Annotated in this window: 55 protein-coding genes and 1 pseudogene (1 of these 56 running past the window's edge); 39 read left to right on the forward strand and 17 right to left on the reverse strand. The window is 37.8% G+C overall.

What is annotated here, in order from left to right:
* The 6 genes from FTU36_RS04790 to FTU36_RS04815 all read left to right on the forward strand — a co-directional run.
* The coding region (locus FTU36_RS04790) for a transposase (protein ID WP_180003507.1) at positions 1–179 on the forward strand (179 nt) is incomplete at its 5' end.
* Positions 180–213: 34 nt separating this feature from the next.
* Complete coding sequence (locus tag FTU36_RS04795; protein ID WP_180009663.1) at positions 214–696, forward strand: SH3 domain-containing protein; 483 nt, start codon at positions 214–216, stop codon at positions 694–696.
* Positions 697–725: 29 nt separating this feature from the next.
* Positions 726–1,247 (forward strand): hypothetical protein, encoded by a 522-nt coding sequence (locus tag FTU36_RS04800; RefSeq protein ID WP_180116899.1) that lies wholly within the window; start codon positions 726–728, stop codon positions 1,245–1,247.
* 231 nt (positions 1,248–1,478) lie between these two features.
* Complete coding sequence (locus tag FTU36_RS04805) at positions 1,479–1,895, forward strand: DNA breaking-rejoining protein (protein ID WP_168379498.1); 417 nt, start codon at positions 1,479–1,481, stop codon at positions 1,893–1,895.
* Positions 1,896–2,351: 456 nt separating this feature from the next.
* Entirely contained in the window at positions 2,352–4,322 is a 1,971-nt protein-coding gene (locus FTU36_RS04810; protein ID WP_180116900.1) for a choline BCCT transporter BetT, read from the forward strand.
* 246 nt (positions 4,323–4,568) lie between these two features.
* Entirely contained in the window at positions 4,569–5,729 is a 1,161-nt protein-coding gene (locus FTU36_RS04815; RefSeq protein ID WP_180116901.1) for an MFS transporter, read from the forward strand.
* 24 nt (positions 5,730–5,753) lie between these two features.
* On the opposite strand, the pseudogene FTU36_RS04820 reads toward FTU36_RS04815, so the two are convergent.
* Positions 5,754–7,184, reverse strand: a pseudogene (locus FTU36_RS04820) (diguanylate cyclase).
* Positions 7,185–7,435: 251 nt separating this feature from the next.
* Here FTU36_RS04820 and FTU36_RS04825 point away from each other — a divergent pair.
* Entirely contained in the window at positions 7,436–7,918 is a 483-nt protein-coding gene (locus FTU36_RS04825; RefSeq protein WP_078190792.1) for a hypothetical protein, read from the forward strand.
* A 74-nt stretch (positions 7,919–7,992) separates the two neighbouring features.
* Here FTU36_RS04825 and accC read toward each other — a convergent pair whose 3' ends face one another.
* From accC to FTU36_RS04845, 4 genes are all read right to left on the reverse strand, one after another.
* Positions 7,993–9,354, reverse strand: coding sequence for an acetyl-CoA carboxylase biotin carboxylase subunit (gene accC, locus FTU36_RS04830; RefSeq protein WP_078190791.1), 1,362 nt, complete (start codon positions 9,352–9,354; stop codon positions 7,993–7,995).
* 17 nt (positions 9,355–9,371) lie between these two features.
* Positions 9,372–9,788, reverse strand: a complete 417-nt coding sequence (gene accB, locus FTU36_RS04835; protein WP_078190790.1) for an acetyl-CoA carboxylase biotin carboxyl carrier protein — start codon at positions 9,786–9,788, stop codon at positions 9,372–9,374.
* A 15-nt stretch (positions 9,789–9,803) separates the two neighbouring features.
* On the reverse strand, positions 9,804–10,259 hold the full coding sequence (gene aroQ, locus FTU36_RS04840; RefSeq protein WP_078190789.1) for a type II 3-dehydroquinate dehydratase: 456 nt from the start codon (positions 10,257–10,259) through the stop codon (positions 9,804–9,806).
* Between the two features lie 746 nt (positions 10,260–11,005).
* Positions 11,006–11,152, reverse strand: a complete 147-nt coding sequence (locus FTU36_RS04845; RefSeq protein WP_180116902.1) for a hypothetical protein — start codon at positions 11,150–11,152, stop codon at positions 11,006–11,008.
* A gap of 226 nt (positions 11,153–11,378) precedes the next feature.
* Between FTU36_RS04845 and FTU36_RS04850 the strand changes: the two genes are divergently transcribed.
* The 9 genes from FTU36_RS04850 (at position 11,379) to FTU36_RS04890 (ending at position 16,620) form a co-directional block, all read left to right on the forward strand.
* Positions 11,379–11,747: a hypothetical protein gene (locus FTU36_RS04850; RefSeq protein ID WP_078190788.1), complete on the forward strand. Its 369-nt coding sequence runs from the start codon at positions 11,379–11,381 to the stop codon at positions 11,745–11,747.
* A 3-nt stretch (positions 11,748–11,750) separates the two neighbouring features.
* The gene (locus FTU36_RS04855) at positions 11,751–12,143 is read left to right on the forward strand and encodes a hypothetical protein (RefSeq protein WP_180005522.1); all 393 of its coding nucleotides are present in this window, start codon (positions 11,751–11,753) and stop codon (positions 12,141–12,143) included.
* Positions 12,144–12,411: 268 nt separating this feature from the next.
* Complete coding sequence (locus FTU36_RS04860) at positions 12,412–12,672, forward strand: hypothetical protein (RefSeq protein ID WP_180064169.1); 261 nt, start codon at positions 12,412–12,414, stop codon at positions 12,670–12,672.
* 3 nt (positions 12,673–12,675) lie between these two features.
* Positions 12,676–13,431: a zeta toxin gene (locus tag FTU36_RS04865; RefSeq protein ID WP_257224788.1), complete on the forward strand. Its 756-nt coding sequence runs from the start codon at positions 12,676–12,678 to the stop codon at positions 13,429–13,431.
* A gap of 43 nt (positions 13,432–13,474) precedes the next feature.
* On the forward strand, positions 13,475–13,720 hold the full coding sequence (locus tag FTU36_RS04870) for a hypothetical protein (protein ID WP_168379491.1): 246 nt from the start codon (positions 13,475–13,477) through the stop codon (positions 13,718–13,720).
* Between the two features lie 242 nt (positions 13,721–13,962).
* Positions 13,963–14,376, forward strand: a complete 414-nt coding sequence (locus FTU36_RS04875; RefSeq protein ID WP_168379490.1) for a YeeE/YedE family protein — start codon at positions 13,963–13,965, stop codon at positions 14,374–14,376.
* A gap of 2 nt (positions 14,377–14,378) precedes the next feature.
* Positions 14,379–14,798 carry a DUF6691 family protein gene (locus FTU36_RS04880; protein ID WP_168379500.1) on the forward strand — a complete coding sequence of 140 codons (420 nt, stop codon included), beginning with the start codon at positions 14,379–14,381 and terminating at the stop codon, positions 14,796–14,798.
* Positions 14,798–15,682, forward strand: a complete 885-nt coding sequence (locus tag FTU36_RS04885; protein WP_168379489.1) for an MBL fold metallo-hydrolase — start codon at positions 14,798–14,800, stop codon at positions 15,680–15,682. Before FTU36_RS04880 ends, FTU36_RS04885 begins: the two co-directional genes overlap by 1 nt.
* 176 nt (positions 15,683–15,858) lie before the next feature.
* On the forward strand, positions 15,859–16,620 hold the full coding sequence (locus FTU36_RS04890; protein ID WP_180116903.1) for an alpha/beta fold hydrolase: 762 nt from the start codon (positions 15,859–15,861) through the stop codon (positions 16,618–16,620).
* 45 nt (positions 16,621–16,665) lie between these two features.
* On the opposite strand, the gene FTU36_RS04895 is transcribed toward FTU36_RS04890, so the two are convergent.
* The 6 genes from FTU36_RS04895 to tssH are packed head-to-tail and all read right to left on the reverse strand — an operon-like array spanning position 16,666 to position 24,308.
* Positions 16,666–17,622, reverse strand: a complete 957-nt coding sequence (locus FTU36_RS04895; protein ID WP_180005377.1) for a M15 family metallopeptidase — start codon at positions 17,620–17,622, stop codon at positions 16,666–16,668.
* Positions 17,619–18,290: a hypothetical protein gene (locus FTU36_RS04900; protein WP_180116904.1), complete on the reverse strand. Its 672-nt coding sequence runs from the start codon at positions 18,288–18,290 to the stop codon at positions 17,619–17,621. Before FTU36_RS04900 ends, FTU36_RS04895 begins: the two co-directional genes overlap by 4 nt.
* A gap of 12 nt (positions 18,291–18,302) precedes the next feature.
* Complete coding sequence (gene icmH / locus FTU36_RS04905) at positions 18,303–19,106, reverse strand: type IVB secretion system protein IcmH/DotU (protein WP_180116905.1); 804 nt, start codon at positions 19,104–19,106, stop codon at positions 18,303–18,305.
* 9 nt (positions 19,107–19,115) lie between these two features.
* On the reverse strand, positions 19,116–20,480 hold the full coding sequence (gene tssK / locus FTU36_RS04910) for a type VI secretion system baseplate subunit TssK (protein ID WP_168379484.1): 1,365 nt from the start codon (positions 20,478–20,480) through the stop codon (positions 19,116–19,118).
* Between the two features lie 5 nt (positions 20,481–20,485).
* Entirely contained in the window at positions 20,486–21,616 is a 1,131-nt protein-coding gene (gene tssA, locus FTU36_RS04915) for a type VI secretion system protein TssA (RefSeq protein WP_180027198.1), read from the reverse strand.
* A gap of 19 nt (positions 21,617–21,635) precedes the next feature.
* A complete protein-coding gene (gene tssH, locus FTU36_RS04920; RefSeq protein ID WP_180116906.1) occupies positions 21,636–24,308 on the reverse strand; it encodes a type VI secretion system ATPase TssH in 2,673 nt (890 codons plus the stop codon).
* Between the two features lie 465 nt (positions 24,309–24,773).
* Between tssH and FTU36_RS04925 the strand changes: the two genes are divergently transcribed.
* The 14 genes from FTU36_RS04925 to FTU36_RS04990 all read left to right on the forward strand — a co-directional run bounded on the left by FTU36_RS04925 (position 24,774) and on the right by FTU36_RS04990 (position 43,084).
* Complete coding sequence (locus tag FTU36_RS04925; RefSeq protein WP_180116907.1) at positions 24,774–25,385, forward strand: hypothetical protein; 612 nt, start codon at positions 24,774–24,776, stop codon at positions 25,383–25,385.
* A 15-nt stretch (positions 25,386–25,400) separates the two neighbouring features.
* Positions 25,401–25,904, forward strand: coding sequence for a type VI secretion system contractile sheath small subunit (tssB, locus tag FTU36_RS04930; protein ID WP_078193364.1), 504 nt, complete (start codon positions 25,401–25,403; stop codon positions 25,902–25,904).
* Entirely contained in the window at positions 25,897–27,381 is a 1,485-nt protein-coding gene (tssC, locus tag FTU36_RS04935) for a type VI secretion system contractile sheath large subunit (RefSeq protein WP_078190772.1), read from the forward strand. The genes tssB and tssC overlap by 8 nt, the downstream gene beginning before the upstream one ends.
* A gap of 48 nt (positions 27,382–27,429) precedes the next feature.
* Positions 27,430–27,933: a type VI secretion system tube protein Hcp gene (locus FTU36_RS04940; protein WP_078190771.1), complete on the forward strand. Its 504-nt coding sequence runs from the start codon at positions 27,430–27,432 to the stop codon at positions 27,931–27,933.
* Between the two features lie 70 nt (positions 27,934–28,003).
* Complete coding sequence (tssE, locus tag FTU36_RS04945; protein WP_078190770.1) at positions 28,004–28,480, forward strand: type VI secretion system baseplate subunit TssE; 477 nt, start codon at positions 28,004–28,006, stop codon at positions 28,478–28,480.
* A gap of 15 nt (positions 28,481–28,495) precedes the next feature.
* The gene (gene tssF / locus FTU36_RS04950) at positions 28,496–30,304 is read left to right on the forward strand and encodes a type VI secretion system baseplate subunit TssF (protein ID WP_180064162.1); all 1,809 of its coding nucleotides are present in this window, start codon (positions 28,496–28,498) and stop codon (positions 30,302–30,304) included.
* Entirely contained in the window at positions 30,268–31,260 is a 993-nt protein-coding gene (gene tssG / locus FTU36_RS04955) for a type VI secretion system baseplate subunit TssG (protein ID WP_180005370.1), read from the forward strand. The genes tssF and tssG overlap by 37 nt, the downstream gene beginning before the upstream one ends.
* A gap of 2 nt (positions 31,261–31,262) precedes the next feature.
* Positions 31,263–32,708, forward strand: coding sequence for a hypothetical protein (locus FTU36_RS04960; RefSeq protein WP_180064161.1), 1,446 nt, complete (start codon positions 31,263–31,265; stop codon positions 32,706–32,708).
* Between the two features lie 28 nt (positions 32,709–32,736).
* A complete protein-coding gene (gene tssM, locus FTU36_RS04965) occupies positions 32,737–36,570 on the forward strand; it encodes a type VI secretion system membrane subunit TssM (protein WP_180059869.1) in 3,834 nt (1,277 codons plus the stop codon).
* A 57-nt stretch (positions 36,571–36,627) separates the two neighbouring features.
* A complete protein-coding gene (tagF, locus tag FTU36_RS04970; RefSeq protein WP_168379476.1) occupies positions 36,628–37,587 on the forward strand; it encodes a type VI secretion system-associated protein TagF in 960 nt (319 codons plus the stop codon).
* Between the two features lie 20 nt (positions 37,588–37,607).
* On the forward strand, positions 37,608–38,354 hold the full coding sequence (locus FTU36_RS04975; RefSeq protein WP_257224792.1) for an OmpA family protein: 747 nt from the start codon (positions 37,608–37,610) through the stop codon (positions 38,352–38,354).
* 399 nt (positions 38,355–38,753) lie between these two features.
* Complete coding sequence (locus FTU36_RS04980; protein WP_180116909.1) at positions 38,754–40,382, forward strand: long-chain-fatty-acid--CoA ligase; 1,629 nt, start codon at positions 38,754–38,756, stop codon at positions 40,380–40,382.
* 241 nt (positions 40,383–40,623) lie between these two features.
* Positions 40,624–41,511, forward strand: a complete 888-nt coding sequence (locus FTU36_RS04985) for a DMT family transporter (protein WP_180116910.1) — start codon at positions 40,624–40,626, stop codon at positions 41,509–41,511.
* A gap of 277 nt (positions 41,512–41,788) precedes the next feature.
* On the forward strand, positions 41,789–43,084 hold the full coding sequence (locus FTU36_RS04990; RefSeq protein WP_180116911.1) for an MgtC/SapB family protein: 1,296 nt from the start codon (positions 41,789–41,791) through the stop codon (positions 43,082–43,084).
* 23 nt (positions 43,085–43,107) lie between these two features.
* Here FTU36_RS04990 and yddG read toward each other — a convergent pair whose 3' ends face one another.
* Entirely contained in the window at positions 43,108–44,031 is a 924-nt protein-coding gene (gene yddG / locus FTU36_RS04995) for an aromatic amino acid DMT transporter YddG (RefSeq protein WP_180116912.1), read from the reverse strand.
* A 265-nt stretch (positions 44,032–44,296) separates the two neighbouring features.
* Between yddG and FTU36_RS05000 the strand changes: the two genes are divergently transcribed.
* From FTU36_RS05000 to FTU36_RS05025, 6 genes are all read left to right on the forward strand, one after another.
* Entirely contained in the window at positions 44,297–44,692 is a 396-nt protein-coding gene (locus FTU36_RS05000) for a hypothetical protein (RefSeq protein WP_180008126.1), read from the forward strand.
* 958 nt (positions 44,693–45,650) lie between these two features.
* Positions 45,651–46,217: a hypothetical protein gene (locus FTU36_RS05005; RefSeq protein ID WP_180116913.1), complete on the forward strand. Its 567-nt coding sequence runs from the start codon at positions 45,651–45,653 to the stop codon at positions 46,215–46,217.
* A 96-nt stretch (positions 46,218–46,313) separates the two neighbouring features.
* Positions 46,314–47,276, forward strand: coding sequence for an allantoinase PuuE (puuE, locus tag FTU36_RS05010; RefSeq protein WP_180088237.1), 963 nt, complete (start codon positions 46,314–46,316; stop codon positions 47,274–47,276).
* Positions 47,277–47,419: 143 nt separating this feature from the next.
* Entirely contained in the window at positions 47,420–47,923 is a 504-nt protein-coding gene (uraD, locus tag FTU36_RS05015; protein WP_180116914.1) for a 2-oxo-4-hydroxy-4-carboxy-5-ureidoimidazoline decarboxylase, read from the forward strand.
* Positions 47,920–48,240, forward strand: a complete 321-nt coding sequence (gene uraH / locus FTU36_RS05020; protein ID WP_111886083.1) for a hydroxyisourate hydrolase — start codon at positions 47,920–47,922, stop codon at positions 48,238–48,240. The genes uraD and uraH overlap by 4 nt, the downstream gene beginning before the upstream one ends.
* 30 nt (positions 48,241–48,270) lie before the next feature.
* Positions 48,271–49,650 (forward strand): nucleobase:cation symporter-2 family protein, encoded by a 1,380-nt coding sequence (locus FTU36_RS05025; protein WP_180116915.1) that lies wholly within the window; start codon positions 48,271–48,273, stop codon positions 49,648–49,650.
* Between the two features lie 202 nt (positions 49,651–49,852).
* Here FTU36_RS05025 and FTU36_RS05030 read toward each other — a convergent pair whose 3' ends face one another.
* Both FTU36_RS05030 and alc read right to left on the reverse strand, forming a co-directional pair.
* Positions 49,853–50,353 (reverse strand): ureidoglycolate lyase, encoded by a 501-nt coding sequence (locus FTU36_RS05030; protein WP_180109332.1) that lies wholly within the window; start codon positions 50,351–50,353, stop codon positions 49,853–49,855.
* Between the two features lie 90 nt (positions 50,354–50,443).
* The gene (gene alc, locus FTU36_RS05035; RefSeq protein WP_180116916.1) at positions 50,444–51,451 is read right to left on the reverse strand and encodes an allantoicase; all 1,008 of its coding nucleotides are present in this window, start codon (positions 51,449–51,451) and stop codon (positions 50,444–50,446) included.
* Between the two features lie 208 nt (positions 51,452–51,659).
* Between alc and hpxO the strand changes: the two genes are divergently transcribed.
* Positions 51,660–52,817: an FAD-dependent urate hydroxylase HpxO gene (gene hpxO / locus FTU36_RS05040; protein WP_180116917.1), complete on the forward strand. Its 1,158-nt coding sequence runs from the start codon at positions 51,660–51,662 to the stop codon at positions 52,815–52,817.
* A 103-nt stretch (positions 52,818–52,920) separates the two neighbouring features.
* Here the strand turns inward: hpxO and FTU36_RS05045 are convergent, their stop codons facing one another.
* Entirely contained in the window at positions 52,921–53,850 is a 930-nt protein-coding gene (locus FTU36_RS05045; protein WP_180059846.1) for a LysR family transcriptional regulator, read from the reverse strand.
* Between the two features lie 248 nt (positions 53,851–54,098).
* Here FTU36_RS05045 and FTU36_RS05050 point away from each other — a divergent pair, with 248 nt between their 5' ends.
* The gene (locus tag FTU36_RS05050; RefSeq protein WP_180116918.1) at positions 54,099–55,154 is read left to right on the forward strand and encodes an aromatic ring-hydroxylating dioxygenase subunit alpha; all 1,056 of its coding nucleotides are present in this window, start codon (positions 54,099–54,101) and stop codon (positions 55,152–55,154) included.
* Between the two features lie 86 nt (positions 55,155–55,240).
* Here FTU36_RS05050 and FTU36_RS05055 read toward each other — a convergent pair whose 3' ends face one another.
* Entirely contained in the window at positions 55,241–55,681 is a 441-nt protein-coding gene (locus FTU36_RS05055; protein WP_168379617.1) for a DUF2147 domain-containing protein, read from the reverse strand.
* A 524-nt stretch (positions 55,682–56,205) separates the two neighbouring features.
* Here FTU36_RS05055 and FTU36_RS05060 point away from each other — a divergent pair.
* Positions 56,206–57,042, forward strand: a complete 837-nt coding sequence (locus FTU36_RS05060) for an SDR family oxidoreductase (RefSeq protein WP_180035226.1) — start codon at positions 56,206–56,208, stop codon at positions 57,040–57,042.
* 179 nt (positions 57,043–57,221) lie between these two features.
* Here FTU36_RS05060 and benE read toward each other — a convergent pair whose 3' ends face one another.
* Positions 57,222–57,671, reverse strand: partial view of a benzoate/H(+) symporter BenE gene (benE, locus tag FTU36_RS05065; RefSeq protein WP_180116919.1) — the 3' end only. It continues 774 nt past the right edge of the window; only the last 450 of its 1,224 coding nucleotides appear in the window; its start codon lies beyond the right edge, outside the window — the gene reads right to left on this strand; the stop codon is at positions 57,222–57,224.

The raw sequence follows: 57,671 nt of genomic DNA on the forward strand, positions 1-57,671 counted from the left end.
CCGAACTAAAAATCTATAATCAGGAAATCAATAAAAGAAGAATTGGAATTGAGCATGTATTTGGCAGTTTGAAAACCTTCAAAATTCTTGCTGAGCGATATCGCAATCGAGGCAAAAGACTAGCATTAAGATTCAATCTAATTGCTGGAATTTATAACTTGGAGCTGAGTGAAAAATGACTTATGAAAGAAATCTAATCTTGAGTAATGCTTAATGAAAAAAATAATTCTACAGCTATCTCTAATCCTATTGTCATCATTTAGTTTTGCTTTTGATGGTTTGGAATTAAATGAAGAAGAATTCTATCCTTTAGCAAAGAAATATGTAAATACCAGTACTCTTAATGTTAGAAACAATCCTAAAAATGGGGAAATTGTAGAAAAGTTAGCAAGAGGTGATGCCGTTCTAATATATGATAGAAAAGATCAGTGGGAAAGATTATCAAAAGAATTTGAAAGTCCTAAATGGGTTTTATCCAAATATTTATGCGCATTTGAAAACTGCTTTCTTAAAGGTGATCTATACTCAAAAAGTACAGTGAAGAACAGTTATTCCTCGCATATAAAGAGTCAACCTAACACAAAAGTTAAAAAAACATATTCTAAAGGTTGTTCTTGTGATTCAGGCTCGTATTGTTATGGTCCAAGAGGTGGTCGTTATTGCTATACTTCCGGAGGAAATAAGAGTTACCGCTAATAAAAGCACCTTAAGGTGCTTTACCCCAATTGGGTGTTACGAATATTTTCTTAACGTGGCGCTCTCATTTAATAGCAATCTTCGCCCTCACACAAGTCGCTAAAGAATTCCGTAAATGGGTACTCGATGTACTGGAAAAAGAAGTTCTAAAACAGCAAATCGACACACGAGTAAAAATCAACGCAGAGCAGCAAGCAGAACTCAAAGAAATTATCGACCGACGTGCCCAAGGTGAACGCAAAGTACATGCAGAAATGTGGTCACGTCACAAAAAACACTTCCGCATCGCACGTTATAGCGATCTGTTGCCCATTCATTTCCACGACGCAGTAAATTACCTAGAAACTTTAGAAGTTAAGTCAAAAGGAAATATCTATATAGATGAAAAACAATTCCTAGAAATGCTCTGCGTACATGCACGAGTCTTTCAAGCGTGGTGGAACACACATAGCCCAGCATTACTCAATTCATTACTGATGAGCATGCTCAACGACAATATGTTCTCTATGAGCAGTGCCATATCAAACGTAAGTAAAAATGTGGATTCATAATGCCAAACTATGATTACGACCACATGTTTGAATTACAGACACTTTCACATGCAAGATACGGACTGCTCAAGTAAAAAATAAGCCACCTTCGTACGGTTTTTTTATATCAATGGATAACAAAAGGAAATGGCAAAAGTGCTTCGTACATCTTACGATATAAATGAAAAATCATTGATGAAGTTTAGAATTTCACATGATTAAAAATGATCAATTTAAAAATGGCACATAGTGATGAAAAAATTAACTTTGTTAGGTTCAATAACTTTGGCTTTGTCTGCGGCGGTTTCGCCAAGTGTATCTGCTGCACCAGTAAAACCCATTCAGTTTGCAAAAGGTGCTATTGGTACTACAGTTGCAGGATCATTTAAAGGCTACGATGACATTCAGTATAGTTTGAATGCTAAGGCTGGACAAACTTTAAGCTATAAGCTGACAAGCAATCATGATTTAGCCCAAATTAATATATATGCTCCTGGTGATAAACCAGGAAAAGCAGACGCTTTGGTGATTGGATCTACAACAGGAGCATCTGGAAAATTCAAGCTGCCAGAATCAGGCAATTATTTGATTCAGATCTACCAAATGCGGAATACGGCACGGAATAATAGAACAGTTAATTATAAATTGCATGTTGAAGCAGTTCGCTAAACTTACTTTATCTGGATAGCTTAGAAAGTAACCGAAGCAAAACCAACCAGATGAAATTATATAAGTGATAAAAAATATTCAAAAAACCACCAAAAAGTGGTTTTTTGAGTTTTGTATTAATTGGAAAATTATAAGAAATTAAGAAAAATGATATTGATAAATATAATGAATTTAGAATGAAGACATTAAATTGATCGTTTTCTTAATTTAATAAATTGCTTAATATTTAATTTAGTATCTAAAAATATGATAACATGTGCACATTCTAAACAGTGGCTTAGATTGAGTCAGCCTTTAATTTTCAATTTATGCACATGAATATTTTTAATATTTATCGTATAGAGCGAAATTACAATCGCCAGCACTCATCTTTACAAGCCTGTTTCTTCCGCAGTTAGCGGATATCTCTTTGATCAATTTTGATCTGTCTTACAAATAAAACGGAATAGGGAAGGTATGTCTTCATTGAAACCGTCATGGCATTCCAATGTGAATCCAAATGTGTTTATTAGCACAGTTGTTATTATCGGCATTTTCATTGCCATTGTATTTTTAGCTCCCAATGCTTTTGATCTAATTACTAAACAACTAAATCAATGGGTTACAAACTCATTCAGTTGGTTCTATGTGTTATCTGTAGCCATTTTTCTAATAGTGCTTATTTATATTGCCTGTTCAAATATGGGTAAAATTAAATTAGGTTTAGACCATAGCCAACCAAAATATAGTAATAGCTCCTGGTTTGCTATGTTATTTACTGCTGGTATGGGTATTGGCTTAATGTTTTTCGGTGTCGCGGAGCCAGTGATGCACTATGTATCACCTCCAACTGGTGATCCTGAAACGATCCAATCAGCGCAGCAAGCCATGCGCGTAACCTTCTTCCACTGGGGACTTCATGCATGGGCAATCTACACCATCGTTGGCTTAGCGTTAGCTTACTTTGCTTATAGACACAATCTACCTCTAAAAATTCGCTCTGCGTTATATCCTCTCATAGGAAAAAAAATCTATGGTCCAATCGGTGATGGTGTAGATACCTTTGCGACGATCGGTACTGTATTTGGTGTCGCAACGACATTAGGTTTTGGTGTAACCCAAATTAACTCCGGCCTGAATTATCTATTCAGGATTGAATATTCAACGACGACGCAACTAATTCTAATTGTCATTGTTACAGCTATGGCCTCTTTGTCCGTATTTATGGGCTTAGACAAGGGTATTAAACGATTATCAGAGATCAATTTAGGCTTAGCATTAACCCTCTTATTATTTGTATTTTTTGCTAGTTCAACAATATTTATATTGCAAGCGACTATACAAAATGCTGGTCAGTATTTTTCAAACTTATTTAACATGACCTTTAATTTATATGCCTATCAATCTGATGGTTGGATTGGTGGTTGGACAATTATGTACTGGGCATGGTGGATTTCATGGTCGCCATTCGTAGGTATGTTTATTGCGCGTGTGTCTGAAGGACGTACTATTCGTGAGTTTATTGTAGGTGTTTTACTTATACCAACAGGCTTCACGCTGATCTGGATGGGAGTGATGGGCAACGCTGCACTCTATAGCATCTTAAACGAAGCGAATACCTCACTGATTTCTGCAGTACAACGAGACTCATCCGTTGCGCTATTTGAGTATTTAGGAACTTTGCCATTCTCAGGCATTATGAGTTTTGTTGCGACCATATTGGTTATGCTATTTTTTGTGACTTCAGCGGACTCTGGTGCACTTGTTACAGATTATTTAACAGCTAAATCTGAGAACTCCCCAACATGGCAACGATTGTTTTGGACAACTCTAATGGCTGTTCTTGCGATTGTTTTGTTGTTTGCAGGAGGTTTAGGTGCTTTGCAATCTGCAACAATGTTGAGTGCATTACCATTCACTTTTGTAATGCTTTTAATTTGCTGGGGCTTAGTCAAAGCTCTACATTTAGATGCAACCAAGATGCAAGCATTACAGGATGCGCGTATTACACCTAGAGCAATTCATAATCCAAGAAGTTGGCAGCAACGTTTAGGATTGATTATGCATTATCCGCATACACGTGAAGAAGTTGAACAATATATTGATACAACGGTAAGCCAGGCATTTTCAAATCTACAGAAAGAGTTTAAGCGTCGTCATTTAGATGTGACGGTAAACACGATAGATGATGGCTTGCAGCTTCGTGTAAACCACCAAGATGAGATTAACTTTATCTACCAAGTAGTTGTCCAAGAAAAAAATACACCAAGCTTTATGATTGATTCAGGAGAAATTACGCAAGATTATCAAGCTGAAGTATTTTTGAGGGAAGGTGGTCAAAATTATGACATCATCGAATGGACGCAAGAAGATATCTTGCAAGATGTCATTGATCAATATGAGCGTCATCTGCATTTTTTAAATTTAGTTCGAACTAAGAGCCAATAGATAAAAAACCGCCCAAATGGGCGGTTTTTATTAACATATGAGAGTTTTATAAGTAAAAATAACATATTGTTTAATAAATAGAATAATGAGGAAATTTGATATTTTGATAAAATTGTACAAATTTTTAAATAATTTAATTAAAATAAATTTGTATACTCGTCATATCCTAACCAAGCCTTTTAGATGCAAAAGCATACAACTCTGAAAAGTTTATAACTTACTGTAAATACTAAGGAATACAGTTTGATGCTTAACATTCCAATCCAATCCAAACTCGGTGGATTCTACTTTTTCTATTATTCAATAGTGGGTACATTCATGCCGTATTGGAGTTTGTATTTAGAGGATCAAGGGTTTAGCTATCAAGAAATTGGTGTTTTATCTTCGATTGCAATTGTGACACGTTTTTTTGCGCCATTTATTTGGGGTTGGATTGCAGATAAATCCGGCAAGCGCATGCTTTTAGTCCGAATTGCAACATGGATGGAAGCCTGTATTTGGTTTCTGATTTTTATAATTCCCAACAGTTTTCAGTCTGTTGCATTACTCATGTTGGTATTTAGTTTCTTTCAAAATGCCATATTGGCTCAATTTGAAGGGGTAACTTTATTTTGGTTAGCTGAGCGTCGTGCAGAACTTTATGGAAAAGTCAGAAAATGGGGATCAGTTGGCTTCATTGTTGGAGTATTTGGAATAGGGGCTTTGCTAGAAATTATACCTGTTTCAATGCTTCCTATCATGTTGTTATGCATTGCATTTCTCGCATTTATTTGGTCATTTACGATTAAAGAGCCCGCTACTGCACCATCATCTCAGAAAAAACTTGAACCACTTTGGCCTATCTTAAAACGGCCTGTTGTAGAGAGTTTTTTTATCATTGAATTTTTTCTGCTCTTTTCACATGCGCCGTTTTATAGTTTTTATAGTAACTACCTTAAGCAAGCTGATTTTTCGACGAGCCAAATCGGTTTTTTATGGTCTGTCGGAGTCATTGCAGAAATCATTATGTTTGCCTATGCCAATGTCTTTTTTAATCGATATTCTTGGCGTAACTTAGTGCTCATTTGTCTAGGGCTAACAGGGATGCGATGGTTGATAGTTGGCTTATATCCGACGGTGTTTATCACTCAATTTGCTGCGCAAACGATTCATGCCTTTAGTTTTGGGTTATTCCACTTAATCGCGATGCGAATCATTTTTCAAAATTTTACCGCAAGTCAACAAGGGCGAGGTCAAGCGCTATACAGTACCATGTGGGGCTTAGGTGTTGCGAGTGGTAGTATTTTAGCAGGCCGATATTGGGACATGCTTTCGGGACCCGTTATTTTTATGATCGCAGGACTGGTGGTTATACCTGCCATGTTTTTGGTCGTGGGTTTGCCTAAAACGATCCAAAAGCTAGCTTGAAACAATTCAGTATTTTGATAAATCTCAATGAACTAAAATCACCTGATTACGACCGAGCTCTTTGGCTTGATATAAGGCCTGATCGGCTTGATTAATCATACTTTGTAAACTTGGAGCATTGGGCAAAGACTGATGGATCAGACCAATACTCACCGTAATATAAATCGTATTTTGTTCATCAATGATGATAGGCGTAGTTTCAACGACTTTTCGGATACGTTCAGCAATACCTTGAGCTTCAGGTGCTGCAATGTTCGTGAGTAATACACTAAACTCTTCACCACCAATACGTGCAAATAAATCAGTTTCACGTAAATTCTTACGCACAATACTCGAAAATTCTTGTAAAACTTGGTCACCGACATAATGCCCATATTGATCATTCAATTTTTTAAAATGATCAATATCCATCATGATAATGGAAAAGTTAAGCTGAATTTGGTTTTGTAGGTAAAGTTCACCTTGCTCGAAAAAATATCGACGATTCATCGCATGCGTTAAACTATCATGATTTGCAAGGTATAAAACCTCTTTATATAGTTCGTGCCGATTTCGGCTAATAATACAAAGAATCAACGGTGAGAGAATCAGCATGGCTAGGCCAATGCGGACTGAAATTGCTGTCGATAAATAGGCAAGCGAAGAATCGTGTAAGTAGAACGCATTTAAATTGTAATAGGTCGCTAAAATTACCACGGCATTAATCAGTGATAAGGTAAATAATCGATAGGTTAATGCTGCCCAAATTAGAGCCGCTAAAGGGTAGAGAATTGCCCCTGGGCCTGTAGAAACTGCTGTTAAAAATACACAGAAGACAACTGCAATTGCCGGAAATATTTTATTGATCTGAAAGCTTTGATGACGTCGATCTTTGAAATAAAGTTTCAGATCGGCCAGTTTAGGAAAAGACAGAATAAGCGGTAATATAATCAGCGCATTTAATATTTCGGTAATCCACCACATACCAAAATCAATCGACAATCGATTGGTCGACATAAACGTATTGGGTATATAAGGTACGGTGAAAATAGCAAAAAGAGCACCCGCAAGACATCCACCGCAGGCGACGATGACAATCATGGTCAGAAAGGTTAAACCTTTATTATAGTTTTGATAGTTCACCTGAAAATATCGCATAAAAAATAGCGATACCATGCTGTTGGTTAAATTCGAAAAAGTGAGAAATAGGGTGAGTTGGAAATAATTGCCCGTCACTAAATCGGCGAGCATATAACCGGTAAATGCACCTAACCATCCTCCCAGATTACTGAGTTTGGGGAACCTTCAGAATAATGCTAACAATACTGCATTCGCAGGCCAAAAAATCGCTAAATAGCTTAATGGGCGGCTGAAAATACCGACTAAGCAGCAGCAAAAAATAACTGCAGCGACTATGACAAAAGCCATGCTGTGGCGTGTATTAAGCGGAGCAAGACTATTCGAATGCAGTTTCATTAGCTTATGTAAGCCTAAGTTAAATATGGGAGAATTCGTTTTTTTCGTATATTAAACGATAAAAATGATTTTATATTATTTTATTGTAAATAGTGTGATTTGTTTGGCATTTAGCTGATTTGTAGTTTCGTTAACGAAGATTGATTTTCTGGATAAAGATGAAAAATGATTGTTATGAAAATGTGATAAACCGCGGATTTGTAAAAAAATGTGTTACTTTAAGAGCATGATTTATATGACTGATTAAATGTATGAAAATAGCATATCTTACAGTTTTACTCATGTTGAGTTCATCGTTGGTGATGGCGGCAGATAATAAGAATACAACTCAAAATTCAGAGGCTAAAAATCAAGTTGAAGCGGTGAATAGCTTTAGGGTGACAACACGTTCTGAATTGGTTGGCTTATGGGGCATGGAAATTCCGACCAATAAAAAGTGCGTCGAATATTATAATTTTAAGAGTAATAATGATGTTGTGATTAAAAGCGGTGAAGAGTGGTCATCAGGGGTGTATGACTATCAACCTGCGCAAGATCCGAATGTGCAAATTCCAGCACTGATTTTGCAAGTGAAATATGACAATAATCAGATGGATTGTTCGGGCAATATTCAAGATCAAACCGGCGAAATTTCACAGTACTTTGTAAAGTGGAAAAGTCCATCGGTTATTAATTTCTGTGCCAATGATCAGGCTCAGCAGTGTTTTGCGACATTGCGTCGAGTATTGCCTTAAGCATGACATATTGATATTTCTTCTTATGAAAATAAAAAACCACTCATTTGAGTGGTTTTTTTGACGCTGAAGATTTATTTATCTTCATGTCCTTCGACTTTCTTTAATAGATGCTTTTCAAGATAGTGAATATCCATTGCTTGTTCGCAGAAATTTTTATCTTGAAGAATCAAATCTTTATGTAGGGGAATATTGGTTTTCACGCCAGTTAAGATAATCTCTTCGAGAGCTTGTTTCATACGCGCAATAGAGGTGTCACGGTCTTTACCATGCGCAATGAGTTTTGCAATCATTGAATCATAGTATGGTGGGATGCTATATCCTTGATAGATATGAGAATCTAGTCGGATACCTGCGCCACCCGGTGCATAAAAATGATCGATTTTTCCCGGTGAAGGCATAAATGTAGATGGATCTTCTGCATTAATACGACATTCAATCGCATGACCTTTAAGTTGAATATCTTCTTGTTGAAGATCCAAACCTAAGCCAGCAGCAATGCGTAATTGTTGCTCGATAATATCCACACCAGTTACTTGCTCAGTAACAGGATGTTCTACTTGTACACGAGTATTCATTTCAATAAAAAAGAATTCACCTTCTTCAAATAAGAACTCGAATGTACCAGCACCACGGTATTGCATTAATTTACAAGCATTTACACACGCTTCAAGAATATGCGCACGTGCTTCTTCAGGTAAACCCGGTGCAGGCGCTTCTTCAAGCACTTTTTGATGGCGACGTTGCAATGAACAGTCACGATCATAAAGGTGAATTGCATGGCCATTACCATCTGCAAGAACTTGCACTTCGACATGGCGTGGCTTTTGAAGGAAACGTTCCATATAAACGGTGTCGTCACCAAACCACATTTCCGCATCACGTTGAGCAGCTTGTACAGATTCGAGTAGCGTGTCTACACGTTCAACGATACGCATACCACGACCACCACCACCTGAGGCAGCTTTTACAATCAATGGAAAGCCAATTTCTTTGGCTTCTGCCAATGCATTGTGAATCGTTACAGCATGGTCACAACCCGGAACAGTTGGTACACCAGCTTTTTTCATCGCAATAATGGCAGAAACTTTGTTCCCCATTAAGCGAATGTGTTCAGGACGCGGACCGATAAAGATAAAACCTGAGTTTTCTACAATTTCAGCAAACTCAGCGTTTTCAGATAAGAAACCATAACCTGGATGGATGGCATCTGCACCGGTGATTTCAGCCGCTGTAATAATGGCAGGTATATTGAGATAACTTTCGCTGCTGGCACCTGGTCCAATGCACACAGCTTCGTCACAGAAGCGTAAGTGCATTAGGTCTTTGTCGGCATCGGAATAAATCCCTACGGTTTTAATTCCTAAAGTTTTGCAAGCGCGGGTGATGCGGAGCGCAATCTCACCACGGTTTGCAATTAAAACTTTTTGCAACATTGTGATTCCCCGTGGTCTTAAGCGCGATAGCGGAATAATGGTTGACCGAATTGGATCACTTCGCCATTTTTAACCAAAATTTCTTCAATCACACCGCTTTGAGTTGCTTCAATTGGGTTCATGATTTTCATTGCTTCGATGATACCGAGTGTTTCACCAGCAGATACAGTTTGACCAACTTTAACAAATGGTGCTTCACCTGGATTTGGCGCAGCATAGAACACACCAACCATAGGAGACGGCTCAACAGCACCACGTGGTGAACGAGGTGCAGCAGGTGCAGCGGCGGGAGCAGCCATAGCAGGCGCAGCGGCAGCAACAACTGGATTGCGACGAGTTAGAGCGATAGATTGATCGCCTTCTTTAACTTCAATCGCCTGTAAGTCAGATTCAATCATCAAATCGATGAGTTTCTTGATTTTACGGATATCCATGAACAGTATTCCTAATTAAGATTGAGAAGTTGGTTGAATTTTTTCGATGGCGAAGTCTAGTGCTGCGGCATAACCTTTTGCACCTAAACCACAAATAACGCCAACGGCTTTATCAGATAGATAGGAGTGATGTCTAAATGCTTCACGAGCGTGGACATTTGATAGATGTACTTCGATAAACGGAATGGCTACACCAAGAAGGGCATCACGCACAGCAACCGAAGTATGTGTTAGGGCTGCTGGATTAATAATGATGAATTGAACGCCTTCTTGTTGCGCTTGATGAATTCGGTCGACGACAGCGCCTTCCCAATTACTTTGGAAAGTGTCGAGAGAAATGGAAGCGTTTTGAGCCTGTGAAATCAGTTTTTGGTTGATATCTTCAAGTGTCAGATAGCCGTAAACTTCGGGTTCACGTTTTCCCAGTAAGTTGAGATTCGGTCCATGAATGACCAAAATGGTCGAGCTCATTCAGCCTGCTCCAATAAAAAGTTGCAAATTTACTTTGCAAGATACCTGCAAAGTTTGCTCATTATGGCATAAAATTCCACATTTTTTTTATAATTTCTTTGAATTGACGTGAAAAGCATGTGCCGAGAATGGGCTATATAATGCGAACTTTGCATAGAATTGGCAATGTTAAAAAATTACATTTTTATCATTATATTGTAGGACATCATTTTAAACCCAATTGGCTAAAACTGTTGATATCTTTTGTGTAAACTTGCTTTATCGTGGTGCATGCGTTTAGCAATAACCAGTATAAATGATTTGAAAGGTGAGATGGCTTGTACATTTGTCTTATAGATCGTCAGTTGAACAGCCTACGCAAGCATAGTCGTAAAGATGGTATTTATACAGCGACTTAAAAAATTCTAAGGTTTAACTTATTTCACGCGTAAAGGAATCTAAATTGTTCTCAGTTTTCAATCGAGTTATTTGAAAGCATAAATCAGGTTTGTGTGCTAAGTATATAAAAATTAAAAGATAGTTACTTTTTCTATGGTTTATAAAGCATATTTCTAGGCCAATGAAATTTTTTTCATAGATGATAGGGCTCAAGCTAGATATTTTGTTTGCCTTAGCGAATTAAATATTCTGTGGGAGCATTTCCTTATAAGTAGGCAGCTTTAGATATGATGAACATTTATTGCCTAGCTAAGTCATACTTTATAGACCTATATATAAGCGTATTAACCATCCTGTGTATTTTCTAGTCAGTGTTTTGAATCTATGAAACGTGCAAGGCATTGACGATTTCTTTCATAAATCATGTAAGTTTGGAAAATCGGGTATTTGTCCAAATTTGCACAGGCATTGGCAAAAGTTAAATCTGTGGTGGTAAAGAAGCTTGCTGTTTGCATGCTGATTCTATTTTTTATTCGTCTATTTCTATGTTTTAGCGGTATATGTGTTGAATAAGTTTCCTTTCTTCTTGTTTATACTTTTAGGTGGAATCTACCGCATTGAGTCTTTTTCTATAAATGAATTGATAAAACAAGGCTCGAATGCTTTCCCGCGGAAAAAATTTATCTATATAAGTGTAATTCACGGTAGAATGCCCGAAACCTATATGGCCTGAGAACAAACATGGCAAAACATACGCAAAATTCATCACCTTTGGCAGAATTGATTGCAGAACAAAAACTTTTATGTGAAGAAGTGGGTTCTGCATATGTAGAAGTGCAGGGCGATGATGTAATTGCGGTGGCTGTTCATACCTTAAATAAAGATCCAATTGTTGGTATTCGTAAGCCTGCAGAAGGTGATGAAAATGTCAGTTGGTATATTTATGGTGGTGAGCTTGAAGGCGCAGATAACTTTGAAACAATGACTGTGCGTAAACTGCAAGATGTTGTGCCTGAAGTGCTACCGTATTTAGCTTTGGATGTAGGCTATCGTTTTATGATCGATGCTGATGATTATGAAGATGTCTGGAAAGAAGGTGATGAGGCTTAATTTATGCATTCTCCGTTGATGTATAAACTTTATGTCCTTATTTTCTCTGTGTTTACTGCTTCTGTAGCATATGCAAATGTGAATGAAGCGGTTACTCCACAACTGACTCAAGCTGAATATAATGCTCAGATAAAAGCATATACTGAGCAAATTAATTCAACCAAAGCCATTTTGGATGACCCAGCCTCTACAGCAACTGGTCAGCAGCAAACTCAAGCTTTTTGTTTAAGATTGAATGCATATCGACAGATTTTAGAAATCTCTCAACAAAATTCAGCTCTTGAAATGGCCAATCTAATGCAAGTGGCTTCACAGCATTATTTACAACAACAGCAACAAAGTATGCAGTCGTCTGGACTAAACGAAAGTGCGTTTTGTTCGAGTCCTACAAAATAAATTGAGACGTAAACTTTTTCTTCTAAAACTTTTTGGATTCTATTCGGTGATAAATCTAACGTGGATAACCTTTACATGATTCATGATGTAGCATCCGCACACATTTACTCATATACGACATTCTATTCGAGTACGATAATCAAATGATTTAATCACTTTGAATTTTTATCGAGTTTCTCTCAGTATGGTTGATGGATAAATAGACAAATATTGCGAGTATGATAAGATGATTGAACACATTATTTTTGATGTTTGAGGAGTTGTTTACATGACAGCTTATACTTCAGTAATGAAAGCAAGCCAATATGAGGATGATATGATCCCAGGCCTTGCTATACATGCATTTCGCCATGCTTTTGAACAAGCAAGTGCGTCATCCACTGTGGTTTATGTAAAAGGTCTACAACTGGTTCAACGTCTGCAAAATGGTCAAGAAGTACAAATAAAAGATGTTTCAGCCGACTTTGTACAAGTGGATGATCTACCTAAAATTTTAAAACGTAAAAAGAAAATAGAGGAAATTGTTTAATACATGCCTCCACAGCCTCGCATTAGAATGTTCGCGGGTCCAAATGGTTCAGGTAAAAGCACAGTTAAAGAATATTTATTGCCCCATCATATTGGGGCATATTTAAACGCGGATGAACTTGAAGCTCAACTGAAACATTCACACCGGCTCAATTTGTTGGATTATCATCCCGCTTTAAAATCAGAAGCATTAATTAACTTTCTCGATACGAAAAAACGTCCCGCTGATGGAGACTTTATTCCGCTATTAGCACGTAAACCTCAGATATTAGATCCCTGGAAAATTGAATTTCATCCAGATCAGATTGATTCATATCTTTGTGCAAGAATTATCGATTACATCCGTTTGCAGTTTTTAGAACTAAAAATTAGTTTTACCTTTGAAACGGTGATGTCCCATATTTCCAAGGTGGAGTTTCTACGCGAAGCAAAAAGAAAAGGCTTTCGAACCTATCTATATTATGTTTCCACTATTGATCCTGTTATCAATATTTCACGTGTTCAGTACCGCGTGAAAACGGGTGGACATGGTGTGCCAGAACAAAAAATTCGCGAACGTTATTATCGAAGTATGGATCTGTTAATGCAGGCGGTAGAAGCAACGGATCGTAGTTATTTATTTGATAACTCTGCCGATGGACAGCATGCTTCTTTCATTGCGGAAATTGAACAAGCTGAAATTTTAAAGATGAATTCAGGTATTCAGCGTTTACCTTGGTGGTTTGTAGATAAGGTGCTCAAAGAGTTTGAGCCAAATTAATATCAACTGAACGTAATAAAAAACAAAATAACAGGATGAACCTATGCAAAATAACGACTATGAATTACAACAACATTCAAACTCATCTCCATTAGATCAAACTCATCTTGATCAAGCCATTGAGCAGCAAGCTGAACAAGAACAGCAAAAAAATAATACATCATCTGATCCTTTATCTTCTCTAGATTTGACTGACTTAGCTGAAATTGGTTCGAATATTATAGAATTGGGTTCAGATGCTTTAACATGGGTGAGCGATGCACTCAGCGATATCAGTATTGATCTATAAATTATCTATTATTTCAATTAACTTCATAATAAACAGCCTTTATTGAAAAATCTCCGAGGAAATATTTCGTGATTTTTCAAGTTTATAAATTAATTCTAAATAAAACTAATCAAACACTCTTGAAGCGTTAAATTTTTCAATCAGGAAAAGGCAAGTCAGAACGAATATTTCGGTTGGAGAGCTTGCATCTTTTTTTAAATAACATATTATAAAAACATATATTGTTTTTGTGGCTGATGAATATGCATCCATTTCTAACCGCTTTTCTCGGCGGGACCTTATTGGGCCTAGCCGCAGTTGGCTACCTATACGTACATGGTCGAATCGCCGGTATCAGTGGTTTAATTGCGCAAATGTTGAATCCTCAAACGATTTTAAAAACACCTGCGATATGGTTTTTAGCGGGACTTTTTATTGTGCCTTTTATCTACGGGAAAATGACCTCTGTGACAATTGAACTGGATGCAAGCCCATGGATGATGATCATTGCCGGGGTATTGGTTGGATTCGGAACGAGATTAGGTTCAGGTTGTACTAGCGGTCATGGCATTTGCGGTATTAGTCGTCTTTCTAAGCGTTCATTCTTTGCAACTGCTAGTTTTATGTTGGCTGGGATTATCACAGTTTATGTAATGAGACATGTAATCGGAGCTTAATGATGAAAAATATATTGGCTTTTATTTTTGGTGGAATTTTCTCATTAGGTTTAATGATTTCGGGCATGTCTAATCCAGAAAAGGTCTTAAGTTTCCTTGATATTACAGGGCAGTGGGATGCGAGTTTAGCTTTTGTGATGATGGGAGCCATTGCAGTTGCATTTATTCCATTTCAAATGGCCGTTCGTCAATCAAAACCGACAACCTTTGATAGGAAGGCGATTGAATTACCGAGTAATAATCAAATTGATGCAAAACTCGTCATGGGGAGTGTTATCTTTGGAATAGGTTGGGGGATTGCTGGGATTTGTCCTGCGCCAGCCTTTACTTTGATCGGTCTTGGTTATTATCAAGCGATTTATTTTGTTATAGCGATGTTTGCAGGCGTCTATCTACATCGTAAAATTTCGGGAGCAAAGTAATGTCAAATCGTGCACAGGTACAACATTTTTTTGATGAAAATACCAATACATTTAGTTATGTGGTATCTGATCCGCAAACAAATCGATGTGCGATTATAGACAGTGTATTGGATTATGATGCTGCTTCCGCAACTACTCAAACTAAGCATGCAGATTTGATTATTCGTTATATCCAAGAAAATAGCCTAAGCGTAGAATGGATTTTAGAAACGCATGTGCACGCAGATCACTTAACGGCATCACAATATTTAAAACAGGTTCTTGGTGGCAAAATTGCGATGAGCCATAACATCAAGATTGTGCAGGAAACATTCAGCGCCATTTATAATTTTGATGTGAAATATTTTAATTCACATCAGTCTTTTGATTATTTATTTGCAGATCATGAAGCATTTAAAATCGGCGAGTTAAATGCGTATAACATTCCAACGCCTGGACACACACCTGCTTGTCTGAGCTATGTGGTTGGTGATGATGCTGTGTTTGTCGGTGATACCTTATTTATGCCTGATTATGGCACAGCACGCTGTGATTTTCCCAAGGGCAGTGCAGCAGTATTATTCGATTCAGTACAAAAGATTTATCAGTTAGCACCTGAAATGCGCTTGTTTTTATGCCATGACTATTTACCAGAAAATCGGTCAGAATACTGCTGTGAAAGCAGTGTACATGCACAAAAGGAGCAGAATATTCATATTCACGTTGGTACGAAAAAAGAAGATTTTGTCACAATGCGAACTCAGCGTGATGCAAATTTGGCTATGCCAAAACTGATTTTACCTGCAATACAAATCAATATGGATGCAGGTAAATTTCCAAAACCAGAAGGGAATGGTATTCGCTATTTAAAAATTCCTTTTAATCACTTTAAATCTGCAAATTAAAGACAAAAATCCTTTAGGTTGATTGCGGTTGGCTATTTTATTTATAAAATAGCCTAAGCAATTTAAATCATATACCACATACAAATAGCCTAAGTAAGACTAATAATTTTTAACTGTCATTTGATTTCATTCCATCAACTAGGCATCATAATATCAACATAGCAAAGTATTCAAAAATGATCCTAAATTACGAATATCATCAAAAATTAGAGGGCGAAACGCATCCACTAGTCTTTATTCACGGTTTATTTGGCAGCCTCAGTAACTTAGGGATGCTTGCCAGAGCTTTTCAAAATTCACATTCTGTCATTCAGCTTGATTTACGAAACCATGGTAAATCACCTCAAAGTACAGAAATGGATTATCGTGAGATGGCAAACGATGTACTTGAGACATTAGATGCGATTGGCATCGATAAGTTCTCAGTGATTGGCCATTCCATGGGTGGCAAGGTCGCAATGCAATTGGCTTTAATCTCAGAGCGGGTAGAGCAACTTGTTGTATTGGATATCGCGCCCTTTGCATATCAAGAACGTCATCATGATGAAATTTTTACAGCTTTGATTGCTGTACAAAATGCACAAATTCAATCTAGACAACAAGCGGTTGAAATTATGCGTGAGTATATTCATTTCGATATGGTGATACAGTTTCTGCTCAAGTCTTTTAGCAAAGGACAATGGTTGTTTAATGTAGATGCGTTGTATAAACAATATGACCAGATTATTGGTTGGGAAAATATTGAAAATACTTGGCAACAGCCTGTATTGTTCATCAAAGGTGGAGAGTCACCTTATATTTCAAAAGTGGAACATACCAATACGATAGAACAACAATTTCCACATGCGAAAATTGTAGAGATAGAAGGCGCAGGCCATTGGTTACATGCAGATAAAACAACTGACGTTTTAGAGCAAATACAAAATTATCTAGAATAATACAATGTGCCTTCAATTATATTTTGAAGGCACAACATCGAAATATTACTCAATCGAAATGTTATTGGCTTGAAGCTGACCTTCAGAGGTGAGTAGTGCCGCCATCTCTGCAGTTTTTTTCAGGCCTGGCATACGATATTCTGTATGGCCATAATCTTGAATGGATTTCCAGCGTCCGCCCCATGTTAAACCGACAGACTCAGCGGCTTGACCGTAAAGTTGATAACCACGCATAGCCCAAGGGTCTCTTTCAGTAATGACCACTTTTCCATTGCGTTTAAAGGCGACATCGGCTGCTAAACCAAACTGATGATAACTTTGGAAGCCACGGGCACGAGTGGTATTTTTATTGGTGGCTAAATTATTTTGACGTTCTGGACTACGATAACCTTCAAGCAAAATCATTTCATAGCCATGTTGTTCACGCATGATTTTGAACACCATCAATAAACGCTGCTTATAACGAGGGTTCATTTTATGCCATTTACGATCTGCTGAAGGCACATCCGTAGAGTATGAATGCGTATGGATATCTTGAACTTCTGGATTGAAGCTTGAGGCCATAACAGATGGCTGCTCAATCATTGCAGCTTCTTCTGCAATTGCTTCTTGAACAAGATATTCTTCGACTTCAGGAGGTGCATCTAAAACTTGCCCATCGAGCATCGAGTAAATTTGAGGATCGACTTTGCGTAAATAATCTGCTTCTACTTTACTTGCAGTAATCGGGCGAGTAAAAGCAAATAATAAAATACTGGCAAACAGTAAAAAGCCTGCAAATAAAATCCACCATTGTTGTAAATGCCAGTGTGATTGAATCTGTTGTGGTGCTGCAGCATAGTTCAGTTCATAAGCAAAATTTTTGGCGTGTTGAATTCTTTTTTTACTTTGTGGAATAATTTGAAAGAAAAAATCTTGAACTTTAATTCTTAGCTCATAAGAAAAGCAAAGCACTGTCACCAGTGCTAAGACAAAGAAACAACTAACCAAAAAAATGATCATGGAGAAACTGTAGCGCTCACAGTCGCATTGGCAGTGCTTGTTGCAGCAACCACTTTTGGACGTTTGGTTTCAGAAATTTGCGTTCCGCCCATCGGTTCTTCGAAGTGCTCATCTTCTTTTACTGCTTTCGTAGATGGCTCTGTAGGCTTGGTCACCTTGGCTGTTGTTGGCGCAGCTTTAGGTTTTGCTAATGTGGTTGGAATATGTTGTTTAACGGTTGTTGTAGCAGCTACAACAGGGCGCTGCGGTTGGGTAATTTCAAAAGGCGAACGGTTATTCGCTACAGCTTGAACAGGCTGAGTCACTTTTGTTGTATTTCCATGATTGAAAGCGGTAGCTAAATCATTCGAATATAAACCATTATCCGGATCTTTTTCTTCAGTTGCATGAACGGTTTGCGGTGCTTTTTCAGCTGAAGCTTGTTCATTTTCACTTTGACGGGGCGCAGCGGATACCTCAGTTTCAGTTTTATCTTCAGTTGAGGTAGAAGTAGTCATCTCTGTATTTGCAGGCTGATCGTCAGAACTTAGATAAAAATATCCCAGGCCAGCAACAATAATGACCGCTGCACCAACAAGAAAGCCAATCGCAGCATGAGCTAAAGGCGGTAAATTATTCTTTTGAGTCGACTGTAAAATTCTAACGTTATTCGATTTTTCGTTTGCCATGGTGTCTAAGTCTTATGGTAAATGAATGGTGATATAAGCCTGTTCCGATGGTGCAGTTATGACATTTTGATATTGTGATAACGCCTGATTATTTTGACTGGATAACATATATTTCAGTCCACCAAATGCTAATACAGCAAACAAAGCCCAAAAGATAATGATCCAAAAAAATGGTAATTCACGGTGAATAATGTTTTTAATTTGATCCGGCAGTGCCGCGAAAGGCGAAAACGCCTTTTTACCTTTCATATAATCAATTTCATCACCGACACGTGCAACGAGTGAATTGAGCATTTCAATCGATTCAAGTCGGTATTTACCATGAAAACCAAGGAGCATGCAGTAATGATAAACTTCAAGTGCTGCTAAACGATCTTTATTCTTAGAACGAATTTGCTCTAAATTTTCAAAAAAGCGGTAACCCGCAAGCTGTGAACCAAAAAGACTTAATTGCAATGGATTCATCATCCAATTGTTTTGTAAATCAAAAAAGCGTGCATCTTGTTGGGTGACAATGGTTTCATCTAATAAAGCGCAATAGGCATATTTTGCGTCCGTGATATCTTCATTGCTGAATTGAAGCTTACGGGCTTGGCTTTCAAATCGGTTTAATAGATCCATAATTTTTGTCCTGAAACTTTCAGGGCTGGATGGAACATATTGATTTTTGAGTAAGAAAACAATGTAAAACCCATCATGCAGTAGATCAACTAAATTAGTTGAACTGTTGATTGTCGGTTCAGCACTTGGTTTTGAAGAGCCTAATCCTATTTGACCGTCGTCAAAAAGTGAAGGGGCATTATTTGAAATATTCATGATTGCTCCTTAACCATTCATCACAGCAATAAGTTCAATCGAGATATCTTGGAAGCCAGCTGGTATGTAAACGCAGATGGATTCAGAATCAAGCATACGTTGATACAAATCATTATTTGGCTCAACTTCAAAATAACTCACACCTGAACGTACCGGAATTGCTGTTGGCACTTGCATCATATGTTGCAATGGCACAGCCGGTAATGCCGCCATGACACGCTGTTCAACATCAACGGTATTACCGACTTTAAAGCGCAGCGGTACATAAGAAATAATGTCATGTGTAGGCATCACACTACTTGAAACAGCTAAATACAGGCGAGAATCGCGAGTAATTTTATCACTTTCAAGACTGCCCACCCAGTAGGATTGACGGGTTTCTTTCAAGTTAATACTGATATATCGATTTGAAATAATCGTATCGAGCAACTCACGTAAAATCACATCTAATTGAGTAAAACTTTCTTGCAAATTATGATGTTGATACTGTGGAAGCTGATCTACTTCGTAAGCTGTCGAGAAGGTGAGCAAGGAACCTGTCAGACGCAATAATTCAAAATACAAACGTTCAGGATGAATCAGTGGATATTGCAATAAATGATTTAAGGTCGCATGTGCAGTATTCAGCGCATTAACCAACCAAAACGACACAATATCGCCTGAACGGAATTCAATTAACTTTTGTTCGTTTTCACGATTATTCGATTGAATGGTTTTAATTTTAGCCTTGATGATATTGAGCGTTCGTTTAAGCCCAGTAATCAGCGAATCACACGAACTAATATGTAATATTGGTGGGATAAATTGATAATCTAAAACAAAATTACCAGAGCTTTGGCGCTTGATGCGGCCTATTGGCATATAAAGAAAACCATCAAGATTGTGCTGTGGTTCTTGGCCTAATTCAAAGATTTTGAACTCTGCACGGCGGCGTAATAAGGTAATTTCAGCAGCCGTTGCATCTGTAAACAAATCATGAGTTTCAGTCAAATGTGAATGATAGCGACTCGATTGGGTATTTTCTTCAAAATTGACGTTTCGTTTATTTGGTTGAACGATTGGTAATGCTAAATAAATTTGCATTTCACCGCGTAAATTTAATGAATCAAGTAGTACAGGCTCAGGTAATAAGTCTTGTGCAGGTGCTTGATAAATCTCGCCATCTTGCCAAATCATTTCAACTTTATTCAAAGCTAATGTGTTGGTACTGAGTTGCGATTCATCAAAAATTAAACTTTGAATACCATAAGCGAACGGTATCGTTGCGCGAACCGTATGGTTTAAACGCTGTTCATGATAAGCATCTTGTAATTGAAAGTGTTGTGGGCGTAAAAATAATCCTTCACCCCATAAAATTTTTTCTGCTTTAAACATTGTTTTTACCAGTCGCTATTCGATTCATTACTTTGTTGCTGAACACCTAACATTTCTTGTACAGCTTCAAGAGGGTTTTCATCCTTAATCACATGAGTTAACCATTCATGCAGTGGCATTTGTGACCATTTAATGGTTTTTTGCAGCATATAACTGACAGGGCTATGCGGCTCATTCACTTGGAAATAGTCCGCAATATCTTGCAAGACTTTCATGGCTTGTTCACGGTTTTCAAGATGATTTTGCACTTGAGGTTTAAATTGCTGTGTATGCTGTTGTTGTATTATTTGCATATCATTCTGCACGGAAGTTACAGTGGAAAGTGTTTGGCTTTCAATTGGAGAATTTGATTGAACCTGTTCAGCGCTCGATGAATTGATAAAAGCATCTGCTTTATAGATTTTTTTTAAGCTCAAGTGAATCATTTCGATTTGAGAGTCAATGCCAGCAAAGCTTGGCGCATCTAAACCCATCAAATCATCAAGAGTTGTTTTTAAGTTTTCCCAATGGTTTAAAATATCTAAAAACTGTTGGTAATACTGGTATTGAATTGATTTTGACGTATTGAACAAGGCATGTTCAAACTGTTCCATACCATTAAAAGACTCTTCTTGATCATCATCTTCATGGTTGGATTTACGTCTTTGGTTTTGAACATGAAGTAGTCGATCATAGTCGGATAGGGAATAAGCTGCCGCGCCATGAACGATTGAAACTGATTTAATTAATGTTGGGATTTGATTAATTATCCCTTGTAATAAACCTAGACGTTGATCAAGGTCATCATCTTCAATTTCAGGATGAAGCTGCAGCCAAAAGTCTTGCAAACTTTTTTGTGTAAGTTCAATCCCTTTGGCAATCCCTTCAAAACCATGAATGTGAGTCCACGCTTCAAGCAACCAACCATATAAGCGAATATCTTTAGTTTGTTCGCGAAGTAGATCTGACGATTTTTGGTGCACAAAGCCCCAATCTGCTTGTTTCGGTTCTGCGATCCAGTCGCCTTGATCCAAGAGTGGGTCATCTTGTGTTTTAGCTTTTTTAATTGCATGAAAATCATTGGAAAATGAAAAATCACTACCGCAAGGTAAATCATCCGTAATCGGTTGCAATAAAGCGTCGAGCTCTAAACTCATATTCTACATCGTTCCTAGCTTATGCTTCTAAGGTTTTAGTCTTTTTGCTGCTGCGTTTTTTCGCAGGTTTACTTTTAGGATCTAAAACATAAATAATTTCATCGTCTTTGACATCGATTTCAATGACCGATGGAATCTTTTGCTCACTCATTGCCATGAGTAATTCAGTGGCTAAAGCAGGCAAGACCGTCGCATTTAAAATGTTATCGACATTACGCGCACCACTATCGACCTCAGTACAGCGACTTAATAATAATTCGACTAAATCATCGGTATAACGTGTTTGCGTACCATATTGTTTTTCAATACGCGCGGTGATTTTGCCTAATTTATGCTGAATAATGCGTACAAGCAGATCATCGTGCAATGGGAAATACGGCACGATACGCATACGACCTAAAAATGCCGGCTTAAATTGTTTATATAAAGCTGGTTTTAATACATCTAAAAGTTCTTCTGCTGACGGCCATTCTTCTACTGGCTGATTTAAACAGGCCTGCATAATGGCACTAGAGCCTGCATTTGAAGTCAATAAGATCGTAGTATTTTTAAAGTCAATGACACGACCTTCGCCATCTTCCAAAGTACCTTTATCGAATACTTGGTAGAATAATTCTTGAACATCGCTGTGTGCTTTTTCAATCTCATCAAGTAAAACCACACTATATGGGTTACGGCGAACTGCTTCTGTCAGTACGCCACCTTGGCCATAACCGACATAGCCTGGAGGAGCACCTTTTAAAGACGACACGGTATGTGCTTCTTGATATTCAGACATGTTAATGGTGATTAAATGAGACTCACCACCATATAACTCGTTTGCTAACGCAAGTGCAGTTTCGGTTTTACCCACACCACTTGGGCCAACCAGCATGAAAACGCCTTGAGGTTTATTTGGATCTTCCAATTTTGCTTTGGAGGTTTTAATGCCTTGTACCAGTTGATGCAGTGCATAATCTTGACCCATCACACGTTGTTCTAACTGTGTTTCAAGCTTCAAAATTTGCTGAATTTCATCATTCACCATTTTTCCAACTGGGATACCGGTCCAGTCTGAAATGATTTCATTAATAATTTGTGCATTCACACGTTCAAAAACCAGCGGCGTTTGACCTTGTAAAGTTGCCAGTTGGTTACGAATATTGCTTAAAGTTTCAATATTTTCTGGTTTTTGCTCGGACTCTTGTTCAAGCGTTTTAATCTGTTGAACGATTTCGAGTTCTATTTTCCACTGCGTTTCAGTCGACTGAATATCTTGTTCCAGCGTAGATATTTGTGTTTTTACATTTTCAATGCGTTCGTGGTGAATAGGAATATTCTTATGTTCATTTTCAAGAATCGCCAATTCAAGCTTCAAATTATGTAATTGAGCATGAAGTTGATCCAATTTTACAGGTTGTGCATTTTGCGTTAACGCAACACGCGCAGAAGCCGTATCTAAGACACTAATCGCTTTATCAGGCAATTGACGGCCAGTGATATAACGGTGTGATGCATGGACTGCAGTAACGATAGCTTCATCGTCAATTTGTAAATTGAAATGTTTTGCCATCACGGGAATCATGGCACGCAGCATATCGATTGCGACTTCTTCAGTCGGTTCTTCAACCTGAATTACTTGGAAGCGTCGGCTTAATGCGGCATCTTTTTCAAAATACTGCTTATATTCAGCCCATGTGGTTGCGGCAATGGTTCTTAACTCACCACGTGCAAGCGCCGGTTTTAACAGGTTTGCTGCATCATTTTGACCTGCTTGACCACCCGCACCAATCAACGTGTGTGCTTCATCAATAAATAAAATGATTGGATGTGCAGAGGCTTGAACTTCATGAATGACTTGTTTTAAGCGATTTTCGAATTCACCTTTAACACTGGCACCCGCTTGTAGTAAGCCCATATCTAAAGTGTGGATGCTGACGTTTTTTAAAGCATCTGGAACTTGGTTGGTTGCAATTTTTAATGCCAGACCTTCAACAACGGCCGTTTTACCAACACCAGGCTCACCCGTTAAAATCGGATTGTTTTGACGACGACGCATCAAAATATCGAGCATTAAGCGGATTTCAAACTCACGACCAATCACAGGATCAATGTCACCATTTTTAGCTTTTTCAGTAAGATTAATGGTGTATTGGTCTAGAGCTGGTGTTTTAACTGGCGTAGTTGCATTCGTTTGTGCTGCTGATTTTTCATCTGGTGATGCAGTTGCTAAATCTTCATTTTCAATGCTCTTTAGGCAAAGATCTAAAAATTTATGTTTAATCGTATCGATAGGTAATAAATCGAAAAGAGAAGAAGCTCTTGCTGCAATTTGGTCTAAATCTGGCGCGGTAAGGAGCGCAACAAGTAAATGACCACTACGAATTTGTGGATCTTGTTCAGCAGATGCTAATAACCAAGCTTGTTCAAGTAAGCGCACAATGGATTGGGCAAAAATCGGGGTGCGCGTATTTCCTTTTGGAAGTTGAGCGATACTTTCTTTGAGGTCATCTGCCAAACCGTCTGCAGAAACTTTGTATTTTTCTAAGAGTATTTGAAGGTCATTTTTATTGTTATAGGTTAATAATTCGAGTAAAAAATGTTCAATTTCGATTTCATAATTTTGCTGTGAAATACATGTATTGGCTGACTTTTCGAGTGAAATGCGGGCGTGAGGTGAAAGTTTAGTAATTAAAACTTTTAAATTATTCATAAATAACTCATCAAATTTAGAATCCACAGTACGAAATTTTACAAGTTTGACTGTGATCTCTTTTTTCTTGCTATAAAAATAAAAACTTTAAAATCAACACCTTATATATTTTTAGTGTCTTGCTTTAGGCGATATAATACAGACTAAATAAAAAAAGGAAAAAGATTTTTTTATAAAATGAAACAAAAAAAAACAAATCGTCGACAAACTTTGGAGTATTTGGCACATTTTTGTATTGACTCTATGTGCTTATTTTTTGTTAAATCTGCAGCATATTTTTAATTTTGATAAATGAAGAGAAAACCCACGGGAAAATAAGTGGTGATTTCTCCACATATTCACATAAATTAAGTTTTAGCACGTAGAAATACAGAGGCAATTTTGAATAAATTTAGTGTTTTATTACCTATAATTTTAGCAGCTAGTTTAACACAAACCGTTTTTGCAAAAGATAAAGCGGCATCTGTGAAAAAATCCTGTTTAAAGGATTATCCACTGGCAGTAGGTGATACAGATCCAGAGATTATTGGTTTTTATAATCAGTTATGTGACAAAAAAAATAAGAAAAATGAGAACTTAAAAAATGAAATTTTTGTAGATATTGCCAAAAAATATCAAGCTAATGGTTACAATTTAAAAGCATTGCAAGCGGTCAATCTGCTGCGAGAAAAGAACTATCAGTCGCCTGAACTTACTGATGTCACTTTTTTAGCAGGTATCGCTATTTCTTATAATGCGCTGAATCATATGCGGAGTAATGAAAATCGTACTCTAGATGAACAGACCTATTCTCCTGCCAAAGTGTTGTCGGATAATATTCGTTATATTCAGCCGACGATTGATAAATCTACGTCTGCTGCAGCAGATGTTCGTGAAAAAAGTACAGAATCTTCGAGCAATGTGAAATCTAAACAGACAACACCAGCTAAAAAACGAACCAATACAGCGTCTACCAAGCCTAAACAAACGACCACAGCAGCAAGCAAAAAGAAAACCACAACGACAGCAAAACCGCAAACTACAGCGAAAAAACCTGCTACCAGTGGTTCACCTTTCGATACATTGAAAAATAAATAACAAGGAAAAGCACTCATGGCAAAACGTGAAAGTGTACAGAAAAAACTTCAACGAATTCGTCCTCCTCGTGTTCAATTGACTTACGATGTTGAAGTTGGCGACGGTAAAGAAATTAAAGAATTACCATTCGTTGTAGGGGTGTTAGGTGATTTCTCTGCGGCATCTGAAGTAGAGAAAACCAAATTAAAAGACAAGAAATTCATTAATGTTGATTTAGATAATATTGATGAAGTCATGGAGTCTTTAGCGCCACGTGCTAATTTTCAAGTTGAGAATACCTTGACTGAAGACGGTGGAAAAATGTCGGTAGATCTTACATTTAAGAGCATGGCCGATTTTACTCCTGAGCAAGTTGTACAACAGGTTGATCCACTACAAAAGTTAGTTGCTGCGCGTGAGCGTCTGTCTGACTTGCGTAATAAAATTTCAAATAATGAACGCTTAGAAGATTTACTGGATGAAGTGTTACATAACACTGATCAAATTCGTAAGTTGAGTGTGGAGGCAGAAAATGAGTAATTTTAATACTGCAACTGCTGCAAACGTTGAAGCAACCGAAGAATATTCACTTTTAGATTCAATTGTTGAACAAAGTCGTATTGCGCGTACAGATCAAGAACATGATCGTGCAAAAAGTTTGATCGGTGAACTTGCCAAAGAAGTGATGGCTGGTACCATCACAGTTTCAGACAATATGACTTTATCAATTGATAAGCGTATTGCTGAAATTGATGCGTTGATTTCATCTCAGTTAAGTAAAATCATGCACCATGCTGAATTTCAAAAAATTGAATCGACATGGCGTGGTTTGTATTATTTCTGCCAAGAAACACCTTCAAATTCTTTAACAAAAATTCGTATGTTAAATACGACGAAAAAAGAATTGATTAAAGATTTCCAAGGTGCGACCGATTTTGACCAAAGCACGTTGTTCAAAAAAATCTATGAAGAAGAATATGGATCATTCGGTGGTGCGCCTTATGCAACATTGATTGGTGACTTTGAGTTTGACCGTACTCCATCTGATATGTATTTGCTTGAGCAAATTTCACATGTCGCTGCGGCTGCACATGCACCGTTTATTTCGGCTGCTAGCCCGAATATGTTGGGACTAGAGTCTTTTACTGATATTGATCGTCCGCGTGATGTATCTAAAATCTTTGAAACAGCAGAATATGTACAATGGCGTTCATTCCGTGAAAGTGACGATGCACGTTATGTTGCATTGACAATGCCACGTGTATTGGGTCGTTTGCCATATGATCCAAAAGAAGGCATTGCCACTGAAGGGTTTAACTTCGTTGAAGAAGTTTCGGGTGAAAACCATAATGAATATTTATGGATGAACGCGGCTTATGCCTTTGGTACGCGTTTAACTAATGCTTTTGATATGCATGGTTGGTGTGCTGCGATTCGTGGTGTAGAAGGTGGTGGTTTAGTTGAAGGCTTGCCTGTCCATACGTTCAAAACCAATGATGGCGAAGTGGTCTTTAAATGCCCAACTGAAATTGCCATTACCGACCGTCGTGAAAAAGAACTGAGTGACCTTGGTTTTATTCCGTTGGTACACTGCAAAAATACGGATTATGCAGCATTTTTCGGTGCGCAATCGACGCAAAAACCTAAAAAATATGACAGCGATACAGCAAATGCCAACTCTGCATTGTCTAGCCAGATCCAATATATCATGGCAGTTTCACGTATTGCACATTATTTAAAAGCAATGATGCGTGACAAAGTGGGTAGTTTTGCATCAGCGGGTAATGTTGAGACCTTCTTAAATGAATGGTTATCGCAATATGTATTACTCGATGATGGTGCATCTCAAGAAGCTAAAGCTCAGTATCCATTGCGTGAAGCTTCTGTAAAAGTTGTAGAAAATCCAGCTTTGCCTGGTCACTACAAATCTGTGGTTTTCTTAAGACCACATTTCCAGTTGGATGAGTTGTCTGTTTCATTACGACTTGTGACCGAGTTACCTCAGTCCTCAAATTAATTTTGGGTCAACACTATAATAACTTTAAATAAATAGGTATTCAGAACAATGAAAGATATATACATTCAATTTCGTGGTAAGTACAAAGTAGACGGCGAATCTCGTGATGCAGAGCACAAGAGTTGGTTAGAAGTTAACTCTTGGACGCATAACATCCGTCAACCTAAATCTGCGACTTCTTCAAGTGTGGGTGGTCACACCGCAGAACGTGTAGAACATTCTGACATGGTTTTTGTTAAAGATTTAGATGCGACAAGCCCTAAACTTTGGGAAGCATGTTCAGCAGGTTATACATTTGATGAAGTTCAAATTGATTTTTACCGTGCGAATGGCGACAAACGCATTAAATATCTTCAAATCAAACTGAAACATGTGTTGGTTTCTAGCGTGACACCAACTGTAAATGATGAAGGTGTTCCACACGAATCATTTGGTTTGAAATATGCTGCAGTAGAGTGGACATATAACCAACAAGATATTAACGGTACTGCGAAAGGTGCTGTTACTAAGAAGTGGTCATTATCTAACAACACTGCTTCATACGCAGCGTAATAGATGGATTCAGATAGAGGCTTACTTGGGTAGCCTCTATTTTCATTTTTTTAAATATTTATAAGAAGATATGAATCTCGATCAGCTTTATCCTTATGGTTTTAGAACGACTTTATTTGACCGCTTATTACCAGCAGATGCTCAGCAGACTCAAGGTCTGTCTTTGCAAGAACTTCGTGAATCTGTTGCTTCCGATTTAGAGGATCTCCTCAATAGTCGGGTGGCAAAGTTAGATGAACTGATTGATGACTTTCCATTAGCAAAAAAGTCTATTTTGCAATTTGGCATTATCGATTTTGTGGGCTTATCGACAGCAAATCCATCGGATCGCGACAAAATTTGTCAGTCAATTGAACAATCGATTGCTGCACATGAACCGCGTTTAAAACAGATTCGAGTCGAAATGCTCATGGATGGCCATAATATGGGGGCACTATGTTTAAGTATTCAGGCATATTTAAATATTCATCCTTTATACGAACCAGTTATTTTTGATGCCTTATTAAAACCAACAACACAACAATATGTTATTTCTCCAAGAGCTTAATGAAGTGGGTTATCTGTGATTGAAGAGCTGTTACCGTATTACGAAAAACAACTACAGGAATTTGGACAACAGTCCCGTGAGTTTGCCAGTAAATACCCCAAAATCGCCCAGCGTTTGTCTTTAAACCAAGAACAAATAGATGACCCGCATATTGAGCGTTTAATTCAAGCATTTTCTCTAATTTCTGCACGGATTGACAAAAAACTTGCAGATAGTTATGACGTTTTTACCCGTTCAATTTTTGAGGTGATGTTTCCTCAATATTTAAAACCATTTCCTGCATGTTCTGTGGTGAGCTTCGAAGATATAAATAAAATTAAGCAATTAACAGATCGACACGTTATTCCAAAGGCGACCAGTCTAAAAGCCAAAAGTACGCGCGGTGTTCAATGTGAATATCAGACGGTACAAGAAGTCACATTATTACCGATTCAATTAAAACAGCTCAATTTCAAAACTCATCCATCGGCACATATGCATTTAAATCAAAATGCTACATTGAGCTTAGGATTTGAAATTTTTTCGAATAAGCACGCTTTACTCAAAAATGAAACTTTGCCGATCTTTTTAGACGCTATTTCTAATTTTCCTTTGCAGGTTTTGGATAGTATTTTTAAATCCACTACGAGTTTTTCGATTCGTGTGGGGCAGCACATTTTTGATATTGCCAATCCATTTGAAATTATGGGCTTTGATGAAGTTCAAAGTGTTCTACCTATCGATCAGCATACGCATCATGCATATCGTTTATTGATGGAATATTTTTGTGTTCCTGAAAAATTCAATTTTTTAAATCTAAATTTAGATTTCATTAAGTTTTTAAGTTTAGAACATAGTGAATTTGATGTTCAAATGCACTTTAAACTCAATTTAAATGATCAAGCGGCGATTCGAAATTATTCAGAATTAAATGCGGCAAATTTTAAATTGTTTGCTACACCAATTGTTAATCTTTTCAATAAACAAGCAGAGCCGCAAAAGATTAATCATAAGCGAATGGAATATCCATTGGTGACAGATGCACACCATCCTGAATATTTTCAAGCCTATAGCATTTTAAAAATGAATATGGTGCGTGAAAAAAGTAACCAAGATGAAGTGTATTATCCGGTACTGCCTTTTTTTGCAATGAGTCATTATCATCAGGATAAAGTCCAGTTTTTTTATAGTTTAAATCCGCAGCAGATGAAGAATAAACATCAGGAATTAAACTATTCAATCATATCTCGTGCTTTAGACCCGCATAGTACTCAGTCCGATTTTATTAGTACTGAACTACTATGTAGTAATCGTGAGTTACCTTACGAAAGTTATAATAAAGATCAAAATGCATTAACTCTGAATGATAGTAATTTGGCCCGTCGTGCCCTGATGCTCAAACGACCGTCGTTACCGTATTATTTTGAGCAAAATAAACAAGAACAGTGGCGGGTCATTTCACATTTATCTTTGAATAATATGTCTTTAATGAAAGGCGATACGGTCTCTCATATTAAAGAACTTTTGGAATTGTATAATTTACCTAAATCAAAAGAAAACCAAATTATTATCGACTCCATAAAAAATATTCAGTTTTCTACCACACAGAAACTTGTAGATAGTAAACCGTTTCCATTATTTGTCAGAGGTTTAAAAGTACAGCTCGATATCGATGCGGATATATTTAGAGGGCATAGCCTGTATATATTTAGTCAATTGCTAGCCCATATCTTTAATTTAAAAGTCAATATGAACAGCTTTGTCGATGTCTCGGTTTTTGATGCAAATAGTCAACAGGAGTTATACCAATGCGTGCAGAACGTTGGTGGCAAGAAAGCTCTGTAATTGACGGACTTTTCCAAGAACCGAAAGCCTACGAGTTTGTTCAAGCTACTCGTTTGTTAAGACATGCACCTTATGGAGCAGCTCAAGTCCATTGGGCTAATGACTTTGAGTTTAATAGTTCACTTAATTTGAACTTCCCGAACACTGAAATTGAAAGTTTAGAGTTCAACGATGAGAAAGTTGAACTGACAAATTTAATGGTGGGTTTAACGGGTATTCAAGGTGCATTACCTTATAGCTATACCAATAAGATTAAGCTCAGCGGGCGACATCAGCGACACGAAACACAAAAGTTTTTAGGGCTGTTTAATCATAAATTAACAGCACATTATGTTGATGCCAGTTTAAATTATCATTTACCTATTCGTTATGAAATCGAGCAGGATAATCACTATCTTGATATTTTACATGCATTAAATGGTTATATCCGTAGCCAGCATGATCAGCCAGATTTAGATGATTATTTTGCTGAATTCTCAGGTTTAATGCAGGGGCAAAACAATACAGCTTATGCATTAAAAACCATGCTGAATTGTATCTTTAAGCAGAAATTTGATATTCGAGAATTTATCCCTGAAACTTTTGTATTTGAAGAAGATCAGAGAACATGTTTAGGTGGATCTCAGCCGAGCTTATTGGGGCTGAATACTTTTTGTGGTGAGAAGATTCAACAGATTGACGAAAAAATTGAAATCGTGATTGGACCTTTAAATCATGAAGATTATTTAACATTTTTACCGAATCAGGCACGCAGCCTAAAATTAAAACAAATGATTCAAACTTGGTGCAGTCCAACATTAATGGTGGATGTGCGCTTAATTTTACAAAAAGAAGAAATAAAACCGGTGTGTTTAAATTCTTTGAGCGGAATTGGTTTAGCTCAGGGAGCATTTTTACAGCCGAATAAACAGGTCGATAATACAGAAACCTGTTATGCCTTAATGGGGAATTTATAATAATGCTGAAATTAATAATTGGGACCTTTAGTACGCTTTTTGTTTTGTGTACTGCTTTCGTGATTTTTTACTGGCGAGATACAGGCTATGACCCGACAGCTTTTGATCTGGTCACCTATTTTCTAATTCTTCCTGTCGCTTTATGTGCAATTACTTTGTCTCCTTATTTGATTTATAAGGGCATTCAACATCAAAAAGAAAAAAAACTTGAAGCTGAAAAACGTGCAGAAGAACAAGCTGAGCAACAACAAATTGACGCCATTGAACAAGCAAAACCGAAGCCTGTCGATGTACAGCAATTTCGTTTAAATGTTTATTCTTCAGCGGCTTGGCATAGTTTTGGTGAAAACGAACAAATTATCCAAGATATTCAACAATTCAAAAGTCCTGAACTCGATGATAAATTATTCAATGCATACGGTTTGCCTGTTCTTTCATTTCGAATCAAAGATTTAGATGAACTTACTAGTGAAGAAGCGGATGATGAATATAGTGCCATCACCATGCGTGAAAAACGAATCCAGTCACTTATTCAGCAACAACTAGAGCAACACGTTGAAAGTCTATTTTTAATTGCTGAGCATCTGAAGCAATCAGCACTCTTTTATGATAGTGAATTGGCATATCAGTATCGTATGCATCCGGGTTGGGTGGACCCAGACTATACGCAAGATGAACATCCAGAACATTTGGCGAACAATGCACAGCAAGTTTCACGTTTAAATCGTTTAAATGTCCATATTTTGCTTGCTGATAATTTGATTCATCAATGGAATGATGATTATGCTCAAATTATTCAGCAGTATCTATCTGACGGATTTTCGATCATTCCCGAACAAATTCATATCGAGCCACATTTTATCGGCACTCAAGTCGCTTATTCAGAATGGTTAAGCATTTTAGAGATGATTTCAAAACAAAAGTTTGAAGTCAGTTTGATTCTGAATGCTGACTCTGAAATCGACCAAGAATGGATTGATGAAAAGATGTGGTTACAAGAAAAATACATTGCTGCAGAGTTTGCATCGAGTTGGTGTTTGGCTGCTTCAGACGTTCAAGTTCGAGGTTTAACTCCAAATAAAGTGCTACAAGTGGTGGCACATGAGCCTGAGTTGAAACGTCATTTAGAGCTTAAAGCACTGAATAATTTAGATCAGTATGATCAAGAACAACCCTTTTTATTGATGTTAGATGATGCAACGGATATGAAAGTGGTGAAAAAATTACAGTATAAATTTAATGAAACCGCGATTGAAACCTATCATTTTTTATATACAAAACAGAATCTTGGAAATACCCAGCAATTGGCAAAAATTTTTGGATTCATGTTGGGTATGCACTTGCCAGAAGAGTTAACTGCCATGATTTATAGCACAGACCAAGAATCGACATTTGCTTTTATTCAAGCATTTTCAGTAGAAGATGAACTTGAACAAGAAACTGTTTAATTAGAATTAAGACGAAATTGAGAACATTGTGAACACACTATTTTATACGATCCTCGGTTATGTTTGGCAGTACGTCACCAATCCTAAAGCGATGGTGGCTTTGTCATTTTTTGTGGCCATTGTGGCTATGCATAATTCGATTCCGCAAAAGACTTTTTACATTGTGGTTGCTGTTTATATTCTCGGATTAATTCTGTGGGGTATATATGAATTAGTACAGCATTATCGTCATAAACAGCAAGGCGAAGAACTTGCTGAGGCGATTGCCAAGGATAATGAAGCTGAATACGGTAAACAAAAAAATAAAGAAGAACTTGCGCTGATCAATCAGCAAATGAAAGACTCGATTCAACTTATCCGTAAATCAAAACTTGGCGACAAAAAGGGTAATGCAGCCCTATATGAATTACCTTGGTACATGGTGATTGGTAACCCAGCAGCGGGTAAAAGTTCGGCAATTTATAATTCTGGTCTTAGATTTCCATTTGAAGAAACTCATCAGAAAATGGTGTCGGCAGGTCTAAGTGGTACTCGTAACTGCGATTGGTTTTTCTCTACAGATGGTGTCTTACTCGATACCGCAGGTCGATATTCTGTTTATGCCGAAGACCATTCAGAATGGTTAGGTTTCTTAAATATTCTCAAAAAAAACCGTTCTAAAGCACCAATTAACGGTTTAATCGTGATTGTTTCTGTGGCTGAGCTTGTCAGTCAAAGCCCTGAAAAATCAATCAAATTAGCCAAAAACTTACGCGCACGTATACAGGATTTGACTGAACGTTTAGAAATTTTTGCGCCAGTGTATATCGTTTTTTCAAAAATGGATTTGATTGCCGGCTTTACTGAATTTTTTGATTGTTATGATAAGGATGAATTTGATCAAGTTTGGGGTGCAACACTGCCTTATGATCCAGACTCATCTGAGCATGCCGTTGAGATGTTCGAAAAGCATTATTCAATTTTATACGATGGTTTGAAGAGCGTCAGTACTACGCACTTGAGTCGTCGTCATTCGCAAAATATTTCTCCAAGTGTAATGACATTTCCACTTGAGTTTAAAAGTTTAAAGCCAGTGTTAAAAACTTTTATTGGTACGTTGTTTCAAGACAACCCTTATCAGTTTAAACCAGTATTCCGTGGGTTCTATTTCACCAGTGCGTTGCAAGAAGGTGTGATTGAAAGTCCAATGACCGAGCAAATCGCTGAAGATTTTCATTTGGTGAAAAGTACGGATAGTGAGTTTGGCATTCCTACGAATTCTGTTTCGCAAGATCATGGTTATTTCTTAAAAGGACTATTTTCAACCGTCATTTTAAAAGATAAAAATCTGGTTAAACAACATATTAATCCTGCACGTAAACGTCAGCGCTTTATGGCATTTATTGCTGCATTGTTATTGGTTGCTGTGGTGCTTGGGTTGTGGGTTTGGTCGTATCGTAATAACCAACAACTCGTGGCGGAAGTTCAGGCAGACCTAGATAAAGTTGTGCAAATGGAAAGCCGTAGCGGAAGTGAACTTTCAACTCAATTGGATGCATTACTGATATTACAAGGGCATTTACAACAACTCGATCATTTTGATGAAGATCGTCCATTAAAATACAGCTTTGGTTTATACCAAGGGAATAAGATTCGTGAAAAACTCAAAGTTGAGTATTTACGAGGTATTCAACAAATTGTTTTAGCACCATCTCAGCAAAATATGGCGCAGTACTTACAACGCGTTAAAGCCAATGAAGCGACGTTGAAAGAAAATCACGTCAATGTGCAAATCACTCAAGCGGTGAAATCAAATCAGCCCTATTTAGAACCATCGGATACTAATCCTCAGGATGCATATAATGCACTGAAGGCGTATTTGATGATGAGCAATCATAAATATATGGAATCGAGCCATTTGAGTGACCAAGTTACTCGTTTCTGGCGTTCATGGTTAGATTCAAATCGTGGTCAAATGCCACGTGGCGAAATGATTCAAAAAGCCGAACAAGTTTTATCTTATGCGATGACTTTAGCTGCTGATCCTGCGTTCCCGCAAATGGAATCTGATCCTTTATTGGTTGATCAAACACGTCAATTATTGACGGCTGTTACTATGGGCATTCCTGCACGTGACCGCGTTTATAATGAAATTAAAATGCGTGGTTCAGTACGTTTCCCTGCAGTGACAGTGAAGCAAATTTTAGGTGAAACAGGCCAAAATAGCATGTTGGGTAGTTATGCCTTGCCGGGTATCTTTACTTACCAAGCATGGAATGATTATGTAAAAGATGCGATTAACCAAGCAGCGAATAATCCGACGGATACTCAAGATTGGGTACTCAATACCAATCGTTCTGATGACCTGACATTTAGTGGCAGTCCAGATCAGATCAGTAAACAGTTAACCGAACTTTATAAGCAGGAATATATCGCTGAATGGCGTAAATTCTTAAATGCTGTGCATTATGGCAAAGGCGCAGATGTCGCTCAGCAGTCACGTTTTATCGATATTTTAGGTGAACCTGAAAATTCGCCAATTCGTAAAGTGGTTGACCGTATTGCGAAAGAAACCAGTTGGGATAATCCAATTGTTCAAGCAGAACTGGCTGCACCTCAGAAAGGCTTTATTGCGTGGTTTAAACGTAAAGTCCTTAGCCGTGATGATGCGCAGCAGGCACAGCAAGTGGCTTCAAAAGCCGGTCAAGGTGTTATTGCAAAAGAATTTGATGTGTTCTATCAATTGGTTCGTAAGCGTGATGATCAGCAAAACAAATCTATTTTAGATGAATACATGCTGTCTTTGAGTCAAGTACGTAGTAAGTTCAATGACTTAAAGAGTGGTGGTGATATGGGGCCTGCAAGCATGACATTGGTGAAACAAACCATCAATGATCAAAGCTCTGTCTTTAATAGCACGCAAAAATTTGTGGATGAAAAAATGTCTGTGGGTCTAAATGAATTAGATCAACAGTTGATTCAAAAACTCTTTATGCAGCCGGTGACTCAGTCATTTGAAGTTCTTTTGATCCCAGCTCAAAACGAAATTAATAAGTTGTGGGCAATGCAGGCGTATCAACCATTTACAACTAATCTTGCGCCTAAATATCCATTTAATAGCAATGCAACTTTACAAGCAACCAGTAATGAAATTAGCCAAATTTTTGGTGAAAACGGAAGTATCGCTCGCTTTGTAAAAGAATATTTAGATCCATTGGTGATTCGTCGTGGCTATACCTTAACCACGAAAACATGGAAAGATTTGGGCATTGGTTTAAATCCACAATTCGTAGCGAATTTCCAACGCTATGTTGCGCCAAGTAATGGCGTTGCTACAGGGGAATTGAGTCAAGCAGCACCTGCGGCAACCAATCAATCGAACTTCCAGTTCTTCCCATTAGAAAACACACAGTTGCTTTCATATACCATTGATATTGATGGTCAGCGTATGGTGTATGAAAACGGTGTTCAGCAATGGGTGAACTTCGTTTGGCCAAATAAAGGGGCAATTCCGGGTGCACGTATTACTGCAATTGACTTGGAAGGTCAAACGCATACGATTTTTGATGAGCCGGGTGAATATGGTATTAACCGATTGGTTGAAGGCGCTCAGCGTACACAAAATGGTAATTCATTTGAAATGGTGTGGCGTAGCAAACAAAATCCAAAAGTGTTTGTAAAAGTGAACTTCCGTTTAATTAGTGGTAACGCATCTGGCCCAACTACAGGTTCAGGCTATTCAGGTATGACTCTTGTTGATCAAGTGGTGACGAATAAAGGTGTTCGTGTCGTCGCAGCGCAAACGATGCCTGCAGGACAAGCGCCTGTAGCGCCACCAGCGACTTCACCGATGAGTGTTGTACAAGGAACAGCAACACCATGATGATGAATTTAAAAATGAGAGCGGTGGCATTCGTGCAAAAGAACAAGGAGTGTGACGATGTATGAAGTGAGAACGACACCGCTGTATTATGGAAAATGTCCAGCTCGTGGTGACTTCTTAAAGAGCCGTGAACAATATTCACTGATTCAGTTAATCGATCAGTGGATCACGGAGGCGCTTGAGTTCGCTATGCGTTCAGACAATTTTAATGCAGCGTATAACTCACTGCCTTCATTAGATTTCTTTATTGCCAGTCCAAAAGATAAGCGTTTTTTGGTTGCCAATTTGATTAGTAGTGAAGACAGTTCAAAGCGTCAATTTCCAATGGTGTTGGCTCATCTGCTAGAAATCGATGATCCTTTCGATAATATTTTGTATGCACCATATCGTTATAAACAGACCTTAATTGACTTATATCAGCGTAACCGAGTGATGCGTTCTATTCGCGATCCCGATATTTTGCTCGATAAATTAGGCAAATTGAATAACGAAATCCAAGTGTTCGGAACAGAAGAAACCTCTTCTTTTTATGAGCACCATACGTTGCATTCATTTGCACGTTTATTGAATTTTACGCCTTATCAGTTGGCGCAAAGCATGATTGGTCTCGGTTTGCTGCTACAACCGATTATTCATCAGGGCACGTCTCGGTTGAATAAAGTGTTGATCTTACCGATCAATAATATTAGTTACTGCTATGAAATCGCGGCTTTTTGGGTCAATTTAATTAGTCGTTTTGTCGAAAACCAAGATGCTGAGTTACTCATTGGCATCCTACACAGTGATTCACCTGTTTTACTATTTGGTTTTCAAGGTGCTGATATTACTGCACTCAATGATGTTTTTACCCAAAATATGCAAAGTGATCATTGGGTTTCCTTGATTGATGCCAGTTGGATTGATCCTTATCTTGAACAAAATGCAGGCTTAGCCGTATTGGAACAGTCTTTGAGTGAGCGTCAGATCAGCCTTATTCATGGCATTAAACTTTTTAGACAGACTTTTATAGAAGAATAATGATGCAAAGAATCTTACCAATGTTGCCCAAATTTCTTGCGAGTGTGTGCATTTTAGGCTGTTCGGCTTTGCTCTGGGCAGAGCCTATTGTGATTGAAGGCGCTGTACCGAATGAAGCAACCAAGCAAGAAATATTAAATAAAGCCTATTTGACTTATGGTCAGGCAAATGTGGTTGATAAAATTCAGGTTCGAGCGGTTACTGCACCCAATGGTTGGGGCAATAGCGTAAGCCAGATGATTAATGATGACTTAAAGAAAGTAAAACAGGGGAAACTCTCTGTACGTGGAACGCAAGTCGATTTAAGTGGAAAGATGTCAAATCAAGATGATATCCAACCCACGACCACCAAGTTTCAGTCTTTGGTCACAGCACCTTTTCGTTTCAATGCACAGCTTTCTGTCAATCAGGCTGAACAGGCCATTATTGATGCGGCTTTACGTAATCGTATTATTGAATTTGAATCTGGAAGCGCGATTTTAGCACCATCTGGGGTACAGATCTTAGATGAAATGGTTATCGCACTGAATCGCGTCGGTGGGAAAAAAGTACGAATTATTGGTCACACAGACAGCTCAGGGAATCCTGAGAAAAACTTAAGTTTAAGCCAAGATCGTGCTAATGCAGTTAAAAACTACCTGATTGCAAAGAATATTGCGGCGGCGAACTTAAGTACTGAAGGGATGGGCTCAAATAAGCCTGTAGCAGACAATGCTACGCCTGAAGGTCGTAAGAAAAACCGTCGTATTGAGTTTGAAGTACTATAAATATTGTAACTACAACGGCTAATGCGACGAATGAACCCAGTGTATCTAGACTGGGTTTTTTTATGCCAATTGACTCAGTCGATTATTTGATAACTGAAAACGACATTTTTTAAAGCAGCAGTGTTATAACTAAATAAGACTATATTTTGAATAGGGCTAAAGCTTTAATTTTTGCATTTTATACCACTAAAGCATTCATATTTTGAGCAATAAAACAGTGGATTCTAAAATCAATTAAGGTTAAAACATAAGAATCAGTTTTGGATATGCGTTTCATATCTACTGCTTTAACCTTGTCGATAAAGAACAATCACTTTTGACATGGTGCAAAGTTTTAAAAAATCTGCAGGACAGTGTGGAAAAACAACAACTCAATATGGATGAATGTGGGAGCAAAGAATGCTTGGTAATATGATGTTTAAACCGCTTTTGATTAGTAGCATGATTGAACATGCGGGTCGCTATCATGCGGATAGTTTAGTCATTTCAAAAAATACAGACACGACGATTACGAAAACCACTTGGGGTGAAGTCCATAAAAATTCAAAACGATTTGCCAATGTTCTTGCATCACTCGGTTTAAATTTAGGGGATCGTGTTGCGACGATCGCTTGGAATAACCATCGTCACTTAGAGTCTTGGTACGCTATTTCAGGTAGTGGTTATGTATGTCACACCATTAATCCACGTTTATTTCCAGAACAATTAATTTTTATCATCAATGATGCCGCAGACCGCGTCATGTTATTTGATAAAACCTTTTTGCCTTTAATCAAAGCAGTAAAACCTTTATTAAAATCTGTTGAACATTTTATTTGTTTAGATGGACCAGATGCAGCGATTGTTGAAGCGGTGCCCGATGTGAAGTTTTATGATGAACTCATCGCGGCGCAATCTGCAGACTATACATGGCCAGAACTAGATGAATTATCGGCTAGTTCGTTATGTTATACCTCGGGTACCACAGGCAATCCGAAAGGCGTGTTGTATAGTCATCGTTCAACAGTCTTACACAGTTATGCGATTTGTATGCCGGATTCATTAAATATCTCAGCGCGAGATATTATGATGCCTGTTGTGCCGATGTTCCATGTCAACGCATGGGGTACGCCATATGCTGCGGCAATGGTGGGATGTACTTTAGTGTTGCCAGGCCCAGGTTTAGATGGAGCAAGCCTGACGCAAATGATTGATGACTATAAAGTATCCGTTGCATTAGGTGTTCCAACGATTTGGCAGGGTTTAATTAATGCTGCGCAACAAGCGGGTAGTCAGCTTGAAAGTTTAGTGCGTAATGTGGTTGGTGGATCTGCTTGCCCACCTGCGATGTTAAAAGTGTTTAAAGAACAATTTAACTGTGAAACGATTCATGCTTGGGGAATGACCGAAACCAGTCCATTAGGTTCTTCAAACCAATTTAAAGCCAAACATTTGTTATTATCTGAGGAAGAACAATTACAAGTACGATTGTCACAAGGTCGTCCACCATTCGGGGTCGATTTACGTATTACCGATGAAGAAAACGGTACACACGAAGTTGCACGTGATGGCGAAACGACGGGTAATTTACAGATCCAAGGGCATTGGATTATTGGCAATTACTTTGGCAAAACAGAATCTGCATTAACCTCAGATGGTTGGTTTGATACCGGGGATATTGCAACCCTGAACGAAGATGGTTTCTTAAAAATTAGTGACCGTTCAAAAGATTTGATCAAATCGGGCGGTGAATGGATTTCTTCTGTTGAGTTAGAAAATTTAGCTATGGGACATCCTAAAATTGCTATGGCGGCAGTGATTGCAGCGACCCATCCGAAATGGGATGAGCGTCCTGTTTTGATTGCAATTAAAAAGCCAGATGTCGATTTATCTGATACAGAAATTTTGGATTATTATGCAGATAAAGTCGCTAAATGGCAGGTGCCAGATAAAGTGATTTTTGTGGATGCTATTCCTTTGAGCGGAACAGGTAAAATGCTGAAAAAAGATCTACGTGAGCAATTTGGTGCTGTACTACTTGAAAGTTAACTTACTGTAAGTTACCAACTAAATATTGGTAAAGAGCAAAACGCAAAGGTAACATGCCTTTGCGTATTTTTATAAAAACTTAAATTTTGATAAATACCATATTCTTAATATGAGGTTTTTAAATAAAATTTTTTCAATGAATCCATAACCAAGTTCAATGAATAATCTAGCCGTGTTAGGTCGCATTCAATTCAATAAAAGCGTAAATTGATGAGGCATCCACCGTTAAACCACCTTTCTTATGTTTCCAGTTTGGATCTTATTCACTTTAATGGCTGCTTTTATGCAGTCATGGCGCAATGCATTTCAAAAACAACTCAGTACCACTGTTGATGTGTATGGTGTCACCCTTGCACGGTTTATTTTTGGGCTCCCATTTGCCTGCATTTATTTATTTGTGCTGTACCAACAACAGCCTGTGATTCAGGTGACCACATTTACACCTATGTTTTGGATCTATGTTGTGATTGCAGGACTAAGTCAAATTTTAGCGACGATTTTAATGGTCTTGCTTTTTAAACAAAAGAATTATGCCATCGGCGTCGGTTTAGCGAAAAGTGAAGCGATCTTTGCGGCCATTGTTGGAGTGATTTTCTTAAGTGAACATTTAAGTTTATTTGGTTGGATTGGTGTTTTGGTTGGTAGTGTTGCCGTTTTTCTTTTAAGCAAAGGTTCTCAACGACAAAAGTTATCTTTGCCAACTTTATGCATCGGTGTAGGGAGTGGATTAAGTTTTGCTATTACCTCTTTATTGGTTCGTGAAGCCAGTTTAGAGCTAAGTGATTTACCGACTTTGCATCGTGCGGCGTGGGTATTGTTGAGTGTAATTGGCTTTCAATGTGTGATTATGCTGCTGTACCTCAGTCTATTTAGCCGCAAAACGCTCATTGCCATGTGGGATAGAGTCGGTCTGACCTTTCGCGTTAGTGTCTGTAGCTTTCTAGCATCCTTGGGCTGGTTTACTGCTATGAGTATGCAAACGGTTGCGATTGTCAAAACCCTAGGTCAAATCGAAATATTATTTAGCCTCTTAATCTCTGCCTATTTCTTTAAGGAAAAACTCGCAAGAACCGATCATTGGGGATTAGCCCTTGTGGTGATTGCGGCCATTATGGTGATTTGGGCTTAATGTGTGCTTTAAACAGTCATGAAAGCAAATTAAGGCCAAATTTAAGTTAGTTTTTCGAATATATTTTTAATTAAATATGAGAAATATTTGATGTCCACTAGGATATTTATCATGGAATTGTTTATGATTTAAAGGGTGAGTAAACTTTAAACATGATTGAAAATGCTCAAGTTGTTCAATCTATATATTTATTTTTCAAATTTTAGCGTTAAATTTTTTTTATTATTTTTTATTTATATTGCCAATATAAACAATGTATTGATGGGAGGGCTTAAATTTGGAAATACTCATACAAACTTTATCCTTCCCAGCGTTGTTAACTATTTTAGCTTCGGCTTTAGGCTGTGGATTGCTCATCGGTTTGGAGCGTCAACGTAACAACAATTTGGACAGTGAACAGAGCTTTGCCGGTTTACGCTCATTTACCATTTGTGCGCTGTTTGGAGCATTGTGTTTTTTAATCCATTTAGCTGTTGGTGTAATCGGTGCAATTGTCGTCAGTATGTTTAGCTATTATGGATTAAGCCAGCAAAAACAAGATATTGGCACAACCACAGAACTTGCTTTTGTTATGACCTATTTAATCGGCGCTGCTTGTGTTTTTAATATTCCACTTGCTGCGTGTTTGGCTGTGGTGCTGACCCTCATATTAGTTGGAAAAAAAGGCTTACATCATTTTGCAGCGCATTGGATCAAAGACTATGAGTTAAGAGATGGAGTCTTTTTACTGGCATTGATCCTAATTGCCTTACCTTTAACGCCGAATCAGGCCTATTGGGGTTCTGTATTAAATCCCTATGTGATTTTAAAATTACTGATATTGATCTTGGTGGTGCAGTCATTAGCGCACATCGCCAAGCGGCTTCTATCTTCTGATAAAGCCATTATTTTATCGGCCTTGGCATCAGGTTTTGTGTCGAGCACAGCAACAATCGCAAGCTTAGGCATGGAAGTGCGAGCAGGAAAAGCCAGTGCCAAAAGTAATGCAGGGGCAGGACTTTTTTCATGTGTTGCGACATTGGTTCAACTTTTGATCATTGTCCTTGGGGTGAGTTTTGCCTGGTTTAAAATATTAGTTATACCAAGTATCGTCAGCATCTTGATATTGGTCCTTGCTGCGTTATATCTGATTTATGGCTCATCTCAACAGCATAATAAAGAGTCAGAACCTGAAATGCTTCGTGTAGAGGCGAATGAAACAGTGCCGTTAGAAAATACTGATAGTCGAATGTTTAGCTTAAAACAGGCGGCAATCATTGCCATCACGCTTACTTTGATCCAAGCACTTGTTTATGGATTAAATCTCGCTTTAGGTGATAAAGGCTTAATTTTAGGGACATTATTAGCATCACTCTTTGAAGTCCATGCAGCTATGGCAACCGTGGTGATGCAAGGTAATATCGACAATTTAACATTGGTTTATGCTGTGGTGATTGGATTATCAGCCCATGCGATTTCAAAATGTGTGAATGCATTTCTCACAGGTGGCTGGAAATATTTTCTATATTTTGCACCAACACAGTTACTTCATATGCTGTGCCTAATCGCGGTTTTGCTATTCAGTTTAAGATAAATGAGCCAAGTGACTGCTTCTTATTATTCATGGCGCAATTGCATTAATCTGGCTTTAATTTGTGGCCAACTGGTTGAAATCCAACATACCAGCGAACCGAATGTCACCAAAATGGCACCATGCCAAAAACTTAAACTCAGTGGTGTCTGTAATATAAACATTGAAATAACCGAAGAAAAAATCGGACTAAAATACGATAAAGTCACCAATATCGTAATATTGCCTTTAATAATACCTACATTCCACGCTGCATAACCCAAAGCGGTTACAATGGACACGGTCAACATATACATACCGGTATGTAAGCCTACGGCAGGCATTCGCGGAATACCGTGAAATATCAACATTTTTAGCCATAGCACAATGGTGATCACGACGAAAAAGAATGAAATAGGGTTATGTCCAAGACTGTATTTACGTGTAATCACACAGTAGAGTGACCATAAACTCGCGCCCATAAAAGCAAGAAAATAGCTTAATGGATTGGACTGAATGTTCGTAAAGACTGTAGACCAGTTAAAACTTCCATTACCCGTTTGGATCAAAATGATGCCGCCCAAACTAATGGCTAAACCAATGATTACGAAAAAGTTAAATTTTAATTCTTTAAATAATATTAACGCGGCAATTGTCAGACTCGGCCATAAATAATTGACCAAACTGATTTCAATCGCTTGTTGAGCTGTTTGAGCCAAAGCAATGGCATAAGAAAAACACAACTCATAAATCACAAATAAAATGGTGGCGTATATCAAAAATTGGTGCGGAACCAGTTTAAGGTTTGGAATTTTAAATAAGAGCAATAGAATAATTGAGCTCAAAGTATACATAAAGAGCACAGCAAGATCAGGGCCAATACTGAAACTAATTTTCTTAAGTAAACCAACAATAGAAGACCATTGTAAGATTGCACTGAATCCAATCAGCGTTGCAAGATTTTTGGACATGATTGCTCGAAGATTTCGCAAATGGCGAATGAATTTTTAATTTTTATTATAGTCTTTATTCAGTCGTTTAGTATAAGCGTGAAATTATCAAACTCTATTTAATTAAAAAGATTTAGAGCTCGTCGTACGTCAAGAGCAGCATGGCGATGAACTAGGTTTAGATTCTGGCTTATTAACGCACGATTTAAAACTTGGACAATGTATTCATGCCTATATTCGTGCGAATCCAAATTTTCACTTAGCAGAGGGCGTTAAGTCGGCAATTATGATTGGCAATGGCTCAGGAATGGCGGGTTTGCTTTCACATCTTAAGCAACGTGTCGCAAAAGAGCACTGTCAAAACTGGTTAATTTATGGTGAGCGTCAACAAGCTTTCGATGCAATTTTTGCTGATGAACTGCATGAATTACAAAACCAAGGTAAAATTGCAGAAATCGATCGGGTATTTTCTCGTGATGGATTTGCTGAAAAGTATGTGCAAGATGTCCTAGTTGTAAAAAAAGCTGAATTGATTGATTGGCTAGAGCAAGGGGCTTGTCTCTATATCTGCGGCAGTTTGAATATGGCCAAAGCGGTAGATGCCACTTTGCAAGAGATACTGGGCATTGAACAACTGCATACACTGCGTAAAGCAGGTCATTACCGCCGCAATGTGTATTAAATAATTGATGTCTACTGAAGAAGTAAATAATGATGCAGTTCGTAATGAGATGGATCGATAGTTTAAAAAGGAACAATAATGGATAAATTTGTAATTAGAGTTTATCACGATTGTAAAAGGCTAATTATAGCTATTTTTTTTATTATTGAATTTTTGATTTTTTTAATAAAGTATTACTTTTTTGGGATAGGTTTCTGGAGTTTTATTGGTGCAGTAGTTTTTTTTATTATCTTTGTTGATCTAATTTATAATGGGAGTTATTTGTTGATCGGAAAGATAAAAAAAGAAACTGAAGTTTATGAATATTATATTAGGTTTATCTATATTTTTGTAATTTATTTATTTTCAATATATTGCATTGTTGAGTGAAGAGTAAAATTTAAAAATTATAAGTAAATATTTTTTTTAATATTTTGTAGAGTTTTGCTCGTTTATGGCTCTATTGCATAAAGATTCTTAAGGCAGACCACCATAAGTCACTAAAAATTAAGTAACTTACTTGGATATGAGGTGGGCCTAATCAAAATCTTTTGTTTTCTCCAAAGCATGGATTAATCAATTGCTAGCCAATCTTATTGTTTGAATCTTTTATTTGGAACTGAGTAAAAGTGACTTATGAATATAAATTAATTTTCAGAGTTAGGTGTGTTGATTTTACAAAGAATATTTGATCATGACGCTTTAAATTTATCAATAATTAAGTATAGTTATACCATTAAAAAATTACTAGATTAAACAAACAATGAGAATGCATATTTTTTTAAATTCCTTACTTACGATGTATTGTTCAATTTCAATATTTATGGTCATTTTTATATATTTTTTATCTAATTGGCAAATATGGGAAAAACATTTTACATTCATTAGTTTAATATCATTTTTAATACTGGCAATTTGTTTTTACTTTAAATATAACGAAAAGTTGAAGGATGATGATATTTTATTCAAGCTGTTGCCAATGAAAGTACGGCTACCAATAAGAACTTCAACTATATTTTTTTTAAACATAAATTTGGGTTTTATCTTATTTATATTGGCAGTGCTTACAATAGTAATTACAGCTAATATTTGGTTTATTACACTTTGTGTTTTTATTATTTGGAATGCAATAATTTATCATCCTCATAATTGGTTTGTGGATTCAATTGATTTAAAACAAGATATAAAAAATAAAACAAATGAATTTGAGAGTCTAAGACAGGAGAAAGGTGATTTTGAATATTTTAATGATGGTTTCAAATACACTATAAATGGGCCTGAAACAAGCACTAAAACTATATTATGGAAAGATATTCAAAGTATAGATGTCGTACGCCATGATCTTGGTATCTTTGATGAGATTCAACTCTATATATTATGTTCAAATACAATCATTCATATTACCGAAAATACACAGGGTTATTACTTTTTCCTTGATCAACTGCATCAGAATTTTCCAGAAATAGATGAAATTTGGCAAATTTCAATCATTGCAGATGATTCAGGGCAACCATTCAATATTTTAAAAAAAGGCAATGGTCATTGATATGAAAAGCTATTTAGCCGTCTACGACATTGGCGCATAATTTGCTTATTTCTACCTAATTTTTTACTGTTTGATATAACAAATTAGGAAGTTGAAGTGACTACAGGCTACTTACGTGGACAAGACTTAATTGACCAGATCCAACAACAGGATTATTCCAGAGACCTAATTGGATATCATGGCGATGTACCTCAAGTCGTATGGCCTAATCAGGCACGTATCGCAGTGCAGTTCGTGTTGAACTATGAAGAAGGTGGAGAGAACCACATCGAACATGGGGATGCAGGCTCAGAACAATTCTTATCTGATATTATTGGAGCGGCTAGTTTTCCTGCCAAGCACATGTCGATGGACTCGATGTATGAATATGGCTCCAGAGCAGGTTTTTGGCGGATTCATGAAGAATTTAAAAAACGTGATTTACCCATGACGGTCTTTGGCGTGGGTATGGCTTTAGCGCGTAATCCTTATATCGTCGAAGCAATCAAACAAGCCAATTATGATGTCGTTTCACATGGTCAACGCTGGTTACATTATCAAGATATGCCGATAGAGCTGGAACGTCAGCACATGGATCAAGCGATTAGTGTGCTTGAAGCTTTATTTGGAAAGACGCCTATTGGTTGGTATACAGGGCGTGACAGTCCCAATACACGTCAGCTATTGGCTGAATTTCCGCAAATCAAATATGACTGCGATCACTATGGTGATGATTTACCTTTTTGGAGTCATTTGACGAATGAAAATGGTCAAACCCGTCCTCATTTAATTATTCCATATACACTCGAAAGCAATGATATGAAGTTTTGTTCACCGGGTGGTTTCAACAGTGGTGAACAATTTTATCAATACCTTAAAGATGCTTTTGATGTGCTATATGCAGAAGGTGAAAGCGCGCCAAAAATGTTATCGATTGGGATGCATTGTCGTATTTTAGGGCGACCAGGCCGTTTTAAAGCACTACAACGATTCTTAGATTATGTGCAATCACATGAAAAAGTGTGGATTTGTCGCCGTGGTGATATTGCGGAACATTGGTATACACATCATGCAGTCTAGTAAAAAAATATTTGGATAAAGAGGAGCTTAGCTCCTCTTTTTTTAGGCCTGTACTTAGGTAACTGACATCATAGACCTAGGTTGGCACTGATATTGCAAAACTAAATTTGAACAATCATTCAATAATTTTAGGCGATTTTATAGTGCAACTTGTTGAATTTAATAAAGCATCCGAAGCAGATGTAAAAACTTTTTTAAAGCACTGTGTGCAAATTGAAAGCTGGGCAGAACACATTGTGGCGCAGCGCCCTTATACCTCTGTCACGCAAATCACAGAGCAAGCAGTAAAAGCTGCAAAAGCTTGGACTTGGGATGAAATCAAAAATGCTCTAGATAACCATCCACGAATTGGTGAAAAAAAGGCGCAGGCTGAATTAAGTAGTTTGGAACAACAATTTTCAAATCAAGAACAGTCTGAAATTTCAGCAGATGAAGAAACTCAATTTGCATTGCTGAAAGGCAATATCGCGTATGAGAAAAAGTACGGTTATCTCTTTTTAATCAAAGCTTCAGGCCTCAGTAGTGAAGATGTACTACAGGCGCTGAAATATCGATTATTGAATGATCCTGAAACAGAAAAAAGAATTGTCCATCATCAACTGGCTGAAATTGCCTTATTAAGATTAAAACAGGAGCTTAGCGCATGATTAGCTCACATATTTTAGACACCAATCTAGGCAAACCTGCAGCGAACGTCAGCATTCAATTATTTAATGCGGAAGGTAAGTTACTAGGTTCAGCCCAAACCAATGCAGATGGTCGCGTCAATGATTTTGCGCTGAAGGACTTTACAGCAGGTGCTTATAGCCTTGAATTTGCGACTGCTGAATATTTTCAGACTTTAAATACCGAAACCTTTTTTCCGAAAGCTGTGATTCATTTTTATGTAAAAGATGCCTCGCAGCATTTTCATATTCCTTTACTCATCAGCCCATTTGCATATTCAACGTATCGTGGCAGCTAAGAGCAAAGTTAAAAAATAGGGGATATAAAAATGACAGAACAAGATAAAACAGATTCACCAGAACATGAATATTTAGGCGCAGGGAAAAGCCTTGCCTATGGTTTACAGCATGTATTAACCATGTATGGCGGTATTATCGCTCCGCCATTGATTATTGGTACAGCCGCGGGACTTGAACCTGCGCAAATCGGTTTATTGATTGCGGCGGCGCTTTTTGTCGGTGGCTTGGCGACCATACTACAAACCGTAGGTGTGAAATATATCGGTGCAAAATTACCCTTAGTACAAGGTGTTTCATTTGCATGTGTGGCGACGATGATTGCCATAGTAACCGCAGGCGGTGGGCTTTCTGCTGTTTATGGCGCGGTGATTGTTGCATCCCTAATTGGCTTTTTCCTAGCACCTTATTTTTCAAAAATTATTCGTTTTTTCCCACCGATTGTAACTGGCTGTGTGATCACCGTGATTGGTCTTTCATTGCTTCCTGTAGCGGTACGCTGGATGATGGGGGGGAACAATAAAGCACCAGACTGGGGAAGTGCTGAGAACATCAGCTTGGCATTTTTAACTTTGGGTATAGTGATTGCGCTGAATTTAACACGTAATGCAACTATCCGACGTTTATCAATTTTGTTAGCCATCGTCTTCGGTACGGTGCTGGCTTATGCCTTTGGCTTTGGCGATTTTTCTAAAGTTGCAAATGGTAACTGGATTCAATTTCCAAGCTTCTTTGCTTTCGGTATGCCAACTTTTGAGTTAAGTGCCATTATTGCCATGCTGATTGTGACTTTAGTGATTATGACTGAAACCACAGCAGATATTATTGCCGTTGGGGAAATTGTTGGTACTAAAGTGGATGCTGAGCGCATTACCAATGGCTTACGTGCAGATATGCTATCTAGTGCAGCAGCGCCAATTTTCGGTTCATTCATGCAAAGTGCTTTTGCACAAAATGTTGGTTTAGTAGCGATTACTGGCGTGAAAAGTCGCTTTGTTGTCGCAGCGGGTGGAATGATTTTAGTCGTATTAGGCGTTCTGCCAATTATGGGGCGACTGATTGCAGCGATTCCTGTCCCTGTATTAGGTGGTGCTGGTTTAGTTTTGTTTGGAACGGTTGCGGCAAGTGGTATTCGTACCTTGGCGAAAATTGACTATAACGAGCAAAAGAACCTCATCATTGTTGCGACTGCGATTGCAGCAGGGATGATTCCAATTATCGATTATTCTTTCTATGCAAACTTCCCAAAATGGGTGCAAACACTCTTTCATTCAGGCATTAGTTCAACTTGTTTGATGGCGATTATTTTAAATATTGTGTTCAATCATTTGAATTTATTTAAAAATAAAGAAGTGACTATGAGCAAAGATCAGGTGAAAAAACCAAGCATGGCAATAGATGTGCAACATTAATCATTGCCAATCTTGAGTCTTGAACCATACGATGATTCATAGAATATAGTTTGTATAGAATAAATAAAGCCCTCTAAATTGAGGGCTTTTTTAATGCGTTATGTTTAAATTAAATAATATCAAGAGATGAAATAAATTATGTATTAACAGATGGTTAGATGGTTTTTAGTCTATTTAACTCTAAGTATTTAAGCTAAAAAAATTAATTTGAAATGTGAATAGGCGTAGGGAACTGGAACACATCACAATTATGTCCAGTGCCAATCCGATCGATGACGGCAAAGCTACTTGGTGCTTCGAGTGTCAGGAGAGGATGATGCCATGTTCCTGCACGATAGTTGACTCCTTGGCTACCATCAGTGATGAAAGCACATAGCTGTGTAAGATCAGGGCTGTGATCATCCAACGCAGGTGCAACTACCACTAAAAAAGCCTGCGCTTGCATTGGAATAAACGCTTGTGAGCCGTTGGGATGACGCTCCAACATCGAAATCGTAAAAGGCAATTCAGTGGTTTTGATATTTCTAAAGATGCTAATTCCAGCAACCGCATCACCTGAAATTTCTGTTTCTACGAGGGCATGATATCGCTCTGTATGTGTGTCATTGATGTGGAAAAAATCATGTCCAGTCGTGCAAATGACCTCTCCAAAAGGCGCAAAGCCTTCAATACTTAGAGCTTGTATTTTTATGCTATGTGTCATGTTTAGATATCTTAGTAAGGCATTTAATTAAAAAAATTGAAACAATACAAATAGGAAGCCCGAAGGCTTCCTATTTTATCAATATTGCAATTAAGGATGCATTTTCCCCCATAACCGTATGCGACTAATCCCCCCGTCAGGAATCATATTGATGCGGATATGCGATATTTTTTCATGCTTTAAAATCTCACTGACAAAGCAATGAATATGATCCATCTGCATGTCTTGTGCATCGAGTAAAAACGGCCAGAACATACTTTGCGGAATCAGTTGAGGGTCAGTGGCATCTTCTACATAGATCGCTTGTATGGAAACCTGCGCAGGGAAGTTGCCTTTAAAATGGGCAGTATCAATATCAATTTTCTCTATTGCACCAGATTGACCCAAAGCCAAAATACACCAGTCAAAACCTGGTGCACGGCGACGTTTAGTTTCCCAACCATCTCCCATATTGATGCCGCGGCCAGGGTTAATTAAGTTTCGTGGATGTCCAAAATGAGCATCACTATAAGCAATTACGCGTCCACCATTTTCCAGTGCAACAAGGTCTAATGTGCTCGTACTGTCTTGAATTTGAACCTGAACTTCACCATAGACTTTAAATCGTGCAATACCGCCGTCTGGATATATATTTAAACGTACATGGGTAAAAACCTGATCATTTGAGACCTTCAATATATGGTGTTGGCTCGGGCCCAATACGGTATTGTCTAAGATATTGACCCATGCTGCCTGTGCTAGCTCACCACTTGGTGCAAAACAGGCTTCAACTGATGCGGAAGCTGGATAATTCCCTGTAAAGAATGTTGTATCAATATCTAAGGCTTGAATTCGTCCAGCAACACCGAGTTGGATGATTGCCCAATCATAACCTGCATGGCGTTTACGACGCGTTTCCCAACCATCCATCCATTTGCCATGATCATCAAATTTATCTTCGACAAAGATTGGTGCATTAAATTGCAGCATGCGTTTTGCTTCTGCAAAAAAATCATCTGAACAATCAAGTATTTTTGCACCAATACGGTCATCAGCTAAATTTGTAAGTGCCTGTAATTGTGCAGGAATATCAAAACTTGGTGCGAGTAAAGTCGCCATATATAAAATCCATTCACTATTTTCATTTAAAACATATGCATTTAGTTTTCAGTGTTAAAAATTTAACATTTGATAAAAACAAGCATTTACACGTGTTTAGAAGCACAGCGTGTGCCAACTTTAGAATTTTTTATTGCTTGTTTGAAAAAATGGCATGCTTTTCGCTTTTTAGGAGAAAGATATTTAAAAAAACACAGGGGAGTTATAGATGGACATTACAATTATTGGTGCAGGTATGGCGGGCCTAACGACTGGGATCGCTTTGAAAAAATTTGGACACCAAGTAACCATCTATGAACAGGCAGAACAAATTTTACCTGTTGGAGCCGCTATTTCTTTATGGTCTAACGGTGTCAAATGTTTGAACTATTTGGGGCTAACCGAACAAGTCGAAAAGCTCGGTGGCAAGATGGATCACTTAGCCTATATCGATGGTTTAACGGGCGATGTTATGACACAGTTTAGTCTGTTTCCTTTAATCGAAGAAGTTGGTCAGCGACCTTATCCAGTTTCACGCGCAGACTTACAAAATATGCTCATGGATGAATTTGGTCGTGAGAATATTCATCTAGGCAAAAAAATGGTGAGCTTCTCAGAACAAGATGATCAAGTGATCACCCGTTTTGCTGACGGAAGTGAGGTTCTGGCTGATTTATTGGTTGGCGCCGATGGTACACATTCATTGACACGGGCGTATGTATTGGGGGAACAAGTTGAGCGCCGCTATGCAGGTTATGTCAATTGGAACGGTTTAGTCGATATTTCAGAAGAATTTGCTGCGGCAGATCAATGGACGACATTTGTAGGAGAAGGTAAGCGCGTTTCGCTGATGCCCGTTGCCGACAACCGATTCTATTTCTTCTTTGATGTACCTTTAGCAGCAGGCTTAGAAAATGACCGCACACAATATAAGGCCTTATTTAAAGAATACTTTAAAGGTTGGTGTGAACCGGTTCAAAAGCTAATTGATGCTGTAGATACCCAAAAAACCAATCGGGTAGAAATTCATGATATTGAGCCTTTTGCAGATTTCTACAAAGGCCGTGTGGTGATCGTGGGTGATGCAGCACACAGTACAACGCCGGATATTGGACAAGGCGGCTGCCAAGCAATGGAAGACGCAATTTATTTAGCCCGTTCTTTGCAAATCAATACTTTAGGGTTGCAAGATTCATTGCGTCGTTATCAAAATAAACGTAATGAACGTGCCAATGAATTGGTTCTGCGAGCGCGTAAGCGTTGTGATGTGACCCATATGAAAGATGAAAGTGTGACGCGTGAATGGTATGCAGAACTGCGTAAAGAACAAGGCAATCATATTATGAAAGGCATCATTAGTAATATTGTAGGCAATCCATTGGATTAAAAAAATAAACTAATAAAACTTTAGCTTTCAGCAGCCAGTACGGGTTATTCGCACTGGCTTTTTTTAAATAATTATTTGCTATTACAACGCCAAAATATTGGTTTTAGGGGGTCATGGATTTTAAATTGATTTTAATTTCTTCCATTTTTTCCACCAAATGATTAATCATGATCTGAGAAATTCGAGAAGTTTGGCGCTTCGATGCGACACATAAAGCAATGGTCAAACTGTGCAAACCTTTTTCACGGATCGGTTTAAAAATAATCTTATTATTCTCAAGCAATGGCAAAGCATCCATATATGACATCAAACTGATGCCTAATTGTTGTTGAATCAATGACAGTATCATTCTAATGTCATTACATTCGATCTTTTGAATAGGACTAAACTTATGATGTTTATATAAAGTCTGTACATATTCACTAATAATGAGTGGATCACTCGGCAAAATATGCCGTTCATTTAACGTATCTGAAAGATAAATTTTATCCATTCCACCCAGGGTATGATGCGGCGACATCACAAAGCCCAACGGAATTTCTATAAAGGATAAAATCTCTAATTGGCTATGGCTTTTAGGATTTAAAATAATGCCAAAATCTAATTCTGCATCAACGATTTTTCTGGAAATATCTTCACTGCTATTCATGCTGATGTTGAGGTTGATCCACGGATAAGTTTCAGCCATCTTTTGAATGCAGTCGACGACAAAACTGTCATTCAAAGCTGCAATAAAGCCCATTTCAATGTTTCCACGGTTTAAGCCTTGGATTTCATCAAATCGAGTTCGCGTCAGTTGATATTCTTTTTGCCATTTTAATAAATCGGCATACAGTAATTCACCCGCGAGCGTCAGTTTTAAGCCCTGAGGTAATCGTTCAAATAGGGCAACCCCCAGTTCTTCCTCTGCCAAAACGATTTGTCGATGTACTGCCGAGACTGAAATAAAGAGTTGTTCAGCAGCTTTGCGCAGACTTCCAGTCCGTGCAACCGCCATAAAATATTCAGAAAATCTAGAAAAAGTAATCGACATACAGGCTTCAATCTCTATCGCGTCATCAGCGAATCATAATGTTATGCATTTTAAGCGATATTCATGCCAGCTTTATCAAATCAAGCAGGGATCAATGCTTAATGTTCTAAAAAACAGAACAATCTATGCAAATCATTCTAATAGACAGAAATGTGTTTAGAATTTAATTTCGACTTAGAAAATAAGGATTTAGCAAAATTTAAATAGCGCTAAATGCTAAAGAAATATTGCAATTGTCGAGATGAACTATGAATGCCATTCCAGTACTCAATTTATTTACCCAACCTCAGTGCAGTACATTTGATGCCAACGACTGGAATATTTTGGCGCAGCATTGGTATCCCGTTGCACGTGTAGAAGATGTTTCGACTGAACCGCAACAAGTGCAATTACTCGATGTAAAAATGGCGTTATATCAAACTGAAAGTGGAAAAATTCATTTGGTTCGTGACATTTGTCCACATCGAGGGGTGCCATTAACTAAAGGCTGGGTCAAGGGTGAAGACATTATTTGTCCATATCATGGTTTACATTATAACGGCGCAGGAAGGTGTGTAAAAATTCCCGCACAGCCAGAGCTGACTCAAATTTCAGAGCGTTTTTCATTAACTAAATTTCCAGTTGTATTGAAATATGGATTGGTGTGGACCAGTTTATTTAATCGCGATGAATCTACGGCCAATTTTCCAGATTTAGACACGTGGGATAACGAGCAGCACCAATCTATATTGCCACCTTATGTAGATATTGGTGGTTCAAGTGGGCGTCAGCTCGAAGGCTTTATTGATGTTGCACATTTCGCATGGGTGCATCATGAGAGCTTTGCAGACCGTGAAAATCCTAAAGTACAAAAATATTCCACAGTACGTACGGACTATGGACTACATACAGAATATCTCAGTGATGTGAGTAATTATCCGCATGGCTTACAACATTTAGCGCCAGAAGATTTTTTATGGAAAAGAACATTTGATGTCTATCCACCATTTTCAGCAATTTTAACCATCGATTTTCCTGAAAATGGGGTGTTGAAAATATTAAATGCCTGTTGTCCTGTATCGCATAATAAAACCCGTTTATTTGTACCTTTAACTCGAAATTTTGATACCACAGGAGATTTACAAGCAGTTTATGATTTTAATGCACAAATTTTTGCTGAAGATCAGGACATGGTGGAAAGTCAAAAACCTGAGGAATTGCCACTGGATATCAGTATGGAGGCGCATTTCGAAGCAGATCGCTCATCCACAACGTATCGTCGCATATTAGCCGAATGGGGGCTAAGTAAACGTTATACCGTTTAATATATAAATTCCAAAATTTTTAAATTTGAAATTTTCATGCAAAAAAGCGACTCAATCGAGCCGCTTTTGACTTTGTACATAAAGGATTAGTTTACACGTATCCATGTTTGGCTGCGTCCAAGCGCAGATACACCAATATAGCCACGACCATTCAAGGTCTTGCCGTCATTCGACATTTTTGCATTGAAGCTATAGGTTTTACCATTTTTCGGATCAGTAATTTTACCGCCGTCATAGGTATTTTTACCGGTATTTTTCAAACCATTCACGATTTGTACACCGAGTAATGGTTTATTGTGGAATTTACCTACACATTTTTGGCAGTTTTCTGCTTCACCCGGGGTGAGTACATCAACGATTTTTGCAGATAAAACGCCCTTTGATGTTTCATTAAATTGAACTACAGATAAAGGTTTTTTGGTTTGGTCATCGATGGTTTTCCATTTAGTACCATGCAATGGATCAGCAGCCAAAGCTAAGCTAGACACCAGTGACAAACCGATTAGGCTAAGAGTTGTTTTTATCATTTTAGAACCTCTATTGAACATAGTAAGAGATGTGCATCCCTGATCTTCCAAAGGGTGGATACACAAGACTTGGAAAATTACAAAGCATCAGCCTTGTTGTCTTCAAGGGCTATATTCACAAAAAAATAAGTATATATTGTGGATTTTATATACTGATTTTGAATATGTAGAATCTGGATCGTGTAGAAAAATAGAATAAATGTTGAGCTTTGTTTATAACATTTGGGATTTGTATCACTTTTATAAATATCAAACGCTGTTTGAGCTGAAAAATTTAGAGCTACAATCCCAAAAAAAGCCGGAGCTAAAAGGCTCATTTAAGTTTTCAATTTTTGCTCTAATCATGTTGAATTACATTAATTTGATTTGAAGCAATAACGCTAAAGAGCTATGTATAGCATTCATATTTTACAATTAAATAAAATCATTTCATTCATAGATCAGTTCTCGTTAAGCTTGTGTTATGAATAATATGAAAATGCAGCTTGTTCACTGAACGAGATTAAGTGTGTATAGGAATAACGATGAAAAATTTTAACAACAAAGTCGCAGCCATTACTGGAGCAGGTTCAGGTATTGGGCAGCAGTTAGCCATTCAACTGGCTCAATCAGGTGCGCATCTAGCATTAAGTGATCGCAACCTTGACGGTCTTGCACAAACGGCTGAAATGATTAAGCACACCGGTGTGAAAATAATTCAGACCCAATTAGATGTGTCTGATCGTGCCGCTGTAGAGCAATGGGCGGCTGCAACCCAAGCTGAATTTGGCCAGGTCAATTTGATCTTTAATAATGCAGGTGTCGCGTTAGCCAGTACTGTAGAAGGTATGCATTATGATGAAATTGAGTGGATTATGAATATTAATTTCTGGGGCGTGGTATATGGGACAAAAGCATTTTTACCGTATTTAAAACAAAGTGGCGATGGACATATAGTTAATATTTCCAGCTTATTTGGTTTGACGGCTCAACCGACTCAAAGTGCCTATAATGCAACGAAGTTTGCGGTACGAGGTTTTACTGAATCTTTACGCCAAGAATTAGACTTGGAAAATGCTGGAGTCAGCGCAACTTGCGTGCATCCGGGTGGGATTCGAACCAATATTGCAAATAGCGCGCGTATGAGTGACAGTATTCGTGCGTTAGGGATGAACCCAGATAGGGCAACCAAAGCATTTAATAAAGTGCTAAAAACACCGCCTGAAGTCGCAGCAAAAGTCATTTTAGATGCGGTAAAGCAGAATAAACGTCGAGTTTTAATTGGTAATGATGCCAAAATTATTGATTTAATTCAGCGAATTGCACCTACACGTTATGCCCAAGCCATAGATCTACTTAGTGGTAAGAAAAAACGTAAATAATTCAAAGATAAGTAAAAAAGGGATGATGCAACATGATCCCTTTTTTATCCTATAGAGCTCTTAATTTCGAATATTGAATTTTTAAGTTTAAATGACAAGAAAATCAAAAAATTGAGTTTTCGATTAAACAAAGAAGATGTAGTGTTCCATCTTCTTTGTATTGGCAATGCGTTTGGACATTATGAACTTTTAGAATCTTGAGTCGTTGTCATCGGTGCTTGTGTGGCTACTCGTTTGGTCAAAATGACATGTGCAGCGACACCGATACAAATCCCCCAAAATACTGAGCTTAGCCCTAAAAAATGCATACCTGAGGCTGTCGCTAAAAAAGTGATTAGCGCCGCATCACGGTTGGCCTCATTTTTCATCGCAACGGACATGTTTGTTCCAATCGCACCTAATAACGCTAAACCTGCAAGTGCAGCGACCAACTCTTTAGGTAATAGGCTAAATAACATGACAATACTGCCTGCAAATAAGCCGCCTAAAATATAAAAAATACCATTGGCAATACCAGCTATATAACGTTTTTCTTTTAGTTTATGTGCATCTTTGCCCATACACATGGCTGCGGTAATAGACGCTAAAACAATGGTAATGCCTCCGACACATGCTACAGCGAGCGAGGC

Source organism: Acinetobacter sp. YH12096, from assembly GCF_013419215.1.
GTDB lineage: Bacteria > Pseudomonadota > Gammaproteobacteria > Pseudomonadales > Moraxellaceae > Acinetobacter > Acinetobacter amyesii.

Bases quoted from the DNA above. Each gene is read 5' to 3' on its own strand.
- FTU36_RS04795 (WP_180009663.1), top strand. From the start codon at position 214: ATGAAAAAAATAATTCTACAGCTATCTCTAATCCTATTGTCATCATTT.
- FTU36_RS04805 (WP_168379498.1), top strand. From the start codon at position 1,479: ATGAAAAAATTAACTTTGTTAGGTTCAATAACTTTGGCTTTGTCTGCG.
- FTU36_RS04810 (WP_180116900.1), top strand. From the start codon at position 2,352: ATGTCTTCATTGAAACCGTCATGGCATTCCAATGTGAATCCAAATGTG.
- FTU36_RS04815 (WP_180116901.1), top strand. From the start codon at position 4,569: ATGCTTAACATTCCAATCCAATCCAAACTCGGTGGATTCTACTTTTTC.
- FTU36_RS04825 (WP_078190792.1), top strand. From the start codon at position 7,436: ATGAAAATAGCATATCTTACAGTTTTACTCATGTTGAGTTCATCGTTG.
- accC (WP_078190791.1), bottom strand. From the start codon at position 9,354: ATGTTGCAAAAAGTTTTAATTGCAAACCGTGGTGAGATTGCGCTCCGC.
- accB (WP_078190790.1), bottom strand. From the start codon at position 9,788: ATGGATATCCGTAAAATCAAGAAACTCATCGATTTGATGATTGAATCT.
- aroQ (WP_078190789.1), bottom strand. From the start codon at position 10,259: ATGAGCTCGACCATTTTGGTCATTCATGGACCGAATCTCAACTTACTG.
- FTU36_RS04845 (WP_180116902.1), bottom strand. From the start codon at position 11,152: ATGCAAACAGCAAGCTTCTTTACCACCACAGATTTAACTTTTGCCAAT.
- FTU36_RS04850 (WP_078190788.1), top strand. From the start codon at position 11,379: ATGGCAAAACATACGCAAAATTCATCACCTTTGGCAGAATTGATTGCA.
- FTU36_RS04855 (WP_180005522.1), top strand. From the start codon at position 11,751: ATGCATTCTCCGTTGATGTATAAACTTTATGTCCTTATTTTCTCTGTG.
- FTU36_RS04860 (WP_180064169.1), top strand. From the start codon at position 12,412: ATGACAGCTTATACTTCAGTAATGAAAGCAAGCCAATATGAGGATGAT.
- FTU36_RS04865 (WP_257224788.1), top strand. From the start codon at position 12,676: ATGCCTCCACAGCCTCGCATTAGAATGTTCGCGGGTCCAAATGGTTCA.
- FTU36_RS04870 (WP_168379491.1), top strand. From the start codon at position 13,475: ATGCAAAATAACGACTATGAATTACAACAACATTCAAACTCATCTCCA.
- FTU36_RS04875 (WP_168379490.1), top strand. From the start codon at position 13,963: ATGCATCCATTTCTAACCGCTTTTCTCGGCGGGACCTTATTGGGCCTA.
- FTU36_RS04880 (WP_168379500.1), top strand. From the start codon at position 14,379: ATGAAAAATATATTGGCTTTTATTTTTGGTGGAATTTTCTCATTAGGT.
- FTU36_RS04885 (WP_168379489.1), top strand. From the start codon at position 14,798: ATGTCAAATCGTGCACAGGTACAACATTTTTTTGATGAAAATACCAAT.
- FTU36_RS04890 (WP_180116903.1), top strand. From the start codon at position 15,859: ATGATCCTAAATTACGAATATCATCAAAAATTAGAGGGCGAAACGCAT.
- FTU36_RS04895 (WP_180005377.1), bottom strand. From the start codon at position 17,622: ATGATCATTTTTTTGGTTAGTTGTTTCTTTGTCTTAGCACTGGTGACA.
- FTU36_RS04900 (WP_180116904.1), bottom strand. From the start codon at position 18,290: ATGGCAAACGAAAAATCGAATAACGTTAGAATTTTACAGTCGACTCAA.
- icmH (WP_180116905.1), bottom strand. From the start codon at position 19,106: ATGAATATTTCAAATAATGCCCCTTCACTTTTTGACGACGGTCAAATA.
- tssK (WP_168379484.1), bottom strand. From the start codon at position 20,480: ATGTTTAAAGCAGAAAAAATTTTATGGGGTGAAGGATTATTTTTACGC.
- tssA (WP_180027198.1), bottom strand. From the start codon at position 21,616: ATGAGTTTAGAGCTCGACGCTTTATTGCAACCGATTACGGATGATTTA.
- tssH (WP_180116906.1), bottom strand. From the start codon at position 24,308: ATGAATAATTTAAAAGTTTTAATTACTAAACTTTCACCTCACGCCCGC.
- tssB (WP_078193364.1), top strand. From the start codon at position 25,401: ATGGCAAAACGTGAAAGTGTACAGAAAAAACTTCAACGAATTCGTCCT.
- tssC (WP_078190772.1), top strand. From the start codon at position 25,897: ATGAGTAATTTTAATACTGCAACTGCTGCAAACGTTGAAGCAACCGAA.
- FTU36_RS04940 (WP_078190771.1), top strand. From the start codon at position 27,430: ATGAAAGATATATACATTCAATTTCGTGGTAAGTACAAAGTAGACGGC.
- tssE (WP_078190770.1), top strand. From the start codon at position 28,004: ATGAATCTCGATCAGCTTTATCCTTATGGTTTTAGAACGACTTTATTT.
- tssG (WP_180005370.1), top strand. From the start codon at position 30,268: ATGCGTGCAGAACGTTGGTGGCAAGAAAGCTCTGTAATTGACGGACTT.
- FTU36_RS04960 (WP_180064161.1), top strand. From the start codon at position 31,263: ATGCTGAAATTAATAATTGGGACCTTTAGTACGCTTTTTGTTTTGTGT.
- tagF (WP_168379476.1), top strand. From the start codon at position 36,628: ATGTATGAAGTGAGAACGACACCGCTGTATTATGGAAAATGTCCAGCT.
- FTU36_RS04975 (WP_257224792.1), top strand. From the start codon at position 37,608: ATGTTGCCCAAATTTCTTGCGAGTGTGTGCATTTTAGGCTGTTCGGCT.
- FTU36_RS04980 (WP_180116909.1), top strand. From the start codon at position 38,754: ATGCTTGGTAATATGATGTTTAAACCGCTTTTGATTAGTAGCATGATT.
- FTU36_RS04985 (WP_180116910.1), top strand. From the start codon at position 40,624: ATGTTTCCAGTTTGGATCTTATTCACTTTAATGGCTGCTTTTATGCAG.
- yddG (WP_180116912.1), bottom strand. From the start codon at position 44,031: ATGTCCAAAAATCTTGCAACGCTGATTGGATTCAGTGCAATCTTACAA.
- FTU36_RS05000 (WP_180008126.1), top strand. From the start codon at position 44,297: ATGATTGGCAATGGCTCAGGAATGGCGGGTTTGCTTTCACATCTTAAG.
- FTU36_RS05005 (WP_180116913.1), top strand. From the start codon at position 45,651: ATGAAAGTACGGCTACCAATAAGAACTTCAACTATATTTTTTTTAAAC.
- uraH (WP_111886083.1), top strand. From the start codon at position 47,920: ATGATTAGCTCACATATTTTAGACACCAATCTAGGCAAACCTGCAGCG.
- FTU36_RS05025 (WP_180116915.1), top strand. From the start codon at position 48,271: ATGACAGAACAAGATAAAACAGATTCACCAGAACATGAATATTTAGGC.
- FTU36_RS05030 (WP_180109332.1), bottom strand. From the start codon at position 50,353: ATGACACATAGCATAAAAATACAAGCTCTAAGTATTGAAGGCTTTGCG.
- alc (WP_180116916.1), bottom strand. From the start codon at position 51,451: ATGGCGACTTTACTCGCACCAAGTTTTGATATTCCTGCACAATTACAG.
- hpxO (WP_180116917.1), top strand. From the start codon at position 51,660: ATGGACATTACAATTATTGGTGCAGGTATGGCGGGCCTAACGACTGGG.
- FTU36_RS05045 (WP_180059846.1), bottom strand. From the start codon at position 53,850: ATGTCGATTACTTTTTCTAGATTTTCTGAATATTTTATGGCGGTTGCA.
- FTU36_RS05050 (WP_180116918.1), top strand. From the start codon at position 54,099: ATGAATGCCATTCCAGTACTCAATTTATTTACCCAACCTCAGTGCAGT.
- FTU36_RS05055 (WP_168379617.1), bottom strand. From the start codon at position 55,681: ATGATAAAAACAACTCTTAGCCTAATCGGTTTGTCACTGGTGTCTAGC.
- FTU36_RS05060 (WP_180035226.1), top strand. From the start codon at position 56,206: ATGAAAAATTTTAACAACAAAGTCGCAGCCATTACTGGAGCAGGTTCA.